Origin of the sequence: Haemophilus sp. C1, assembly GCF_001276515.1 — a bacterium.
Taxonomy (GTDB): Bacteria; Pseudomonadota; Gammaproteobacteria; order Enterobacterales; family Pasteurellaceae; genus Haemophilus.
In genome coordinates this window covers 1-57671 of sequence record NZ_LDVZ01000011.1, presented here as the reverse complement: position 1 = coordinate 57671, position 57671 = coordinate 1, and the positions used below count along the sequence as shown (strand labels likewise).

Sequence of the window (57671 nt, the reverse complement as noted above, 5' to 3'; positions counted from 1 at the left end):
AGAAGAAATCGCCAATGTCTATAAACATTATGCCTCTGCTGTATCTGTTCTGACAGATGAAAAATATTTCCAAGGTAATTTTGAGTTCTTGCCTTTAGTTCGCGGTATCGTGAGCCAACCTGTGCTTTGCAAAGATTTTATGATTAGCGAATATCAAGTTTACCTTGCTCGCTACTATCAAGCGGATGCGATTTTATTAATGCTTTCTGTGGTAAACGATGAGACTTATCGTGTACTGGCAGATCTTGCACATTCTCTTGGTATGGGCGTATTGACTGAAACCAGCAATGAAGAAGAATTTGAACGCGCCCTTGCACTTGGTGCAAAAATTATTGGTGTTAATAATCGTAACTTACATGATTTGACAGTGGATTTAAATCGTGTTGTTGAACTCACCGAAAAATATGCTGACCGTATCCCTGCTGATGTACGTATTATTAGCGAATCAGGCATTTACAATCACAAGCAAATTCGTCAATTACAAAAAGTGGCGCATGGTTTCTTAATTGGGAGCAGCTTAATGGGCAACCAAGATTTGAATAATGCGGTTCGCTCGGTGATTTTTGGAGAAAATAAAGTATGCGGTTTAACGCGCGTGCAAGATGTCAAAATCGTTTATGAAAACGGTGCACTTTACGGTGGATTAATCTTCGTAGAACATTCAAAACGTTGTGTGAGTTTACGCCAAGCACAAGAATTGGTAACTACTGTCCCACTTCGATTTGTTGGTGTATTTCAGAATCAAGAAATTGATTTCATCGCCAAAATAGCGAGCCAGTTACAGCTTTATGCGGTGCAATTACACGGTGCAGAAACTGAAGCATTTATTACCGCACTTCGCCAACAACTACCAGAAAACACGCAAATCTGGAAAGCGATTTCTGTCAATACTGAAACCCAAAGTGCGGTCGATTTTACTGATGATTTGAATGTGGATCGTTATATTTTTGATAGTCAAACAGAGAAACAACAAGGTGGCACGGGTAAAATCTTTGATTGGTCATTAATTCCTGAAAATCTTAAACACAAGATTATTTTAGCCGGAGGCATCTCGCCAAATAATGTAGAACAAGCCATTCAGCAAAACTGCTTAGGCTTGGATCTTAATTCAGGAGTAGAAAGTTCCGCGGGTGTAAAAGATCAAGAAAAAGTGCGGTTAGTTTTTGAAAAAATTTGTTCTTAATCCAATCTAAGGCTGTGTTCTACAGCCTTTATTTTTGTTCTTTTTCAATCAAATAAGAACTCCTCTCAAATACAATAACATTCCGTTCACAATTTGGACATACTTCTGTTATAAATTCTTCATTTTTTGATTCTAGTCAAATTATTTTTGATAAAAACATTTATCATTGCGCAATTTCCACAATAAATGTGTGTCTTTGGAGTGATACTATGAATAATCCGGATGGCGTTTTTTCTGCGTTGGCAGATGTTTCTCGCCGAGATTTTATGAAATTATGTACCGCACTTGCGGCTACAATGGGGCTAAATTCTAAAGCTGGCGCAGAAATGACGGCAGCAATGACCAGTCCAGCACGCCCACCAGTGCTTTGGATTGGCGCACAAGAATGTACTGGCTGTACCGAATCTTTACTGCGTGCAACCCACCCAACTGTTGAAAATCTCGTGCTCGATTTAATTTCTCTTGAATATCATGAGGTACTTTCTGCTGCATTTGGTGAACAAGCGGAAGAAAATAAACATAATGCTATCCATAACTATTACGGCAAATATGTGCTTGTAGTGGATGGTTCCATTCCAATTAAAGACGGCGGTGTGTACTGCATGGTGGCAGGCAAACCAATTGTGGAACATATTCGTGAAGCCGCAAAAGGTGCCGCAGCTATTATTGCGATTGGATCTTGCTCATCTTGGGGCGGTGTTCCATCTTGCGGTGGCAACCCAACAGGTGCGGTCAGTCTTTCTGAAGTTTTACCAAAAGGCACTCCAATTATTAACATTCCTGGTTGCCCTCCTAACCCACATAATTTCTTAGCAACCGTTGCCTATATCATCACTTATAAAAAATTACCAGCAATGGATAAATTAAATCGTCCATTGTTTGCTTATGACCGTCTAATTCATGAAAACTGTTATCGCCGACCGCACTTTGATGCAGGCCGTTTTGCAAAAGAATTTGGCGATTATGGTCATCGTCATGGCTGGTGTTTATATCATTTAGGTTGTAAAGGACCAGAAACTTACGGCAACTGCTCGACACTAGAATTCTGTGATGTTGGTGGTAATAACTGGCCTGTGGGTATCGGACATCCTTGCTATGGCTGTAACGATCAAGGTATCGGTTTTACCAAAGGCATTTTCCAATTAGCGAACGTCGAAAATCCAACACCACGGGTGGAAAAACCAGATGTGAACAATGTTGAAGGCGAAGGTGCCTCAATGACGGCGATTGGCTTATTAGGCGGAGCTGCAGCCATTTTAGCGGGTGTCAGCGTTGTAACATTGAAAGAATTGAGCAAACAACATAAAGCGAACAAAGCAGCAGAAAATCAAGCCAATCAAGATCAAGGACACTAAAGATGGATAGACGAAATTTCCTTAAAGCAGGTCTGCTGGGAACTGTCACATCAGGTCTGCCCGTTGCAAAAGCCGAAGCGGTGGAAAATCTTCCGCCAATTCCTGGCGCACTTGGAATGCTTTATGATTCCACACTTTGTGTTGGCTGTCAGGCTTGTGTCGCAGAATGTCAGCAAGTGAACAAAACACCTGTTAATCCAAAAGGTGAGCAAACTTGGGCAAACAACGACAAACTCACGCCGTTCACACGCAATGTGATTCAAGTATGGAGCGATGGCGACGGCAAAAATAAAGATAAAACCGAAAACGGTTATGCTTATGTTAAAAAACAATGCATGCACTGTGTTGATCCAAACTGTGTTTCTGTTTGTCCGGTACAGGCTTTAACCAAAGATCCTAAAACTGGTATTGTTAAATATGATCCTGATATTTGTACTGGTTGTCGTTATTGCATGGTGGGCTGTCCGTTTGACGTGCCAAAATATGATTACGACAATCCATTTGGTCAAATCAGCAAATGTGAACTTTGCAACCAAAAAGGTGTGGAACGCTTAGATAAAGGTGAATTACCAGGGTGTTGTCATGTTTGTCCAACTGGGGCAATTATTTTTGGTACCCGTGAAGAACTTTTAGCGGAAGCAAAACGTCGTTTAAGTTTATTACGTGGCACCGAATATGACTATCCTCGCCAACATGTAAACAGCAAAGACACTTATCGCGCAACGGTGCCAGCCTATCAATATCGTATTTACGGTGAAAAAGAAGGTGGCGGTACACAAGTATTAGTGTTAAGTGCAGTTCCACAAGAAAATTTAGGTTTCCCTGAGTTAGATGATATTGCTACAGGTGCACGCGCAGCGCATTTACAACACTTCTTGTATCGCGGTTTGGCATTGCCACTGGTGGCATTAGCTGGTTTAACAATGATGACTTATAAGAATATGCACGGCGATAAGATTCGTGAACGAATTGAAGCGCAAAAAGAAGCAATGCGCCAAGCGCGTAAAGAAATGGAAGAAGCGGAGAATGAACATCATGGGTAATCCACGTCCAGTGGGCGGTCGATTAGTTTCCGCCAGTATTCTCTTTTTTGCACCTTTGGCTGTAATTTGTATCTTATTAATTATCAAACGTTTGTTCTTAGGTATCGGTTCCGTCACCGCACTTAACGGCGGTTATCCTTGGGGATTATGGATTTCCTTTGACTTACTTGTAGGTACAGGTTTTGCCTGTGGTGGTTGGGCATTAGCTTGGACAGTATATATTTTCAACAAAGGGAAATATCACCCTCTTGTGCGTCCCGCATTGCTTGCCAGCTTATTCGGCTATTCATTAGGTGGTCTTTCCATCACTATTGATATGGGACGTTACTGGCACTTGCCTTACTTCTATATTCCAGGTCAATTCAATACAAACTCGGTGTTATTTGAAACTGCATTTTGTATGACGATTTACATCATTGTGGTCACCCTTGAATTTGCGCCAGTTTGGCTCGGGTTCTTAGGATTGAAAAAATGGTTTAATAAGCTCAACAAAATTATGTTCTTTGTCATCGCACTTGGCGCACTATTGCCGATGATGCACCAATCATCTATGGGATCATTAATGATCGCCGCAGGTCATAAAGTGCATCAAGTATGGCAAAGCTATGAGGCATTACCAATCTTATCCTTACTCACTGCATTTATTATGGGCTTTTCTATCGTCATTTTTGAAGGTTGTTTAGTGCGCGCAGGTTTAGCAGGAAAAACACCAGATGAGCGTTCACTCTTTACCCAACTTGCAAAAGTGACCGCTGGATTAATCGCACTTTTCCTTGTAGTACGCTTTGGCGAGTTGATTTACCATGACAAACTCCATTATGTATTCGGATTCGATAAACTTGGTAAATTTGAAGCTTGGATGTTTTGGATGGAAGTATGGTTAATGACATTGCCATTACTCACTTTATTCCTTGGTGAGAAAAAATCTGATTCACGTTGGCTATTTATTTCAGCCTTGAGCATGTTACTCGGCGCAGCCCTATGGCGTTTAAATTATTCAATGATTATGTACGATCCAGGTAATGGCTATCGTTACTTCCCATCAGCAGAAGAATTGCTAATTTCTATTGGTTTCGTTTCCATCGAAATTTGCGCCTATATTTTAATAATTCGTCTATTCCCTGTCTTACCTGTTTTGAAAGAAAAATATCATGAAGACTCGGAACAAATTATTGCCGAAAAAGCACAATTCAGTAAAAAAATGAGCGGAGCAGAATAATGACTGAAAAAAAACGTATCTCAATCGACCCTATCACTCGCATTGAAGGCCATTTGCGTATCGATTGCGAAATTGAAAATGGCGTAGTTACAAACGCTTGGTCATCAGGCACAATGTGGCGTGGTATGGAAAATATCGTGAAAGGTTCAGATCCGCGTGATGCTTGGATGATTATGCAACGTATTTGTGGCGTTTGTACAACTGTTCACGCCATTATAAGTGTGCGTGCAGTGGAAGATGCTCTCGGTGCCAAAGTGCCAGTAAATGCACAATATATCCGCAATATGATTCTTTCTGCTCATAGCATGCACGACCATATCGTTCATTTTTATCAACTTTCTGCGATGGACTGGGTGGATATCACTGCGGCACTGAACGCCGATCCCGATAAAGCTGCTGAAATGCTTAAAGGTGTTTCAACATGGGGATTAAATAGTGCAAATGAATTCCGCAACGTCCAAAATAAAATCAAATCTTTAGTTGAAAGCGGTCAGCTTGGTATTTTTGCAAATGGCTATTTCGGTCACCCTGCAATGAAATTACCGCCAGAAGTAAACCTAATCGCGGTGGCTCACTACTTACAAGCACTTGAATGTCAGCGTGATTGTAACCGTATTGTGGCATTACTCGGCGGAAAAACACCGCACATTCAAAACTTAGCAATTGGTGGCGTAGCAAATCCAATCAACTTAGACTCTCAATCAGTATTAAACTTAGAACGTTTAATGTTTGTAAAATCCTGTATTGATCGTTTAAATGACTTTGTTACCCAAGTTTATCGTGTTGATGCAGCTATCATTGCGGCTTATTACCCAGAATGGCTCAATCTTGGTAAAACATCAGGTAACTACCTTTCTGTGCCTGAATATCCAATTGACGGAGATAATTCTAAATTTGCTTTAACGGGTGGCTATATTGAAAACTTCGATATGTCGACCTTCCGTCCAATTACCCAACAAAAAGATGAATTTGTTGTAAAAGGCATTAAAGAAAGTGGTAAACACGCTTGGTATGAAGACGATGAACCGCTTGAACCTTGGGCTGGTTTAACACGTCCAAAATATACAGGCTGGCAAGATGAAGGAAAATATTCATGGGTTAAAGCGCCAAGTTTCTACGGAAAAGTTGTTGAAGTGGGCCCTCTTGCTTATTTAATGTGTAACTTAGCCAATGAAAATAAAGATACATTACATCACTTTAACCATATTAAAGGGTTGTATGAAGAACTAAGCGGTAATACCTTATCTGTTGATCATTTACATTCAACCTTAGGGCGTATTATTGCTCGTACCGTACATTGTTGCGTGCTAAATAATATTCTTGAACAACAATGGAAACTACTTGTTGATAATATTGGCACTGGCGATACTGTTGCTTATCTCAAAACAGACATTCCACAAACAGGTGAGTTTAAAGGTGTTGGTTTTGGTGAAGTACCTCGTGGTATGCTCTCTCACTGGGTTGTTGTTAAAAATGGCAAAATCGAAAATTATCAAGCTGTTGTCCCATCGACTTGGAATGCAGGCCCTCGTAACCAAAATGATGAAATGGGGCCTTATGAGCTTTCCATCATCGGTACACCTGTGGCAGATCCAACAAAACCATTAGAAGTTGTACGCACCATCCACTCTTTCGACCCTTGCATGTCATGCGCAGTGCATGTTGTGAACACAGAAAATGGTGAAGTCACACAAGTGAAGGTGCTCTAATGAAGCCATTAATCTTAGGCGTTGGTAATATTTTACTCGGCGATGAAGGCGTGGGCGTACGAATCGCCCAAGCCCTAGAAAATCGCTTTGAAATTTTACCGCACTTTGACGTGGTTGACGGTGGCGCTTGTGGCATGGAATTACTAGATGAAATGGCAAATCGTGAGCATATCATCATCATCGATGCCGTACTTGCCAATAAACAGCCAGGAGAAATCATTGTGCTTCATGATGAGCAAGTGCCAGTATTTTTCTCGCGTAAAATTTCACCACATCAACTTGGTATTTGTGATGTGCTTTCTGCGTTAAAATTAACGGATGAATTCCCTAAAAACCTATGTTTAATTGGGATTCAACCAGAAACTTTTGAGCCGCAGATTGCATTAAGTGAAACAATTCAAAAACAATTTCCAGAAATTTTTAAAACATTAGAAAACGTTTTAAAAGAGTATGGACTTCACGTTCAAATGTAGATGAGAAATAACACATTTCACGCACGCCATATTTGCTCTTATGGTATGCTTGAATTGTTGAAATTCAACTCGCTATAAATTTTAATAATTATGTATCGACACGAAAAAACACCAGAAAATACCACCGCACTTGAAGGAGTTATTCAAGGCTTCTCCGAAGAGCCATCTTCAATCTTCCAAAACGAAATGCGAAAAGTTGCAGAAGAAATGAAAGATCTTCCTTTCTATCGAAAAAGTATCGACTGTTATTGTCCTAAATTTGTACTTTTTGAAAACCAATGGATAGGTACAGTTGTGACACCTTGGATGTTAAGTATTGTCATTTTGCCAGGCAAAGATCAAGAATGGGAACCGCGTGAAATTGGAGATAAACTTTCAGTGCAACTGCCCTATAAAACCTTCACCTTCACAGTGAGTAGTTTAGAAAATATTCCACAATATCTTAGTTGCTCCCTTCATTCTCCGATTGCTCCTGCAATGACAAATACTCAAGCAGCTCAACTCGCGCAAGATTGCCTCAGAATGATTTTATCTATGCCAACAAAAGCAACAACTTTTGATCCAGATCGACGTAATTTATTCCGCGCGATAGTAAAATAGACACAAATTTCAATAGGAGTGAAAGTATTATGTGTTTAGGTGTTCCAGGCCAAATTGTTAAGATTGGCGAAAGCGCTCTTCAACTTGCCACCGTGGATGTATGTGGCGTACAACGTGATGTGAATATTTCTCTAGTCTGCAGTGGAGATCCTGTCGATTTACTTGGCAAATGGGTTCTCGTTCATGTTGGCTTTGCAATGAGTATTATTGATGAAGATGAAGCCAAGAAAACCCAAGAAGCCCTACTCGCCATGAGTCAACTAGAACACGAAGTTGGGGATTTTTTAGGATTAAATCAAAAATAAAAAGTAGGCATAATGCCTACTTTTTATATTTAGCTATAACCCCTCAATCGCTTTATACTGCTCTTGGATTTTTTCTAATCCAGATTGGTATTCCGCTTGTTTTTCGCGTTCTTTCGCAATCACTGCTTCAGGTGCTTTAGCCACGAAAGCTTCATTGCTGAGTTTGTTCTCGATACGTTTAACTTCGTTTTGATATTTTTCAATCTCTTTGGTTAAACGCACAAGCTCTGCTTCTTTATTGATAAAGCCAGCCATTGGCACGAGTAATTCAGCATTGCCAACGAGTTTCGCTACCGCAAGCGGTGCGGTTTCATTTGCAGCTAATACTTGAACGTTGTCTAATTTCGCCATGGCTTTTAAAAGAGCGGTCTGTTTTTCGAGAATTTTTGCGTTTTCTGCGCTTAAATTACGGAATAGCAGATCTAAGCCTTTGCTTGGTGCGATGTTGCTTTCTGCACGAATATTACGTACCGCAACGATCACTTCTTTTAACCACTCAATTTCAGCTTCTGCTTCTAGATCAAAGCCGTTCTCTTCCACTTGTGGGAAAGGTTGCAACATAATGCTGTCAGCCGTAATGCCGACAAATCCTTTCACTTTTTGCCAAATTTCTTCGGTAATAAATGGAATGAGCGGATGTGCTAAACGTAATAATTTTTCTAATATGTGAACCAAAGTTTGGCTTGCTGCACGAATTTGTGCTGCATTACCGTTTGCAAATACTGGTTTGGTAAGCTCTAAATACCAGTCACAGAATTGGTTCCAAGTAAATTCATAAATCGCATTGGCACAAAGGTCAAAACGATATTGGCTTAATGAATTACGGAAAGTTTCTACTGTGCGATTGAATTCCGATTGAATCCAACGATCGGCTAATGAAAACTCGATCTCGCCTTCACTTAAATCTAACTTGTCATTCGTTAATACGAAACGGCTTGCATTCCACAATTTATTACAGAAGTTACGGTAGCCTTCTAAACGTTTCATATCCCAGTTGATATCACGACCATTTGAAGCCAACGCCGCTAATGTAAAACGCAATGCGTCTGTACCGTGAGCAGCAATGCCGTCCGCAAATTCTTTACGGGTTGCTTTGGCAATTTTCTCTGCTAATTGCGGCTGCATCATGTTGCCAGTGCGTTTTTCAAGTAAATCTTCAAGGCTGATACCATCAATCATATCGATTGGGTCAAGCACGTTACCTTTTGATTTCGACATTTTTTGACCTTGCTCATCACGGATCAAGCCTGTTACATACACAGTTTTAAATGGCACTTGTGGTTTGCCGTTTTCATCTTTCACAAAGTGCATCGTAAACATAATCATACGTGCAACCCAGAAGAAGATGATATCAAAGCCAGTGATTAACACATCCGTTGGATGGAACATTTTGAGCTCTTTAGTTTGCTCTGGCCAACCTAAGGTAGAGAACGTCCATAAGCCTGATGAGAACCACGTGTCTAACACGTCTTCATCTTGTTTGAGTTCAACCGCAAAATCTAAGTTGTATTTTGACCGCACTTCTTCTTCATTGCGTGCAACATACACGTTACCTTCCGCGTCATACCACGCTGGAATGCGGTGTCCCCACCAAAGTTGGCGGGAAATACACCAATCTTGAATATCACGCATCCAAGAGAAGTAAAGATTTTCATATTGTTTTGGCACGAATTGGATTTCGCCGTCTTCCACCGCTTTAATCGCCACATCAGCAAGCGGTTTCACGCTTACATACCATTGGTCGGTTAACATCGGCTCAATCGGTACACCGCCACGGTCGCCATAAGGCACTTTAAGATCGTGTGGTTTGATTTCGTCTAATAAACCTAGCGCTTCAAAATCTGCCACGATTTTCTTACGGGCAGCGAAACGCTCTAAACCACGGAAATCAGCAGGAATAGTCGCTTCATAGCCGGCAAGCGGTTTGCCATCGGTACCGATAATTTCCGCTTCATCACGAATATCTGCATTTAAGGTTAAGACATTAACCATCGGCAAGCTGTGACGTTTACCCACTTCATAGTCGTTGAAGTCATGGGCAGGCGTGATTTTCACCACACCGGTACCGAATTCACGATCTACATATTCATCGGCAATAATCGGAATTTCACGGTTTGCCAATGGCAGAACCACCGTTTTTCCGATTAAAGATTGATAACGCTCATCTTCCGGATGCACCGCCACCGCCGTATCACCTAACATGGTTTCTGGACGCGTGGTTGCCACCACTAAATAATCTTTACCATCTGCCGTTTTTGCACCGTTTGCTAACGGATAGCGGAAATGCCAAAGAGAACCTTTGCTCTCTTTATTTTCCACTTCTAAATCAGAAATTGCGGTATGAAGTTTTGGATCCCAGTTTACTAAACGTTTACCACGGTAAATCAAACCTTCTTCGTGCAAACGAACAAACACTTCTTTTACCGCGTTAGATAAACCATCATCCATAGTGAAACGCTCACGTTCCCAGTCGATAGAGTTACCTAAACGACGCATTTGCTGGCTGATTGTGCCCCCTGAATAGGCTTTCCAATCCCAAATTTTGTTGATGAACGATTCGCGGCCATAATCATGACGAGTTTTGCCTTCTTCTGCAGCAATTTTACGCTCTACCACCATTTGGGTCGCAATACCCGCGTGGTCTGTTCCCGCTTGCCATAAGGTGTTATGCCCTTCCATACGGTTAAAACGGATTAAGGTATCCATTAAAGTTTGTTGGAAAGCGTGCCCCATGTGTAGGGAACCCGTTACGTTCGGTGGTGGAATTGCAATGCAATAGCTCGGCGCGTTTTCATTTTCAGACGGTTTAAAGTAACCGCTCTCTTCCCAATGTTGATAAAGGGCTTGTTCTACCGCAGACGGATTAAAACGGTCTGCCATTTCGAATTTTTGTGTCATTGTTGTTTCTTCTTTGTTATTTAAATCGTAAATTTGATAAATATCATTTATGTGATTATCGAGGTATGATCTCATATTTTTGCTAATCTCAGAAATTAATTTATATAGTTTCTGATATAAGTCAAAAACATCCGTAGCGGATAAAGATAATTTTTTTATGCTCTCCGTCGTAGCCATTTCTATGAGTATAAGCATTTCTATACTTTATAATTTTTTCACTGTCTACATAGGAATTTTTAAGATTAAAGCCAAACAACTTATTAAATAATAAAATAATTTTATCTGGATTATTTACAGTTTTTTTTAAATAATAATCAAAAACTTCTGAGGCACTAGAGAATTTGTTTCTAACTCTATTTTCAAAATGATTTACTCTATTAACAAAAGAGGCTTCATCTTTACTAGTTTCATATTTGTTTAATATAAGTAACAATTCATGAATAAACCCTTCAAATATTGATAGAATTGAGCAATATATTGCTGCACAACACTGATTTTTATCAGTGGCTTCATTCTTTATGAACTCAATCAATACGTTAATTTCATTAAGATTATTTTCTGTTTCATGGAGCTTAGGTTCTAATTCTTCAGCAAGATCTAATAAATTAAAAAATTTATCCAAACCTTTAAAAAGATGATCTAACTCAGATATTATACTATCTAGCTCTTTATCAAATTCATCAAAATCTATTTCTTCATTTTCCATAATTATTTATTTTAAATTTTATAATATAAAACCGTTCTTCACTCGGATAAATCCCTCGAATCACGTCTTTCAACTCATCTAACCCCATATTTTCCTGCTTCGCATGTTGTTCTGTCAATTCATCAAGAGTAATCGGTGAAACGCTTAACACTTCAATAGTGCAGAAATATTGATTATCTTCAAATCGACCAACACTTAAAATATCACCAGCTTTAAAATGGCTTTCGGATTTATCTCGAATGGTGATGGTTTTACGCCCCGCGAGAATATCGGCTTCAAAGCGTTGGTAGAAGGTGATGTCGTTGGATTGCATTTTGATCCTTAAAGTGCGGTTAGGATTTAGAAAGTTTTTACAAAAACTATCTCAATTCTTTCTTTAAACGATCAATTTCATTTAATAAGCGATATTCTTCTTGATGGCAGAAACTCGCAGGGCCGAGTTTTTCGCCTTCAGGGGTACAGAGAACTTGCTGATATTGTTGTTCTAGTATTTGTAATATTTTTCGTTTTTCTGTATTTGGATCATTCTTTTGTTTTATTTTAGCTGGAGCCAGCGATACTTTAGATGAAACTTGAGCTTCTTGCGTTTTTTGTTGAGTAGTCATCTCTACCGTTTTTTCAGCTTCAACCATTTTTTCTTGTTCAACCGCTTCAGATTTCTGATCTACAACAGAAGTTTTTTCTTTATTTTCCTCTAAAAGAACTGTTTCCTTTTTAACATCCTGTTCTGCTACTTGTTGAGTTGCTTCAACTTTAGGTGTTGCTTCAACTTTATTTTCCTGTTTCTCACAAGCTGAAATCATCAATACAGCTGTTCCTAATAATAAATTTAAGCAAAATTTGGTTTTCTTCATAATTACTCCATTCTGTTATGCTATATTTTCTGTAGAAAGTACCCATCCCAAGGTTCTTAACTGTTTATAACGTTCTCGAGCTTGTGTTTTTAAGGCATCATCTTTCGGTACAAAATCAATAATTTGGGTAAAACTATGGCTAAAATCGGGGATTTCTTGTTGCAAATTAATTAATACATCACGACGTTGTAAATTTCGTTTCCCAAGCCATGAAATCTCAATCGGTGTGGGATATTGCGTTGCCTCACCCGATAAATTATGCGGAACAAATTCATTGGGATCTCGTTGCCACAAACGCTCGTCAATCTCTAGCGCTTGAGCCTCACTTTCACAGCTAATTAATACTTTTTTCCCTGAGCGCCATATTGAGGCAGCAAGATTACAGGCTATTTCTTCGACAGTTAACGTACAATCTTCCGTAAGAATGTAAAATTGTGCAATTTTTGCCATTTTAGCCCCATTATTTTCTCAATCTTGCCCTATAAAAAGGGTAAAATTTTAACGAAAAAACCCTAAAAAATAAATAATTAAATATACATTATTACAAATGCGTAGAAATCCACCGCACTTTTATGATCTATGTCACAAAACTGATTTTTAACGTTTTTATTACGTTCCACTCATAACTCGGAAGTGTTAAAATCACTTGCATTTTAATTTTCATTCAATTCATAGGAGTACAGAATGGCATTTCGTATTGAAAAAGACACAATGGGTGAAGTTCAAGTTCCAGCAGATAAATATTGGGCTGCACAAACTGAGCGTTCACGCAATAACTTTAAAATTGGTCCTGCCGCATCAATGCCACATGAAATTATCGAGGCTTTTGGCTATTTGAAAAAAGCAGCCGCATTTGCTAATCATGATTTGGGTGTATTACCTCTTGAAAAACGTGATTTAATTGCTCAGGCTTGTGACGAAATTTTAGCAAATAAATTAGATGATCAATTCCCACTTGTTATTTGGCAAACCGGTTCTGGTACACAATCTAATATGAATGTGAATGAAGTAGTTGCCAATCGTGCGCATGTGCTAAACGGTGGAAAATTAGGTGAAAAATCCATTATTCACCCAAATGATGATGTGAACAAATCACAATCTTCAAATGATACTTTCCCAACGGCAATGCACATTGCAGCATATAAAAAAGTAGTTGAACATACCATTCCTTGTGTTGAACGTTTACAAAAAACTTTTGCGGTAAAATCTGAAGCCTTCAAAAACGTGGTAAAAATTGGCCGCACTCACTTAATGGATGCAACGCCACTCACATTAGGTCAAGAATTTTCGGCTTATGCTGCTCAATTGGATTTCGGCTTAAAAGCATTAAAAAACACCCTTCCACATTTAAGTCAATTAGCATTGGGTGGTACTGCGGTTGGTACAGGTTTGAACACGCCGAAAGGCTATGATGTGAAAGTGGCAGATTACATTGCGAAATTCACCGCACTTCCGTTTGTCACCGCAGATAATAAATTTGAAGCATTAGCCGCTCATGATGCAATTGTTGAAACTCACGGTGCATTACGTCAATTAGCAATGAGTTTATTTAAAATTGCGAACGATATTCGTCTATTAGCATCAGGCCCTCGTTCAGGAATTGGCGAAATTTTAATTCCTGAAAATGAACCAGGTTCTTCAATTATGCCAGGTAAAGTAAACCCAACTCAATGCGAAGCGATGACAATGGTCTGCGCACAAATATTTGGTAACGACACCACTATCGCATTTGTGGGCTCACAAGGTCACTTCCAATTAAATGTGTTCAACCCTGTAATGATTGCAAACTTCTTACAATCTGCTCAATTATTAGGTGATGCTTGCGTATCTTTCGATGAACACTGTGCAGTGGGTATTGAGCCAAACTATCCAAGAATTAAACAACAACTTAAAAATTCATTGATGTTGGTGACCGCACTTAATACGCATATTGGCTATGAAAACGCAGCTAAAATTGCAAAAACGGCTCACAAAAATGGCACCACATTGCGTGAAGAAGCGATTAATTTAGGTTTAGTTTCTGCCGAAGATTTTGATAAATGGGTTCGCCCAGAAGATATGGTCGGTAGCCTAAAATAATTCACCGAACAAATTAACATCAGTAATATTAAAGGCGAGTAAAATTACTCGCCTTTTTACTCGTTTCTCATTTGTTTTTTAATGCGGTTTGTTATAATCAACACAATTTTATTCACGGCAATTTATTATGAAAATGAAATCCCTTTTTGTGGCAATAATCACGTTTTTTTCTGCCGCACCTTTTGCTCATTGGCAACCCATCGGAAATGCCGAATACACATGGGGACCGTTCCATGTTTATACCATTGGTTTATTTTCCGAAACTGGCACTTATCAAGAAAATGAACGCCCATTAATGCTCTCTTTCAAATATGAAAAACCCATTGAAGGAAAAAATTTCGCGATTACCCTTATTAAAGAAATCGAAACCTTAAAACTTAATGATGGCGATACTCAAAGTTGGCTTAAAGAAATGCAAGCGACCTTTCCTGATTTTTCCCCTAACGATATCTTGAACTATATTGCCTTACCAGATAGAGGCTACTTTGTATTAAATGATACTGTTTTGGAACATGATTTTGATGCTAAATTTAATCAAGCATTTATCGGCATCTGGCTTGCACCGAATAGTACTTTTGTAAAACTTCAGCCACAATTATTAGGCAAAACGAAAAGCAATCATGAAGCGGCTGAATTTTATCTCAAACCTGAAAGTGAATCCGTTGATGAACAAGATTCAATGCCTGAATTGCCGCCACATTATTTATTAGATAATCAGAAAAAATCTGAAGGATAAATTCAGTTTTTATATTTTGAACCATAAAAAATACCTGTTTCCAAATAAATTTTATAATCAAGGAAACAGGTATTTATGCATTATGGCTTGTTAAAATTTTTCCCAAACAGGGATAACTCCCTCAACTAAATCTAAATTTTTTCCTAACTCAATCCAGCCACAAGGGAAATGAAAATCAGAACCAACGGATCCCTGCAGATCAAATTCTTTTGCCCAATGAGCAAGCATTTGACGTTGATCTTTTGTCTGACCACAATCCGCCATTTCCATGCCATCACCGCTCCAAGCCTTAAAATCGGTTATCAGCTTACGCACCCATTTCCCCGTCATGTTATAACGTAATGGATGTGCAATAACGGCTATACCGCCTGCGGCATGGATTGTCTCAATCGCGGTGGGAATATCAGTCCATTCTACTTTGACAAATGCCGATTTTCCTTGCCCTAAATAGCGTTTAAAGGCTTGACCATCATTAGATACCTTACCAATCTGCACCAAATAACGTGCGTAATGAGCACGCGTAACTTCACCATCAGCTAAAGCTTTAGCCCCTTCATAAGCATGAGGAATCCCTGCTTTTTCTAATTTATCGCCAATTTCCACCGCTCTTTTTTCGCGTAATGCTTTTTGGCTTTGCAAAAGTGCGGTCATTTTGGGATGAGTTTTATCGAAGTTTAATCCTACAATATGGATCCCTCGCCCTTCCCAATTTGTGGAGATTTCTACTCCAGTAATCAATTCAATGCCTACTTCTTTCGCTGCAGTCTCAGCTTCATCAATACCCGCAATCGTATCATGATCGCATAATGCCAACACGTTCACGCCTTGCGCATAAGCACGATGCATTAATTCAGTTGGGCTCAACACCCCATCTGATGCGGTGCTATGGCAATGTAAGTCGTATTTTTTTGTCATTATTTAATATTTTTTACTAATTCTTTTACTAATTTTGGACCATGATAAATCAATCCTGAATAAACTTGTAACAACTCGGCGCCAGCCTCAATTTTCTCTTGCGCATTTTGCAAGCCATCAATGCCGCCGCTACCAATAATCGGAATCTGACCTTTCAGTTCTTGATGTAATCGCTTAATAATCTCTGTGCTTTTATGCTGTAACGGCTTTCCACTTAATCCGCCTTGCTGTTCCGCATTTTTCATCCCCATAACAGTATCACGAGAAATCGTGGTATTCGTTGCAATAACGCCATCCATTTTATGGCGAACCAATGTATCCGCAATTTGCACTAATTCACTTTCCGTTAAATCTGGTGCAATTTTTACTGCAATCGGCACATATTTATTGTATTGGTTTGTCAAAATAGCTTGACGATCCTTGATGCTTCGCAATAAATCATCGAAATAATCACCATATTGTAACTGACGCAAATCTGGTGTATTGGGGGATGAAATATTCACCGTAATGTAACCAGCGTAGTTATAGGCTTTGTTCAAACAGAAAATATAATCATCTTTGCCTTGTTCCAAAGGTGTGAATTTATTCTTACCAATATTGATACCAATCACGCCTTGATAACGGGCGTTTTTCACATTTTCTATAAGATAGTCAATACCATTATTATTAAAGCCATTACGGTTAATAATGCCTTCAGCTTCAATCAAACGAAACTGACGTGGCTTTGCATTCCCATCTTGTGCAACGGGCGTGACAGTTCCTACTTCCAGAAAACCGAAACCCAATGCACCAAAGCCATCAATCGCATCACCATTTTTATCTGCCCCTGCAGCCAATCCAATAGGATTAGGAAAATTCACCCCCATTACCGTTTTAGGAAAGCCTTTGGGTGCATGAATAAGAGATTTTAAGATCGGTTGAAATAAAGGATTACCGGCTAATTTCAAGCATTGAATCGTGAAATTATGAGCCTTTTCAGCATCCATTTGGAAAATGCCGTGACGAAACAATTGATACATACTCGTTTATCTCTCGGGATAGTTGACTGTAAGAAAGTGCGGTTAATTTTTACCGCACTATAAAGGTAAGGTTGCTCGTATTCTACGAGGAACAAAGATGATGTGCAAATAATAAAAAATCTAATTAATAAAAAATCATCCTATTTCTCATTAGAGTTATCATAACACATAAAATTTTATATATTTTTTATAAAAAATTAATATTGATTTTTCTATTGGTAATGATTATAGTTGAAAAGTAAAAGAGCTCAACCAATTGGAGAAATAATGAAGTCTAGTTTCAAATCATTTATCATCTTAGCTTATCCCCTAATACTATTGATTAGCGAAATAATTTATCGAAATATATTTAATATTCCTCCACTTGGTCGTTATATTGAAACTTACAGCATTAACTTATTACTTATCATTTTTCTTCTTTTCTCAAAATATAAAATCACTAAATTCTTTGTTTGTTTATTTTTTGCATCCTCTGTTATTATTAACTCTGGACATTACGCAGTATATGATAATTGGATCAATGGCACAAATTACTTCCTGATGTTCAAAGAAATTGGGGAAGTCTCTCATGTTGGTATTACAATGTTGGATCGCGTTGGACCACCTGTAATTTACTCCTTATTGGAAACTATTATTTTTATTTCTGCATTATTTTTATATCCTACAAGAAAAGTAAGCAAGTATTGTATATCTGATATTTTATTTATTTGCTTATTCCTCTACTTATTTAGTAGATCATTTTATTCTACGCAAGAATTAGGCGTTACTTCAAATCCTGCTTACTCTAGAGTAAAAAGTAATTTCTTTTCTGTAGGTAATTTCATCGGAAAAGTTATTCCTTATGAAACATTCAACTTAAGTCAAGTAAAAGACTATTTACACCCAACGCCCTCAATTATATCTTCACCTGATGTAAAAAATATTATTTTTATTATGGGAGAAAGTTTAACTTCAAAACACGTCGATTATTTCGGTTATGAACGAGAAACTATGCCTTTTATTCGACAATTAGCCAACGAAAATCCTAATGTTTTATTAAAAGAAGCGTATAGTGCAGGCTTAATGACCGCCATCTCTGTACCTGCACTTTTCAATGCAATTCCCCGTCCAAATGGACTAAAACAAATAATGAAAGGCGATACGAATTTCTTCAAACTAGCAAAACTTCAAGGATTTGATACTCATTTTTATACTGCACAACCAGAACGTGCAATGATGATTATGAGTATTATGGGAAAAAGTTGGATGAATCACCAAATCACCCCAACACAGCTAGGTTTATCACCAGAGCAAGGAATGAATGATCATAAACTTTTTCCTCTATTACAGAAGATTGATCTTAACAAAGAAAAGAATTTTATTGTATTACATCAGAGAGGTTCACATGGTCCTTATGCTGAATACCTAACCGAAGAAGAAAAAATATTTAAAGATGGTTCACCATTAGATAATTATGACAGCACAGTTTATAATACTGATCAATTTATTCAAAAAGTATTTAATTATCTCAAACAACGAGGAAAAAATGATTATGTTTTAATTTATACCTCAGATCACGGGCAATTTGTTACCAAAAATCATTACAATCAAGGGACAACGGCAGAAGATCAATATCTTGTACCAGTATTTATTTATACAAAAAATGAAAAGATCCAACAAAAATTAAAAGAATTCGATCAGTGTAAGCGATTATTCCATCAACAACTTTCAACTTTAGTTATCAATATTATGGGATTTGATATGCCTATATCTAGTTGTGAAAATGGTGTCATTAATTCACACATGATTACTGGTGATTATGGCTATCTTTCTGTTAAACCAGCAAATCCACCAGCTTTTATTAATCCTAATAGAAAATAATACTTTATCTTGATAAAAAGTTTAAATTGAAAAAACATTAAAGAAAGCTCAGTAGATATTTCTGCTGAGTTTTTTATTCAGGAAAAACGCTCTAAAAGTGCGGTTGATAATTCAAAGAAAATTGGCTATATAAAAAACCGAACCCAATCGGGTTCGGCTTTAATTATGTTGTGTTTGAAAATTATGCTTTCAGTATTATTACTTACGCTAATTCCGCACGTAATTTTTTGGTTACATCCACCATCACTTTTAATTGATCGATAGTTTCTGTCCAACCACGTGTTTTTAAGCCACAGTCTGGGTTTACCCATAAGCGTTCTTTTGGAATTACTTTTAACGCTTTGCGTAATAAGTGTTCAATTTCACCTGCGGTTGGTACACGTGGGCTGTGGATATCATACACACCTGGACCGATGTCATTCGGATAGTTGAATTTCACGAAGGCATCTAATAATTCCATATCTGAACGTGAAGTTTCGATGGTAATCACGTCTGCATCTAATGCAGCAATCGCTGGTAAGATGTCGTTAAACTCGGAATAACACATATGCGTGTGAATTTGTGTATCATCTTGCACGCCCATTGAGCTTAAACGGAATGCTTCGCCTGCCCATTGCAAGTATGCATCCCAATCTGCACGTTTAAGTGGTAAACCTTCACGAATTGCTGGCTCATCAATTTGGATAACTTTAATGCCCGCGGCTTCTAAATCTAACACTTCATCAGATAATGCTACGCCGATTTGTTTACATACGGTTGAACGTGGAATATCGTTACGCACAAATGACCATTGTAAAATAGTTACAGGACCAGTAAGCATTCCTTTCATTACACGGTTTGTGAGGCTTTGTGCATATTGAGACCAACGCACCGTCATTGGCTCTGGGCGGGTAACATCACCGTAAATCACAGGCGGTTTCACACAGCGTGAACCGTAGCTTTGTACCCAACCAAATTTAGTGAACGCGAAACCATCTAATAATTCGCCGAAGTATTCCACCATGTCGTTACGTTCTGCTTCACCGTGAACTAACACATCTAAATCTAATTCTTCTTGGCGACGCACTACATATTCGATCTCTTTTTTCATTGCCGCTTCGTAATCTACAAGAGATAACTCGCCTTTTTTGAAACTTGCACGGGCGTGACGGATTTCAGTCGTTTGCGGGAATGAGCCAATGTTTGTAGTTGGCAGAAGCGGTAAATTTAACCACGCATTTTGCTTAACAATACGCTCTGCAAATGGCGATTTACGTTGATCCGCACCTTTTGGCAAGTTTGCTAAACGCTCAGCCACTTCAGGACGATGAATTTCTTTTGACGTTGCACGAGCATCTGCTGCCGCTTGGCTTGCATCTAATGCCGCTTGTACAGAAGCTCTGCCATGATTTAAGGCTTGTTTTAATACATTTAATTCTTCCACTTTTTGTAGTGTGAAAGATAACCAGCTGTAAAGTGCGGCATTTTTTTCTTTTAATTGTACTTCCACTTCTAAATCAAATGGGGTGTGCAATAATGAACAGCTTGGTGCAATCCATAAACGCTCGCCTAATTTTGCTTTTAATGGCTCTAATACATCTAACACTTTGTTTAAGTTTGCACGCCAGATATTACGACCTTCAATCACACCAGCTGATAACACTTTGCTGTAATCTTCAAATGCCGCAAGCTGTTCTGGTGCACGCACTAAATCTAAATGTAAGCCCGCAACAGGTAAAGCTTTTAATAACTCAGCGTGCTGTGCAACTGAACCAAAATAAGTGGCTAATAATAATTTTGCATTCACTTTGCTTAATTCAGCGTAAACAGATTTATAAGCTTCAATCCATTCTGCAGGTAAATCCAATGCTAATGCAGGTTCATCAATTTGAATCCACTCTGCCCCTTCAGCCACTAATGCATTTAAGATTTCAACATAAACAGGCACTAATTGATTTAATAAATCGAAACGGTTAAATGCTTCGCCTTTTTCTTTACCCAACCATAAGAATGTTAATGGACCAACAATTACTGGTTTGAAGTTTAAGCCTAAGGCTTTTGCTTCACGGATTTGGTTTACATAATGTGCTGGGTTAGCTTTGAATTGTGTATTTTTATGAAATTCTGGCACGAGATAGTGATAGTTCGTATCGAACCATTTGGTCATTTCAATCGCAAATTGATCTTTGTTACCACGTGCAAGTTGGAAATATTGATCAAGGGTTAAATTTTGGCTATCAAAACCAAAACGAGCAGGAATTGCCCCTGTTGCCACTTGTAAATCTAAAATATGATCGTAAAACGTGAAATCGCCCACGGCAACAAAATCCGCATTCGCCGCTGCTTGATGTTTCCAGTTCTTTTCACGCAATGCTTTCGCTAAATCTAATAAATCTTGCTCTGCTAATTCTTTACGCCAATAACGTTCTTGTGCAAATTTTAATTCACGTTTCGCACCCACACGAGGAAAGCCTAAAATATGTGATGTTGTCATAATAACTCCCGTTTTAAAGTAATTTTCTTAATCATTTAGACGGCTAAACGTCTGTACGAGTATAGAATGCGCTATATCAATATATTATGCAAACTTATTATTTTCAGTATTTGTATGAAATAAATTAATATTAAAGCCAGATATAAAACAAAGGGGCATATCAATGCCCCAAAACTATTTGAAAATTTACCGCCCTTTTAACCATATTTTAAAGATCTGGCTTTAGGTGATTTGATTTTCAGTTGGCTACAAATTGTAGCCAACTCATTTCTCTTTTACGCACATTTACTCCACCTACTGCAACGCTTTCTCAATCTTTTCAAATAAATCTTTTGAAAGATTTTCTACGACGCTTAGGCGTTCTAAAGCACGTTTCATCAGCGTTTGGCGTTGGGCATCAAAGCGAGAAAAACGAATTAATGGCTCGATTAAACGCGCCGCCACTTGCGGATTGCTTTCATTTAAACGGATTAACACATCCGTTAAGAAACGATAGCCTGATCCGCTTACGTTATGGAATGCTTTTAAATTGTGATTTGCAAAGCTACCTACTAATGAACGTAAACGGTTTGGATTATTAAAGTTAAAACTTGGGTGATCCATTAATAACTGAATAATTTCCAATACATTTTCATCTGGGCGAGTGGCTTGTAATGCAAACCATTTATCCATCACCAATCCATCATGTTGCCATTTTTGTTCAAAATCAGCTAATAACGCATCTCTGCAAGGTAATGCCGCTTTAGTTGCAACACTTAATGCAGCCAATGTATCTGTCATATTATTCGCATTATTGTAGTGTTTTTGCACTAGGTTGTTACCCAAATTGGTGTAAGCCAAATAAGTTAAGCAAAGATTACGCATTGCACGCAAGGCGATGTCTTGTTGCGTAACTTGATAATCATCAAGACGAATATGGGTATAAACACGCAAGAAATCATCTTTTAAAGTCTCGGCAATTTGCGCTTGCATAAATGTTCTTGCGGCTGAAATGCCATCAGGATCGATGGTTTTGAAACCTTCAGCAAATTCCATTTCTTTCGGCAGTGTGAGAATTAGCGTTGCCAATTCAATATCTTTCTCATAATGGTTCAGAACATAAGAAAGTGCGGTCAAAATTTCAGGCGAAATTTCTAGTGCCTCGCCTTGTTGGAAACGCACAACATTACGACGTAATTCTTGCGCAAATAACATCTGAGCCGCATCCCAACGGATAAATTGATTATCTGCAAATTTAAGCAAGCCTAATAACTGCTCGGTTTTGTAATCATAATCCAGTTTTACTGGCGCGGAGAAATCACATAGCAATGCGGGAACGGGGCGACCGTAAATGCCATGAAACTCAAAGACTTGGTCTTTTTCAGTAACATTTAATACATCACTCAACAATTCGCCATTATGTTGTAGCATTTGTTTCGTGCCATTCGCATCATAAAGCGCCACTTTTAATGGAATATGTAAATTCACTTTTTCCATTTGATCGGCGGTTGGCGGTGTGGATTGTGAAACCGTTAAACGATAAGTATGCGTTTTTTCGTCATAAGCATCACTAATCAATAATTCTGGTGTACCCGATTGACTATACCAACGGCGGAATTGGTTTAAATCGAGGTTATTTGCACGTTCCATAGCAGAAACAAAGTCTTCACAGGTTGCCGCTTTGCCATCATTTTCAGCAATATAAAGTTGCATGCCTTTTTGGAAACCTTGCTCACATAATAAAGTATGCAACATACGAATCACTTCCGCCCCTTTTTCATACACTGTGACTGTATAAAAATTATTCATTTCAATCACTTTTTCAGGGCGGATTGGGTGTGACATTGGGCTTGCATCTTCGGCAAATTGCACGGTGCGTAAGAATTTCACGTTATTAATACGATTGACTGCTCGAGAACCTGTATCTGAAGAAAATTCTTGATCTCTGAAAACCGTTAAACCTTCTTTCAAACTTAATTGGAACCAATCTCGACAAGTAACACGGTTGCCTGTCCAGTTATGGAAATATTCGTGCGCAATCACGCTTTCAATGGCAAGATAATCTTCATCTGTTGCTGTTTGCGGATTGGCTAATACAAATTTAGAATTAAAGATATTTAACCCTTTGTTTTCCATTGCACCCATATTGAAGAAGTCCACGGCAACGATCATGTAAATATCTAAGTCATATTCTAAATTAAAGCGATCTTCATCCCATTTCATCGCTTTTTTCAGACTTTCCATTGCCCAAGTTGCGCGGTTAAGATTACCGCGATCTACATAAAGCTCTAAAGCCACTTCACGACCACTTTTAGTAATAAATTTATCTTGTAATAAATCAAAATCCCCTGCCACTAAAGCAAATAAATAGCTTGGTTTTGGGAAAGGATCGTTCCATTCCACCCAATGACGACCATCCTCTAATTCGCCACTTGCAATACGATTACCATTCGAAAGTAAGAATGGATATTTAGTCTTATCTGCGGTAATTTTGGTTGTGTAACGCGCCAGCACATCAGGGCGATCAAGCATATAAGTGATTTGACGGAAACCTTCCGCCTCACATTGCGTACAAATGCCCTCACCAGACTGATATAGCCCCTGTAATGAAGTGTTTTCTGCAGGCACAAGGAAGGTCACAATTTCAAGTTTAAATTCTTCCGCACTTTTGCCTTTTAAATCGAGCGTTAAACTCTCGCCATCTTGTTGATAAGCAGAAAATGGCTCACCATTAAATTTAATAGAAGAAAACTGGAAACTATGCCCATCTAAACGTAAAGAAGTCGCTTCATCATTTAAGCGTTGGAATTTTGTGGTTGCAGTCACCACAGTATGTTTAGGATCAAGTTGAAAATCTAAATAAATGTCTGTGACAGTAAAATCTGGTTGTTTGTAATCTTTTCTATATTTTGCTTTGGCTAACATAATTTGCCCTACTTTGAAGAAAGAAAATGTGAATATGATATCGTTACGTTTTGTTATCTTAAACTTGGTTTCTCACGAAAAATTTTTTCTTGAATCGCTTCCGTAACAAAAGCATTAAGAGAACGATCGCCTGCTATGATCGTAGCTTCTCTATGCAATTCCTCACCAATTCGTACATTAAACACACCTTTAAAAGGCTTATTCGGTTCTTTACCTAATTCCAAACAATCTTGTAAATATAAATCAACAGATTGACGAAATTCTTTTTCTAGCTCAGATAATGACTCTGCTTCGTAAGTTACTAAATCACGAATGTAAGCAAGTTTGCCAAATAATATATTGTTTTCTAAATCCGCCTCAATCGTGCCAACATAACCTTTATAATTTAATAACTTCATAGAATACCTACCTGTTTTAATGATTCTTTCACTGACTTTAATATAATTTTCAGGATTCCAATTAAATGTAGATTTTGATTGTGCGAGCTTATCTAATAATTTTTCAGTTCGTCCCATATAAACTATCGCCCATTAATTTGGTATCAAGTATAGTTACTAAAATTTAAAAATCAAATAATTATAAGATAAGACTAGGTAGTACCCAGTTAGATGGCAAACGTTTGCTTGATGTATATAAGATATGCTATTCTACACCACGTTTTTAATTAAAAAATTGAGAAAAATAGCATGTCAAACACTGCACAAATTGCCGTTGTAATGGGCTCAAAAAGCGATTGGGCTACCATGCAAGAGGCAACTCAGATTTTAGATGAATTAAAAGTACCTTATCATGTGGAAGTCGTCTCGGCCCATCGTACACCTGATAAACTTTTTGAATTTGCCGAAAATGCACAAAAAAATGGCTATAAAGTAATTATTGCTGGTGCGGGCGGTGCGGCACATTTACCCGGTATGATCGCAGCCAAAACACTTGTACCTGTGCTGGGTGTGCCAGTAAAAAGTTCTATGTTAAGTGGCGTAGATAGCCTTTATTCAATTGTGCAAATGCCAAAAGGAATCCCAGTCGGAACATTAGCAATTGGCCCTGCGGGCGCGGCAAATGCTGGATTATTAGCAGCCCAAATTCTAGCGGGTTGGGATGCAGAATTGCTTTCACGCTTGCAATCTTTCCGTGAAAGCCAAACTCGTGCTGTACTGGATAATCCCGATCCACGCACATAAAAACATCTTTAGATCTGACCGCACTTTAAAAGTGCGGTTGTTTTTTTCGTAAATTTAACGAGAAATATTATGCAAAACTCCACCTTATACCCAACGGTTTATGTACTCGGCAACGGACAACTCGGCAGAATGTTAGGTTACGCGGGCGCACCTTTAGATATTTATGTTGAACCCTTAGCCTTCAATGCGCCAGTTTTTGACTTACCTGAAAATGCAATCATCACGGCGGAAATTGAACGCTGGGAAAAAACGCCTTTGACTGAATTACTCGGCAATCATAAAAACTTCGTTAATCAACATGTATTTGGATTATTAGCTGATCGTTTTACTCAAAAATCCTTGCTTGATGAACTAAATCTTTCTACCTCGCCTTGGTATTTATTAAAAGATAAAACACAATGGAATGATGTTTTCCAAACCGTTGGCGAGAAAGTCGTCGTTAAACGCAGAACCGGCGGATATGATGGACGAGGTCAATGGATTATCAGCGATGAAAATAAAGCGGACATCACTGATGACTTATTCGGTGAAGTGATCGCAGAAAAATTTATTCCTTTCGATTATGAGGTTTCTATTGTAGGCGCAAGATTTAAAAATGGCGAAAAGCGTTTTTATCCCGTTACGCATAACCTGCAACAAAATGGTATTTTGCGTTACAGTGTGGTTGATATTGCGTTTCCTCAACAATCTGCACAACAAAAGCAAGCGGAAGCAATGCTCGGCAAAATTATGGATAAGCTAAGCTATGTGGGTGTCATGGCAATGGAGTGTTTTGTTGTAGGCGATAAATTGCTGATTAACGAACTTGCGCCTCGCGTACATAACAGTGGACATTGGACACAACTAGGATGCTCGATTAGCCAATTTGAATTACATTTACGTGCGCTACTCGATTTGCCAACGCCTGAATTACAAACATTCTCCCCTAGTGTGATGGTGAATTTAATCGGCACAAACCATAACCCCAAATGGCTTAATACACCTTTTGCACAACTTCATTGGTACGGTAAAGAGGTGAGAACTGGGCGTAAAGTTGGGCATATCAATCTTTCTCATCCTAACAAAGCAGTCATTATTCAACAATTAGAAAAACTCCGCGCTGAGTTACCAGAAGATTATCAATCTGGATTAAATTGGGCGATTGAAAAACTAAAATAATATAAAAAATAACCGCACTTTTTGATGAATATTTAAAAATATCAAAGTGCGGTTAATTTTTATAAAAATCTTTCTTGATAAAATAAAACGGCTGAAGTATAAAATTATCCACCACACAACACATACATAAGGAAAAGCTATGTTTGAACATATCAAAGCGGCACCAGCCGATCCAATCTTAGGCTTAGGCGAAGCATTCAAATCTGAAACTCGCGAAAATAAAATCAACTTGGGTATTGGCGTTTATAAAGATGCGCAAGGCACAACCCCAATTATGCGTGCGGTAAAAGAAGCAGAAAAACGCTTATTTGATAAGGAAAAAACGAAGAATTATCTGACTATCGATGGTATTGCTGATTATAACGAACGAACAAAAGAACTCCTTTTCGGTAAAGATTCTGAAGTAATTAAATCTAATCGTGCGAGAACAGTACAAAGTTTAGGTGGAACAGGCGCATTACGCATTGCGGCTGAATTTATTAAACGTCAAACCAAAGCACAAAATGTTTGGATCAGTACACCAACATGGCCAAATCACAATGCTATTTTTAATGCTGTGGGCATGACGATTCGTGAATATCGTTATTATGATGCTGAACGCAAAGCCCTTGACTGGGAACATTTACTCGAAGATTTAAGCCAAGCAAGCGAAGGTGATGTGGTGCTTTTACACGGTTGCTGCCACAACCCAACGGGTATTGACCCAACCCCTGAACAATGGCAAGAATTAGCCGCACTTTCAGATAAAAATGGTTGGTTGCCACTCTTTGACTTTGCTTATCAAGGTTTAGCCAATGGCTTAGATGAAGATGCTTACGGTTTACGTGCATTTGCGGCAAATCATAAAGAATTATTAGTCGCGAGTTCATTCTCTAAAAACTTTGGTTTATACAATGAGCGTGTAGGCGCCTTTACCCTTGTGGCTGAAAATGCAGAAATTGCTTCAACCGCATTAACACAGGTGAAATCAATTATTCGTACACTCTACTCTAACCCAGCATCTCACGGTGGGGCGACCGTAGCAACAGTATTAAATGATGCTCAACTTCGCCAAGAATGGGAAAATGAATTAACTGAAATGCGTGAACGTATCAAAAAAATGCGTCATTTATTCGTTCAGTTATTAAAAGAATATGGTGCAAAACAAGATTTCAGCTTTATTATGGAACAAAATGGTATGTTCTCTTTTAGCGGCTTATCACCAGAACAAGTGGATCGCTTAAAAGATGAGTTTGCGATTTACGCTGTTCGCTCTGGCCGTATCAATGTGGCTGGTATCACTGAAGACAATATTCGTTATTTGTGTGAAAGTATTGTGAAAGTGCTGTAATTCATAAAAAGCAAAAGTGCGGTTAAGTTTAACCGCACTTTGTCATTACCACTTCTCTAACGCTTCTTTGTCGCTTTCTCTTGCTTCAATCCAACGTTCACCTTGATGGGTTTGTTCTTTTTTCCAGAACGGGGCTTTGGATTTTAAGAAATCCATAATAAATTCATTGGCATGATAAGCATCGCCACGATGAGCAGAACTAATCCCCACTAATACGATCTCATCGCCAGTATGTAGTAATCCCACTCGATGAATTACAGACACACGCTGAATATCCCAACGGGCTTTTGCTTGTTCTACAATTTCACGTAAGGCTTTTTCTGTCATTGCGGGATAATGTTCTAAATATAAGCTGGATACCTCATCGCCTAAATTAAGATCGCGTACTTTACCCACAAAAATAACCGTTGCGCCAACTGAATGTTGCTCAGAAAGCCATTGATAAACAGCATTTTGATCAAAAGGTTGTTCTTGTACTGAAATTTGAATATCCGTCATTTAGCCCCCCGTTACCGGTGGGAAAAATGCAATTTCATCCCCATTTTTGACCGCACTTTCTAATGACATCAAGGTTTGATTGATAGCGACTAAAAGCTTCCCTTTTTCTAATGCTAACGCCCATCTATCACCTTTTTGAGCAAGATGTTCACGCACCGCGTCTGCTGTCGCAAAATCATCTTCTAATTGAATGGCATCAACGCCAATTAATTCACGAGTTTGAGCAAAAAATAAAACATTTAACATCTTATTTTTCCTCCGCAATAAAATGACCAGATTTTCCACCGCTCTTTTCTAACAGGCGAACGTGCTCAATTACCATGTCTTTTTGTACGGCTTTACACATATCATAAATGGTTAAGGCTGCTACGCTTGCTGCCGTTAATGCTTCCATTTCTACGCCGGTTTTTCCGGTTAATTTGCAAAGAGATTGAATACGAACTTGATTGCTTTCAAGTAACGGTTCTAAATTCACTTCCACTTTAGAAAGTAACAATGGATGGCAAAGTGGGATAAGTTCCCAAGTACGTTTTGCCGCTTGAATACCTGCAATACGTGCTGTAGCAAATACATCGCCTTTGTGATGTTTGCCTTCCACGATCATGGAAAGAGTTTCTTTTGACATGGTCACAATGGCTTCAGCACGAGCTTCACGAACAGTCTTTGCTTTTGCAGAAACATCCACCATATTGGCTTCGCCTTGAGAATTGATATGCGTAAATGTAGTCATAATAAAATAAAGTGCGGTTAAAATATTAAATGTTTTAAATAAGCGACAAAAGAAAGCAGATGAATATTACCATTCATCTCACTTTGCTTTTAGCCACCGATAGAAGCTAAATGATTTCTTACGCCACTATCACCGATATGCAAATAATGATGTTCACGTTTGCCTTGCAGTGCGGCAAAAATACGCGCTTGTAAAATAGCTTGCTGTTCGTGGGATTGCAATAAATCACGTAATTCAATGCCTTCTTCGCCAAATAAACAGAGATGAAGTTTTCCCTTCGCTGACACTCTTAAACGATTGCAACTTGCGCAGAAATTCTTCTCATAAGGCATAATTAAGCCAATTTCGCCTGCATAATCAGGATGCGTGAATACTTTAGCAGGACCATCAGTATGGGATTTATGTTGTAATTGCCAACCGTTTTGCAGCAATTTATCCGCTAATACTTGTCCTGAAAGATGGAATTTATCAAAGAAACTATCCATTTCGCCTGTTTGCATCAGTTCGATAAAGCGCATTTGAATTGGACGATCTTTTACCCAAACAAGGAATTGCTCAAACTCTTTGTCATTCAAATTTTTCATCAAAACTGAATTGACTTTGACTTTGTTGTAGCCCACTTCAAATGCACGATCGATACCACGCATCACGTCATCAAATTTATTGATACCCGTGATTTGGTGGAACATTTTAGGATCTAAGCTATCAACACTAACGTTAATAGATGTAATTCCTGCTTTCTTCCAATCAGCCACATCTTTTGCCATGCGATAGCCATTTGTTGTGACGGCTAATTGACGAATTCCATCAATGTTAGCGATGCTTTCAGCAATAGAAATAAAATCTTTGCGTAAAGTCGGTTCACCGCCAGTTAAACGGATCTTTTCAGTGCCCATTTCAGCAAAAGCTTGTGCAAGATAGGTAATTTCTTTTAAGGTTAAGAAACTTGGTTTGTTGGCTTCGGGTTGATAACCATCAGGCAAACAATAGGTACAACGAAAATTACACTGATCGGTAATCGACAGTCGTAGATAGTAATATTGACGTTGGAAAGGATCGACTAAGCGAGACTCTCCTACGTTTTTAATAGGAATGGATTGCATTTTACACCTTTCTAAATACGGAGAGGATAAACCGTTTCCAGCGTATCCCTGAATAACACACGGCGTTATTGGCTTGTCGCCGTATTTCGATGAAACTTAGGCTAAACAAGCTCGGAGTTATGCGTTAAATTTAACTTTTCGCCATTCTAAAAGATTTCACTTTGTAAACACAATCAATAATATTGATGAAAATCAGTATTTTCCTAAATTCTTAAAAATCAATTATATAAAAAAATACATAATGAATTTAAAGCTGGCTCATTAGTGATAATTAATCCTATTTATATGAATAACCATAAATTTTTAGCTGATTATTATGAGGTATTTTTATTGATTTAAATCATAATTTAATCAATAAATAAATCTCTCTACTTTTCATAACCAGAAAAATATCCTACGATTTTTATCGGATTTATTTTTACTTAATCAATATAGGAGTGATTTATGTCTTTTGCCCAACAAAAACTTAGCGAACTCGCTGTTTCAATTCCAGGTGCAACTAAAATTTTTCGTGAATATGATTTAGATTTTTGCTGCGGAGGTTCTGTATTATTAGAAATCGCAGCACAACAAAAGAATCTTAACCTTACTGAAATTGAAAAACGTTTAACTGATTTACAACAAAGTAAAGCAGAAAATAATGATAAAGATTGGACTTCGGCATCTTATGCAGAAATGATCGATCACATTATTACTCGTTTTCATAATCGCCACCGTGAACAACTCCCTGAATTAATTACATTGGCGGAGAAAGTAGAAAATGTACATGGTGATCATGATGACTGCCCTGTCGGCATAGCCGCACAGTTAGAAAAAATTTATGCTGAACTTAGTCAGCATTTAATGAAAGAAGAACAAATTTTGTTCCCAATGATCAAAATGGGAAATTATGCTATGGCCTCAATGCCAATTCGTGTAATGGAAATGGAACACGATGAAGCAGGGCAAGATGTGGAAGTGATCAAATCACTTACTAATAACTGCACGCCACCAGCAGATGCTTGTTTCAGTTGGAAAGCCTTATATAGCGGTATTAATGAATTTATTGATGATTTAATGCACCATATTCATTTGGAAAATAATATTTTATTTCCACGTGTATTAAACGAAAAATAATTTAATATTCGTCAAAAAATAACCGCACTTTAATCTATTCCGAAAAACAAACTAAAGTGCGGTCATTTCCACAAAAATTTTGAGTTGGTCGATAAGCCGAGTTCTGTCGTGGACAATCATTCCTCTAGGCGACAAATTACTCTGTCGCTCAAGCAACCTACCCGAATCCTGAGCGGGCCACTCATTGGATTCCTATTTGGTCTTGCTACGAGTGGAGTTTACCTTGCTGCCAACCGTTACCGGAGGCACGGTGCGCTCTTACCGCACCCTTTCACCCTTACCGTTTACACGGCGGTCTGCTCTCTGTTGCACTGGTCGTCGGCTCACGCCGCCCGGACGTTATCCGGCACTCTGCCCTGTGTAGCTCGGACTTTCCTCTCGTTTACTTGTCCCACTAGGTCGTATAAATACGGTTAAGGGCTTCAATAAACCAGCGATTGTCTAACCAACTCGGCGCGTAGTATAGGGGCAATAATTAGTGCGGTCAATAAAATCCCCAATTTTTAGATATTGCTCGTCAATCTTATAAACAATAATGCCTAATTTTTCATTCGTATTTTTTTATGATTTCGCTAAAATAACGCCAATTTCAACCGCACTTTTAGGAAGAAAAATGAACTATCTAAAAATTGCACAGGATTCCCTTTCTGTTGAAAGCAACGCGCTTTTGCAACTCAGCCAGCGTTTAGGCGAGGATTTTAATCAAGTCGTGGATTTAATCCTTGCCTGCAAAGGTCGATTAGTCATCGGCGGAATAGGGAAATCCGGTTTAATTGGGAAAAAAATGGTGGCTACCTTTGCCTCTACTGGCACACCAAGTTTCTTTTTACATCCGACAGAAGCCTTTCACGGCGATTTAGGTATGTTAAAACCAATTGATATTGTAATGTTAATTTCCTATAGCGGAGAAACTGATGATGTCAATAAACTCATTCCAAGTTTAAAAAATTTCGGTAATAAAATTATTGCCGTGACGAGCAATAAAAATTCTACGCTCGCACGTCACGCAGATTATGTTTTAGATATTACTGTTGAGCGTGAAGTCTGTCCAAATAATCTCGCGCCAACAACGTCGGCACTTGTAACACTTGCGCTTGGCGATGCACTCGCCGTGTCGCTCATTACGGCACGCAATTTCCAACCTGCGGATTTTGCCAAATTCCATCCAGGTGGCAGTCTGGGTCGTCGTTTATTATGTAAAGTGAAAGATCAAATGCAAACTCGCCTACCAACAATTTTACCCACAACCAATTTTACTGACTGCCTCACTATCATGAATGAAGGGCGAATGGGCGTTGCCTTAGTGATGGAAAATGAGCAACTTAAAGGCATTATCACGGATGGCGATATTCGCCGCGCACTTACAGCCAATGGTGCAGAAACGCTGAATAAAACAGCCAAAGATTTTATGACAAGTTCACCAAAAACTATTCATCAAGACGAATTTTTATCAAAAGCAGAAGACTTTATGAAAGCGAAAAAAATTCACTCGCTAGTCGTTGTTAATGATGAAAATCACGTAGTGGGTTTAGTGGAATTTTCAAGCTAAGGAATCCCAATGCAACAAAAATTAGAAAATATTAAATTTGTCATTACTGATGTAGACGGCGTACTCACCGATGGACAACTTCATTATGATGCCAATGGTGAAGCCATCAAAAGTTTTCACGTTCGCGATGGTTTAGGCATAAAAATGCTGATGGATGCAGGTATTCAAGTGGCAGTACTTTCTGGTCGCGACTCCCCTATTTTACGTCGTCGCATTGCCGATCTTGGCATTAAATTATACTTTCTTGGCAAACTTGAAAAAGAAACCGCTTGTTTTGATCTGATGAAACAAGCTGGCGTCACTGCCGAGCAAACCGCTTATATTGGCGATGATAGTGTAGATCTCCCCGCCTTTGCAGCATGTGGAACTTCTTTTTCAGTGGCGGATGCCCCTATTTATGTGAAGAATGCTGTTGATTATGTACTTTCCACCAATGGCGGAAAAGGTGCCTTTCGAGAAATGTCCGATATGATTTTACTAGCACAGGGAAAATCTTCTGTGTTTGATAGCGCTCAAGGTTTCCTAAAATCAGTGAAAAACATGGGGCAGTAATAACTCATTTGTTAATGTTATTGCTCAATAAAAAATAAAGTGCGGTTAATTTTCAACGAGTTTTAAAATCTCTCAAAAATCAACCGCACTTTTATATTTATAACTATCCCACGCTCTGATAGTTTAGCTATTTAACAAGACTCTTTCCTAAAATACTCATAGAACTGCGGTAAGAGTTGGGTAATCAAATTCAATTGTTGATACGGTAAACTAAAGACGGCTCGTTCTTCCGCAGTCATGTCTTGTTTTTCTAATTCCTTTAAATGTGTTTCAATACTTTCTTGCTGTTGGTTAAAAATATCTGCGGGTATTTCTTCAATGTGTTCTAAGGTATAGATAATTTTCTTTGCCACGGGATAAAAACCAGATAAAAACTGTGTGGTCTGTTGCAAATTTTTCATTCTGTCGCGATAAGCGCCCAATGCTGAAATATAGCTTAATAAAGAATAATTAAGCTTGAGTAAATCAAAGCCTTTTTGTAAATATGCCTTATATTTCACTGGTTCATTATTCATATTGGAAAGCGTAGTACTCAGTGCAGCCGCATATTGATGTGCATTACGACGTGCTATGCGGTATTTAAGATCGTCGCTTTTACCAAATTGCAATTGGCTAATAATGTGCAATAAATACACCGCATCACTACGCAATGCTTGATGACTCACTTTATCAAGTTGCAAATATTTCCAATCTGGCCATAAGTAAGATACGGCAAACCATGAAATCGCGGCACCAAGCAAAGTATCGAGTAAACGAGGCATTAAGGCAGCTGCCGTATCAAATCCCATGACATCAAAACTCAGCAAAACTTGTAGTGTGATGAAAAAGGTCGAGAAACTATAATTATTACTACGGAAGAAAAAGAACAACGTACTTGTAAGCACCACAAGACCTAGTTTTAATTCTAAGGTTGGATTTAAATAAGGTAATAATGACCCCACCACTACACCTAATATCGTGCCAATAATGCGCTGACGTAAACGTACTTTAGTTGCTGAATAGTTTGGCTGACATACAAATACAGTGGTCAATAAAATCCAATAACCAAGATTAAATTGGAAAAACTCAACAATTGCACAACATAAAAATACTACAATAGATAAACGTACCGCATGACGGAACAAGGGCGACTCAAAAGTAAAATGACTAAAAATCACCGCACTTATATTTTTTAACCCAGTGATTTGTTCCGTATGAATTTGAGCTAATTGTTCTGTATCTGTCGTTTCTTGTGCCAACTGACGAAGTTGCCAATTAATACTTTGTAAATTATCTAACAAGGTTTGAATATCAATCAGTTCATCTTGATCATTGAGATGTTGTACTCGATATAGATCAAAGGAATGCAAGGTGCCTAAAAGTGCACGTTCGACACGTTCATTAAAATGATAAGGTTTATTTTCACGTAAACTCACCGTGATTTCTTTACAGGATTGTGCTTGTAGCTCTAACAAACGTTGAATACGGAAAATCAAATCTGTATTTTTTAGTTTTTCCGTTATTTGTTGATAATCAAAATGCGTAGAATTAGCGCGCTCATGAATATCTTGCGCTGCAAAATAGTAACGTAACATTCTCTGGGTGCGAGGATGGCGATGTTGCCCTCTAATACGATAAAAAAGTGCGGTACGAACAATATTAAATGCTGTAACAACATTCGCATTTTTCATTGCAAAATTGAGGTGTTTTTTTTCAATCTCGGCCACTTCGTCAGGATCAAAAAAACAGGATTTGGTATCTAAATATTCTCCCAACGCACAAAACGCTTTAGCGACACTTTCTTGTACTGGGCGATTTGGGAAAAACAGGTAAACAATGATAGCGACCACACTATAAAGCAAAGTACCGCATAAAATCATTACAGGGTTAATAAACCATACATTTCCCTCTGGGATATAAGTCAATGTGGTGTAAAGCGCAACCACTAATGAACCAAAAGCAATGGTACTATAACGCTGCCCCACAGCACCGATCATAGTGAAAATAAACGTTAGCATCGTCATTAACACAATATATTGAATAGGTTTACCAATATGTAACTGCACAATAAAGGATGAAATAGAAAAGGCAATGAGCGTGAAAAATAGGTTTTTCAATCGTCCAGTTAAACGGTTATCCAAATCCACCAAACCACCTGCAATGATCCCTAGAATCAAAGGCATTGATTGCGAAGAAATATCAAAAGCCCATATTCCCACTGCCGCAATATTTACGGCAATAAAAACAGGAATCGCAGCGATTACTTTGGCATTTAACCGAATATTCATTTCAAATCCTTATCAAAATAGAAAAGTGAGCAACAAGGCTCACTTTTTATTGTATGAAGTGCGGTAATTATTTATGGGATTTTGCCCAATTTAAGAAACGTGTTTGAGTTTCTTTATCCGCTTGTTGGAACCAATATTGAAGCTGTTGCTCTGCAACGTTTTCACCTTGAACAACCACTTTGCCTTTATTCGCTTTTGCATTACCTGCTGGAGTAGCGACCATTGGGCTAGCAGTTGTGGTTGCAGCAAATGCAGAAACAGATGCAGTTGCACCAGATGCATTATATTCAGCAAGATCATTCACCACATTAGCACTTGGGAATAAACCTTCTTGTTTTAACACATCCACTTTTGCTGAAAGCGTATTGCCTGATTTTGTTTTTACGCTAATGCTTGGCATCTCATTGAATTTATCACCTTCTGAACGACCACGAATAGCTGGCGCTGAAATAACAAGATCCTCTGCATTGCCTTGGAATGTAACGATTACTGGGTTAGATTCAAAAAGAGTTTGGTTAGATCCAGAACCAATAATTTCACTTAAACGAACAACAACCTGATGGCTTTGGGTATCATTTACAGTAAATGTTTTAGCATCTTTTGCGAGAGATTTAGAGGCTTTTTGGCCATCAATTGCTAAAAGCTCAAGATTAGATGAAGTAGAAACCATGCCTGCAAAAGTTGCAGTGCTAGCACATAATGTTGCAAGACCTAATACAACAGCACGTAATTTCATAATTGCTCCTTTGGTATAAATGAAATTCTTGCCTATGCTATGCTAAATCAGGAAAAATGAAAATAAAAAAGTGAGAATTGGTTTAAAAACCTTTGTTGTAATAGCACAAATACTCACAATATTTTATCATATTGATGTCTAGCCTAGTCACAACTAGTAAAAAGCACAATGTAATCTATTAAATATCAATAGGAGTAACAATGTTAAACGATATTTTAACTGGCTATGGAATTTTTATTCTGGAAATTTTAACAATTTTATTACTCATTCTTGCTATTATTGGTTTGGTGATTTCTTATCGTCAACATAACAAATCTAAAATAGGGGAATTAGAAATTAAAGACTTATCTGAAGAATTTGATCATCAAGTTCGTGTATTGCGTGATTTTAATCTTTCTGAAGAAGAGCTAAAACAACGAGCTAAAGCTGAGAAAAAAACTGAAAAACAAAAAGCCAAAAAACGTAAAGAGAAATTAAAAAAAGGTGAATCCTTAGATGACGAAAAGAAAAGCTGTGTATACGTCTTGGATTTTCACGGTGATATTTCAGCCTCAGAAACGACCGCACTTCGAGAAGAAATTTCAGCAATTTTAAATGTAGCAAAACCAGAAGATGAAGTATTACTGCGATTAGAAAGCCCAGGCGGTATTGTTCATGATTATGGGTTTGCAGCCTCTCAGTTGTCTCGTTTGAAACAAAAAGGAATAAAACTAACAATTGCAGTAGATAAAGTTGCGGCAAGTGGCGGTTATATGATGGCTTGTGTAGCAGATAAAATTGTATCTGCGCCTTTTGCTGTTATTGGTTCTATTGGCGTCGTAGCACAAATTCCAAACGTTCATCGTTTATTGAAAAAATATGATGTTGATGTAGATGTGATGACAGCTGGTGAGTTTAAACGCACAGTAACTGTATTAGGTGAGAATACCGAAAAAGGCAAGCAAAAATTTCAACAAGAGTTGGAAGAAACACATCAATTATTCAAACAATTTGTCTCACAAAATCGCCCTTGTGTAGATATTGATAAAATTGCTACAGGTGAACATTGGTTTGGTCAACAAGCAATTGACTTGAAATTAGTCGATGAAATTTCAACCAGTGATGATTTAATTTTGGAAAAAATAAAAGAAAAACATGTAGTAAGTGTAAAGTACCGCTTGAAAAAATCCTTGATAAAAAAATTAGGTCATCAAGCTGAAGAAAGTGCGGTAAATATTATTCATCGTTATACCACAAAGCCGTCAAATGATTTTATACACTAAAATAGATACCTTTACATTACTTTACAAAAAAGAAAGCTAGTTCACTAATTTTAGTATTTACAAGGCAATTTTTTGCCTTTAGTATGTGCGACCTAAGCTTCTATAGTTTTATAATACTTAATCCATAAAGTTTAATTATGTCCTTTGTAAGGGTTTTAACAAATAAAAGGTAAAAAAATGAAATTATCTCGTATTTTATTATCAACCGTTGCTATTGCAACTCTTGCTGCTTGTGGCAACTTAAGTAAAGTGACTGACGCAGGTACCCCAGAATATAAAGACGTAAATGGCGAACAAGTTCCTCAATTAGTATGGCCTAAAATTGATTCTGCGAAGTTAAATCATGATGGTAGCCAATTTGGTACTTGGCCAAATTGGGACAATGTTCGTACAATTGAAGCTGGAATGAATAAAGATCAAATTCGTCAATTAATTGGTGATCCACACTTTACTGAAGGCTTGTATGGTGTATCTGAATGGGATTATGCATTCAATTATCGTGAAAATGGCACCCACAAAATTTGTCAATATAAAGTATTATTTGACAAAAATCATAATGCGCAAAGCTTTTTCTGGTATCCAAACGGTTGTAATGGTAATTCTGCATTCAATTTGAGTGGTGATTTCTTATTTGATTTTGATAAGGATACTTTAACAGCTAAAGGCAAAAAAGTTGTTGATAATGTTGCATCTCAATTAAAATCTACTAGAGCTAAAGAAGTTAAGGTTGCTGGTTATACAGACCGTTTAGGTTCTGATGCTTACAACTTAGATCTTTCTCAACGTCGCGCAAATCGTGTGAAAAATCGTTTAGTTGAAGATGGTATTGCAGTTCAAATCACTGCAATCGGTTACGGTAAAAATCCACAAATAAAATCTTGTGATGGCATTCCTCATGGAAAGGCATTAAAAGATTGTTTACGTCCCAATCGTCGTGTTGAGATTATTGCCTCTGGTTCTGAATTAAAACCACAAGAAGGTAGCAAATCCAACGGTGGTACTCAAGGGCCAGCAAAATTATATCAAAAATAATTGATATATAACTTCAAGCAGTACTCTACTCACTTAAGTCAAGTTGAGTATTGTTAATCCAAATATTATGCAGCTAATCATTTAAATGATTAGCTGCGTTTTTTATTCATATTCAACAAAACGAGAAAATCTCAATTTTCTCTTTCTCCTACCCCAAATTTTCTATTGTTATCGCACCTATAAATGAGGATAATAGCCCACTTATACAAAAGGCAGAAAGCAATGACACACTATATTTTATTAATTATCGGAACCGCATTAATTAACAACTTTGTATTAGTAAAATTCTTAGGACTTTGTCCTTTTATGGGCGTATCCAAAAAAATTGAAACCGCAGTGGGAATGGGATTAGCAACCATGTTTGTCTTAACAGTCGCCTCCCTTTGTGCATATTTAGTCGATCATTATATTCTTGTTCCCTTAAATGCTATTTTTTTACGCACATTAGTATTTATTTTGGTTATTGCCGTAGTTGTACAATTTACCGAAATGGTGATAAATAAAACTAGCCCAACACTATATCGTTTGCTTGGAATTTTTTTACCTTTGATAACCACAAACTGTGCAGTTCTCGGTGTCGCATTATTAAATGTAAATCTTGCTCATAATTTAACGGAATCTGTCGTTTATGGTTTTGGTGCATCTCTTGGATTTGCACTCGTATTAGTGCTTTTTGCTGCGCTTCGTGAACGTCTTGTAGCGGCCGATGTACCTTTAACTTTCAAAGGTTCATCTATCGCACTTATCACAGCTGGTTTAATGTCTCTCGCATTTATGGGATTTACAGGACTAGTGAAGTAATAAAATGATCTATCTTTTAATGACTATTACCATTTTGATTTTATTTATTGGGTTCTCTCAGTATTTTTCAGGAACAAGAAAGAAATAATGACCCTTCTATTCATCGTAATCACTTTACTCGCTTTAATTTTCGGTGCGATTTTAGGCTTTGCTTCACTTAAACTCAAAGTCGAAGCCGATCCCATTGTGGAAAAAATCGACTCTATTTTGCCACAAAGCCAATGTGGACAATGTGGTTATCCAGGCTGCAAACCTTATGCTGAAGCTATTTGTAATGGAGATGAAATCACAAAATGTATTCCTGGTGGTCAACCTACCATCGTAAAAATTGCAGAGATTTTAGGGGTTGATGTGCCAGCTATGGACAGCGTAGAAGAACCTATCGAGAAAGTCGCTTTTATTGATGAAAATATGTGTATTGGCTGCACGAAATGTATCCAAGCCTGTCCTGTTGATGCCATTATTGGTACAAATAAATTCATGCATACGATTATTCCAGATCTCTGTACAGGTTGTGAACTTTGCGTAGCTCCCTGCCCGACAGATTGTATATCAATGATTCCCGTGAAAAAAAATATCGATAATTGGGATTGGAAGTTTGATGCCAAATTAGTCATTCCAGTAATGAATGTAAATAGTACTGAGAAAAAATTGGTTGTGGGGGAATAAATGGCGGACGTATTATCTCGTTTCAATTCCGGTAAATTATGGGATTTCAAAGGTGGCATTCATCCGCCTGAAATGAAATCACAATCTAATTCACAACCACTACGTCATCACCCTTTAGTCACGGATTTTTACATTCCTCTTAAACAGCACGCAGGAACAACAGGAAATCTCTTGGTAAAAGAGGGCGATTACGTACTAAAAGGTCAAGCCTTAACAAAAGGTGATGGCTTGCGTATGTTGCCAGTTCACGCGCCCACTTCTGGCATAATTAAATCGATTAAACCTTATGTCGCTGCACATCCGTCTGGTCTTGATGAACCAGCAATTCATTTGCAAGCAGATAGCTTAGATCAATGGCTAGAACGTAATCCTATTGATGATTTTTTGACACTCTCGCCGGAACAACTCATTAACAAAATCTATCAAGCTGGTATAGCTGGCTTGGGCGGTGCAGTGTTTCCGACTGCCGCTAAAATTCAATCAGCAGAGAAAAAAGTTAAACTCCTAATTATCAATGGTGCAGAATGTGAGCCTTATATTACTTGTGATGATCGTCTTATGCGTGAACGCGCCGATGAAATCTTAGAAGGCATTCGTATTTTACGTTATATCCTACGACCTGAAAACGTAGTCATCGCCATTGAAGATAACAAACCTGAAGCAATAGAGGCAATTAGCAAAGCGCTACAGGGAGCAAATGACATTAGCGTTCGAGTAATTCCAACAAAATATCCTTCGGGTGCCGCAAAACAGCTTATTTATTTGCTTACAGGAATGGAAGTGCCAAGTGGTGCGCGTTCTTCTAGTATTGGCGTACTGATGCATAATGTTGGTACAGCCTTTGCAATTAAAAGAGCGGTTATAAATGACGAACCTTTAATTGAACGTGTCGTCACCCTTACAGGTGATAAAATTCCTGAAAAAGGTAATTATTGGGTCCGACTTGGTACACCAATTTCTCAAGTATTGACGCACGCTGGTTATCAATTTGATGAACGTTATCCAGTGTTTGCAGGTGGCCCGATGATGGGATTGGAACTTTCCAATCTCAATGCACCAGTGACAAAAATTGTCAACTGCTTGCTTGCACCAGACTATTTTGAATATGCAGAACCAGAGTCTGAACAAGCTTGTATTCGCTGTTCTAGCTGTTCTGATGCCTGCCCAGTCAACTTGATGCCACAGCAACTCTACTGGTTTGCGCGTAGTGAAGATCACAAAAAATCGGAAGAATACTCCCTCAAAGATTGTATCGAGTGCGGGATTTGTGCCTACGTATGCCCAAGCCATATTCCGCTGATTCAATATTTCCGCCAAGAAAAAGCAAAAATTTGGCAAATAAAAGAAAAACAGAAAAAATCAGATGAAGCCAAAATTCGCTTTGAAGCGAAACAAGCGCGAATGGAACGTGAAGAACAAGAGCGTAAAGCACGTTCACAACGTGCAGCAGAAGCACGTCGAGAAGAATTAGCGCAAACCAAGGGTGAAGATCCTGTTAAAGCGGCGCTAGAACGCTTGAAAGCGAAAAAATCCACTGAAACAGAATCAGTACAAGTTAAAACGATTACCTCAGAAAAAGGGGAAGTTTTACCTGATAACGCTGATTTAATGGCACAACGTAAAGCTCGTCGTCTGGCTCGTCAGCAAGCGGAATCTCAAGTCGAAAACCAAGAACAACAAACTCAACCAACCGATGCGAAAAAAGCAGCAGTTGCAGCCGCGCTTGCTCGAGCAAAAGCGAAAAAACTTGTACAAGCAAATGAAACCTCTGAATCAGTCTCAAATACTCAAACCGTAGAAAGTTCGGTAGAAAAAACAGACGAAAATTCAGCCGTACTTGATCCGAAAAAAGCGGCCGTAGCTGCAGCGATTGCTCGTGCAAAAGCAAAAAAACTTGCACAAGCAAATGAAACCGCTGAATCAGTCTCAAATACTCAAACCGTAGAAAGTGCGGTAGAAAAAACAGACGAAAATTCAACCGCACTTGATCCAAAAAAAGCAGCCGTAGCTGCAGCGATTGCCCGTGCAAAAGCAAAAAAACTTGCACAAGCAAATGAAACCTCTGAATCAGTCTCAAATACTCAAACCGTAGAAAGTGCGGTAGAAAAAACACAAGAAAATTCAACCGCACTTGATCCGAAAAAAGCGGCGGTAGCCGCTGCGATTGCTCGTGCAAAAGCAAAAAAGCTGGCTCAAGCGAATGGAACAAAAGAATCTGTGCCAAGCACTCAAGCCGTAGAAAGTGCGGTAGAAAAAACAGAAGAAAATTCAACCGCACTCGATCCGAAAAAAGCGGCTGTAGCTGCGGCTATTGCTCGAGCAAAAGCGAAAAAACTGGCAAAAACACAAGCAACATTAGAAAACAATCAGGAATAAAATAATGTTTAAAATGGTTAGCTCTCCTCATACTCATTCGGGGAAACTCACAGCGCGTATTATGCTTTGGGTAATGTTGGCAATGATGCCAGCTTTTTTCACACAAATTTATTATTTTGGATTTGGTGTGGTGCTCCAATCCGCATTAGCTATTGGTACAGCAATCATTGCGGAATTTATTGCAATAAAATTACGCGGCAAAAAGCCGTTAAATTATCTTTCAGATTTCAGCGTATCCCTGACTGCTTTAATTCTGGCGATGGCTATTCCACCTTATGCACCTTATTGGGTCATCATCATTGGAACACTCTGTGCAGTTTTATTAGGTAAACAAGTTTATGGGGGTTTAGGGCAAAACCCATTCAATCCCGCGATGATTGGCTATGTAATTCTTCTAATTTCATTCCCGTTACAAATGACAACTTGGATGCCACCAATTAATTTATTACAGGAAACACCAACTTTTTCAGATGCTTTTTCATTAATATTTTCAGGCTTAACCACTGATGGATTTACGCTTTCGCAACTTACACATAACATTGATGGCATCACCCAAGCAACGCCTTTGGATAGCGCAAAAATTTTCTATAAAAGCCACACTCAATTAAATGATTTTTATGAATTGATTAAACTGCCGATTTTTATGGGTAATGGAACCGACTTTGCTCAAGGATGGTGGCAAGTAAACGTGGCTTTCTTAGTGGGCGGAATTTTCCTTATTTTAAAACGTGTCATTCACTGGCAAATTCCAGTGGCGATGATTGTCACCTTTTTCTGTTTAGCCACCGCGACCGCTTTTACTGGTTTCACGCATTTAAGTGCGATTAGCCAACTGGTTAGTGGCGCAATGATGTTTGGCGCATTTTTTATTGCGACAGATCCTGTCACAGCCTCCATTACACCACGAGGAAAAATTATCTTTGGTGCATTAGTGGGATTATTTGTCTATCTCATTCGTTATCACGGAAATTATCCAGACGGCGTGGCATTTGCTATTTTATTAAGTAATATTTGCGTTCCACTTATCGATCATTACACACGTCCGCGCGTATCTGGTTATCCAATAAAAGGAAGAAAATAATGGGTACAGTAAAAATCACATCGCGTTACGGCATATTGTTAGGCTTTGTCGCCCTACTTTGCACAGCAATTTCTGCAGGGATTTTCTTCCTAACAAAAGATAAAATTGATGCAGTAATCGCGGCTCAACAACGAGAATTACTTCTACAAGTTATTCCACAAGATTATTTCAATAATAATTTGCTAGAAAGTGCGGTTATTCCTCAAGATAAAAATTTGGTGGGCATTCAGAAAATTTATTTTGCGAAAAAAGATGGGAATGTTTCTGCCTATGCCTATGAAACCACCGCGCCCGATGGTTATTCTGGCGATATTCTCTTGCTTGTAGGATTAGATCCGAAAGGCGAAGTGTTAGGCGTACGAGTAATTGAACATCACGAAACACCAGGCTTAGGCGATAAAATTGAACGCCGAATTTCTAACTGGATTTTAGGTTTCACAAATCAACCGATTAATGAACACAATTTAAGCGAATGGGCAGTCAAAAAAGATGGCGGAAAATTTGATCAATTTTCTGGTGCAACCATTACACCTCGCGCAGTGGTTAATCAAACTAAACGCTCAGCATTAATCATGCTAAATAACCAATCCTTGTTACAACAGCTTTCAACACAAGTAAAATAATATGACAGATTTAACTGAAAAAAATACCGCACTTGAAGAAGAAAAAATAGAAAGTGCGGTTGAAAATCAACAAAAGTCCATGTGGAAAGAAATCTTTACTCAAGGAATTTGGAAAAATAATCCAGCGGTTGTTCAACTTCTCGGGCTTTGTCCGCTTTTAGCGGTGTCTAGCACGGCCACCAATGCACTGGGTTTAGGTTTAGCGACAATGCTTGTGCTCACTTGCACAAATACGGTTATTTCACTTTTCCGTAAATATATTCCGAATGAAATCCGAATTCCAATCTACGTGATGATTATTGCGACGACAGTAACTGTCGTTCAACTTTTAATGAATGCTTACACCTATACGCTTTATCAATCACTCGGGATTTTTATTCCACTTATCGTTACCAACTGTATTGTGATTGGTCGAGCAGAAGCGTTCGCCTCAAAAAACAGCTTACTCCATTCCGTTTGGGATGGGTTTTCAATGGGATTAGGAATGGCGCTTAGCTTGACAGTACTTGGCGCATTGCGTGAAATCATTGGACAAGGTACGGTTTTTGATGGCATCGAAAATCTATTCGGCGAACAAGCTAAATTTTTAACGCTCCATATTTACCATACAGAAAGTAGCTTTTTACTTTTCATTCTGCCACCAGGCGCCTTTATAGGATTAGGCTTACTCCTCGCCATAAAAAATCGAATTGATAATGTAAAAAAATAAGGCAACCAAATCTTGCCTTCCCCTACTTGCGGGGGAAGGTGTCACGAAGTGACGGAAGGAGGGCTTGCAGTCTTCTAAACAGATAATTCCGATAAATTAAATAGGCTAATTTCTACAAAATATGAATAAAACAAAAAGAATCGAAATACTCACAAGATTACGAGATCAAAATCCCCACCCGACCACAGAATTACAGTATAATTCGCCCTTCGAATTATTAATTGCGGTCATTCTATCGGCGCAAGCAACCGATAAAGGCGTGAATAAAGCAACAGAGAAACTATTCCCCGTGGCAAACACGCCTCAAGCGATTTTAGATTTAGGATTAGACGGTTTAAAAAGCTATATTAAAACTATCGGGCTTTTTAATAGCAAAGCAGAAAATATTATCAAAACCTGCCGTGATTTAATCGAAAAACACAACGGCGAAATCCCCGAAAATCGTGAAGCCTTAGAAGCATTAGCAGGTGTTGGGCGAAAAACAGCCAATGTTGTACTAAATACAGCATTTGGTCACCCAACCATTGCCGTGGATACCCATATTTTCCGTGTTTGCAATCGCACTAATTTTGCAGCAGGTAAAGATGTGGTAAAAGTGGAAGAAAAACTGCTTAAAGTCGTGCCTAATGAATTTAAAATAGATGTTCATCATTGGCTGATTTTACACGGACGCTACACTTGCATTGCACGCAAACCTCGCTGCGGATCTTGCATTATTGAAGATCTTTGTGAATATAAAGAAAAAGTTGAATTTTAATTTTGCGGTAAAACAGCCTAATTATTTACCGCACTTTTTATTAAAAATAGGATAAAAAATGACAACAAATAATAAACAGCGACAAACTTGGTCGAGCCGCCTCACTTATGTTATGACGGTCGCAGGCGCAACGGTCGGTTTCGGTGCAACTTGGCGTTTCCCTTATCTCGTGGGGGAAAATGGTGGCGGTGCCTACGTTCTACTTTTCTGCATCGCAATGATTGTAATCGGTATCCCAATGATTTTAGTTGAAAACGTGATAGGTCGCCGCTTACGTGTAAATTCCATTGATGCATTCGGCGATAAAATTCTCGACAAAGGAAAAGGCATTTCTAAATATTGGAAAATATTAGGTTATATGGGCTTACTCGGCGCATTTGGCATTATGGCGTATTATATGGTGCTTGGTGGTTGGGTTATATCTTATATCATCAGCCTAATTAGCGGTACATTAGACATTTCAACCCCAATTACAAAAGATATTGCCAAAAATTTCTACGATCTTCATATCGGTAATAGCCCTTATGAAATTATGTTGTACACCTTCTTATTTGTTGTCGTGAATTACATTATCTTGGCAAAGGGTATCATTGGTGGGATTGAACGTTCAGTAAAATATTTAATGCCATTACTATTTATCTTCCTCATTGGAATGGTAATTCGTAACGTAACATTACCGGGCGCAATGGAAGGAATTACATTCTATTTAAAACCTGATTTCAGCAAAATTACGCCACAATTATTTATCTTCGTTTTAGGTCAAGTATTCTTCGCATTAAGTCTTGGTTTTGGCGTGTTAATTACGCTTTCCAGTTACTTAAATAAAGAAGAAAACTTAATCCATACTGCAGTTATTACAGGTTTCACCAACACAATTATCGCCGTACTTGCTGGCTTTATGATCTTCCCATCACTTTTCACTTTTGGAATTGAACCAAACGCAGGGCCAACATTAGTATTCCAAAGTTTACCTATCGTATTTTCTCACTTATGGGCAGGTAAATTCTTTGCGATTATCTTCTTTGGCTTATTATTAATTGCCGCACTAACGACTTCCATCACAATTTATGAAGTAATCATCACGGCATTGCAAGAAAAGCTCAGAATGCGTCGTGGTAAAGCCATTATTTTTACGCTTGGAGGGATCTTTCTATTAGGCAATATTCCAGCAATTTTAGGGGATAATGTATGGAAAAATGTCACCATTTTCGGCAAAAGCATTTTTGATTTCTATGATTATGTTAGTGGAAATATTCTCTTTATGCTGACCGCACTTGGTTGTGCTATTTTCGTTGGTTTCGTGTTAAAAGATGAGGCAAAAAAAGAACTGTCTCCAACACCTGATTCAACATTCACTAAAATCTGGTTTAACTATGTGAAATTCGTTGTGCCAGTGATTATTTTAGTCATTTTTATCAGCAACCTATTCTAAAAAATAAAAACCGAGTTTTTGCTCGGTTTTCTTTTTTAAAGGAAATATCTATAAAAATATTTGTGCCTTTAAGCCAATTCGCTGCCCTTCTTTTATAACGTTTTCTAACCGCACTTTGAATCCATGTAATTCTGCAATTCGCATAACAATAGAAAGCCCTAAACCACTTCCCTTTTCATTTTGCCCAGCTGGACGATAAAAACGCTGTCCAAGCTTTTTCAAATCTTCAGGTTCAACGCCACCACCATTATCTTCAACAATAATCTGAGAAGATGCGATTTTCACTGAAACGGTTGTATCTTCAGAACAATATTTAATGGCATTATCGAGTAAATTTCTAAGCATCAATGAAACTAAAATTGGTTGCCCTTGTTTTTGCTTTAGTTCAGATTCTTTCTCAAAAGCCAACGTAATTTTACGCTTTTCTGCCATAAAATAACGCTCTGCGATCAGCGATTGAATGATACCTTCCCAATCAATAGGCTGTAATTCTTCCAATTCTTGTAAATTATCCAGTTTTGAAAGGGTCAAAAGTTGCTCAATTAACTGCGATGCACGATCAATCCCTTGTGTTAAATGCAAAAGTGCTTGTTCTCGTAATTCCCCATCATCACCAGCCAGTTGAGCGACTTCGGTTTGAATACGCAATGCCGCCAATGGGCTACGTAATTCATGGGCTGCATCAGAGGTAAAACGACGTTCGCGTTGTAACATAGCCGAAGTGCGGTCAAAAAATTGATTTAAATTTTTTACTAAGGGTAAAATTTCAACGGGTAGCCCCTCAGTATTTAACAATGACACATCACCAGATTTTCTCGTTTGTACTTCTTGGCTTAAACGTTTAATCGGTCGAAGTTCTTTATGAATCAACCATCCTAAAACGATGATCAAAATAGGCAAACTTGCAAACCAAATCCACATTTGCCCAAAGATCATTTCTTCAATTAAATCTTCACGATAATCTAGTTCTTGCCCTACTGCGATAATCAATTCCCCATTCACTGCCGTATGCCAGAAAATTCTCCACTTATCGTCATCATCATAAGTATGCGAATTATGAAAACCCGTTTTATTATTAAAAATAAAATCTTTTCCATTTCGTCCATCACTGAATAAAAGTTTCCCAGTTTTAGAAAAAATAGCAAAGGCTAAGGCATCATCGTCATAACTTTTTTTTAATGCCGACTGTGAATTTTTATTTAGCGTTGTGCTAGATTCCAACAAAATAGTACTTAAATCTGAATTTGCGAGCCGTTCAGCAAAGAGAACTTGTTGCGCATCAAAAACTTTATTCACATCGTGGCGCACTTGCCACCAAGCGACAAGCGTAGAACCAAGCCAAACAAAAAGTGCGGTTAAACAAAGCACAGAGATAAGACGCAACGTAAGACTTCTATTTTTCATTTTTCAATTTGTCCTAAAGCATACCCAACACCATGCACCGTGCGAATAAATTGTTTCCCCAATTTTTGGCGTAAATTATAAATATGCACATCCAATGCGCCGCTGCTAATTTCCTCATTCCAGCTTGATAATTTTTCTTCAATAGATGAGCGAGACAGTACGCGATCTTTATTTAGCATAAATAACTCAAGTAATTTGTATTCACGGCTTGTTAAAGAAATAGGTTGATTATTTAGCCAAACAAAACGCTGATTTGGATCGAGTTTAACGCCTGCGTGCTCAATCACCGAATGATGATGACCATAACGACGACGAATAAGTGCTTGCAAACGCGCCGCAACTTCAGCCAAAGCAAAAGGCTTACAAAGATAATCATCTGCTCCACTTTGCAATCCTTTGACACGTTCATCTAAGGTATCACGGGCAGTCAAAATCAATACTGGAACATCTTGATGTTTGGAGCGCCATTGTTGCAATACCTCTAATCCATTAAGTTTAGGCAATGTCAAATCCAATACCACCGTATCATAAGGCGCAGACGCTAAGGCATCCATTCCTGTTTTACCATCTGTAAACCAATCCACCATAAAACCAAGTTTAGTTAAACCGATTTGTAGCCCATTACCGATTAAATTATCGTCTTCTATCAATAAAATTCTCATAAAAATTGACCGCACTTTATAAACAAAAACAGCGAGCTAATGCTCGCCATTTTTAAAAATGATTATTCTGCTTTTTCGATACGTAATACATCAAGCTCCGCTTTCTCAAATACCTCATTATCCAATTTTCCATAAATTTTCACTTTATCCTTTGAATCTACGTTTAAACCATTCCAAACGCGTTTTTTGATTTCAATCTTGATTTGCCCAGTCTCATCAGTAAACCAAAACTCATCGTCATCAATTTGTTGTGTGATATTACCCACTAAAGTGATCATTGAATTATCTGCAGCAGATAAAGCTTGTTTTACACTAATTGCTGAAGGGGTTGCTTGTTGAAAACCGCCTTGCGTATTGCTGCCATTAAAACCAGCAAATGCTGACGTTGTTGCCAATGCGAAGATTGTTGCTAATGCAAATTTTTTCATAATGTTTCCTTTTTAAGTCAGTTAATTTCAAGCACCATTGCTTGGATGTGTGTATTAAAACAAATAAATCTTAAGAAAAAGTTAAGAAACATAAAAAAACCTAAATTTTTTTAATTTAGGTTTTTCATAAATTAAAGTTTATTCAACTGCTCAATAGATGGTGCGTAATAATAAGCGCCCGTTACAGCCTTCGTAAAACCTAAAATGCGGTCAGTTTTTCCGTCTTTTTCACCAAACATATTAAGTAACTGTTGTTCAATGTTATAAAGCGTTGCACAGTAAGCAATAAAGAATAATCCGTGCGTACCGCTCGCAGTGCCATAAGGTAAGCTTTGACGTAAGATTTTTAATCCCTGCCATTTTCTTTTAAATCTGTACGACCAACATGAGAAGTATCCGCCTTATCTTCCATTTCTACGCTATCCGTTTTGGTGCGTCCGAACACATTTTCTTGTTTTGCTGTATTTAATTTTTCCCATTTAGCGAGATTATGTTCATAACGTTGAGTAAACACATAACTCCCATCTTTATCATTGCCATTTGAAATTAAGGCAACTTCTGCTCGTTGTGCATCCTTTGGATTTTCAGTTCCGTCAATAAACCCCGTGAGATCTCGTTCCTCCACCCAACGGAAACCATGAATTTCTTGCTGAACGTCAATAGCTTGAGCAAAAGAATTCACTGCAGCTTGTGCAACAGAAAAATTAACATCAGGGCGTAACGATTGAATATGCACTAAAAGATCAGTTTGTGTACTTGGCGCAGTTAAATCACCTTTTCCTAAAGTAACAAAAGGTTTAAGTTCTGGTGCGTCCTGCCCACCAAGGGTTTTCCAAGCTTTATCACCAAAAGCAACTACTACCCCCAAACGTGCATCGGGATAAGTTTGTTGAAGCTGTTCTAAGCGAGTAAGGAATTGGCGAGCCGCCGCTGGGATCTGAGAATAATCTAAAATATTTGCTTCTAAAAACACGCCTGCTTTGCAACCATCAAGCAAAATACCCGTTTGTGCTGTCATAAAAATCTCCTAAAAGGGCAATTGGAAAACGCTTGCATTATACAACAGCCATTAAAAAATCTTAAATATTCAAATAAAACTTGATCTAAGTAGCAAAAACTCAAATTTATTGTTGAGATTTTTTCTCATTAGATATATCTTTCAAATACGAATGGATTTCATTTATAAGGTTATTAGTTCTATGCCGTGCCTTTTACGTTATATCAGCATATCTTTACTATTTTTATTTTCTCAAGCCGTCTTTGCCGATAACTATCAAAAATGGGTAGATGACATCACTCAACGCTTGAATCACACTGAACAACTTCTTAAAGAAAACAAAATTGATGATGCCAAAACCGAAGTTCAAATGGCCTATTTTGAAGTGTTTGAAAATTTAGAAGGCCCCATTCGCATTAATTTTTCTGCGCAAAAAAGCTATCAAATGGAAGCCACATTTGGTGAAATTCGCAAAATGATTGGCGAAGGTAAACCAATGAATGAGGTTCAAGCCAAAATCAACGGTTTAAAAAATGAATTACAGCAAGTTTTACCTTCTCTTGTTGAAGGGCATCAACTCAATGCTGATAGTCAACACGGCGTTTATGATAATCAAGCCATCAAGCCTTATTGGCAACAAAGTTTCAAAACCATTGATGATCTCGTTGCACAAGCCATTACCGCCTATGAAAACGGTGATTTTGCCAATGCTAAAAAAGCATTCCAACAAGCTCAATACGACGGCTACAAAAATTCTGAAATGGAAATGTCGGTTAGAACTAACCGCTCTTCTGAAATTTCAGCAGCGATCAATCAACAATTCTATAATTTGATTCGTTTGAGTGAGCAGCCTGATCAAATGACAGAAATTGCTTACCAAAGCACACAACTCTTGCAAGATATTGAAGAACAGCTTCCTAATTTGCCTACCACTCGCGATGAACAAAACGCTCAAGCGACACAATCACAAGCGCAAACTTCAGATAACGTTGCAGAGCAAGATTGGGCAAAAATTACGACTGAAATCAACCAACGTATTCAACAAGCTATTGCCCTTTATGAACAAGGCGATGCGAAAAAAGCCATGCTTGCGGTACAAGACACTTACTTTGATGTATTTGAAAGTTCTGGCATGGAAAACAAAGTAGGCTCGCGCGATAGCAATTTTAAAGCAGAATTAGAAGGTTATTTCACTCGTTTAGTCAGTCTGATGAAAGCGGGAAATGGCGACAAATTACAGGAACAAGCTACAGGTTTAAGCCAAAACTTAGCAAAAGCTGTTCAAATATTGCAAGGTGGCGAACAAAGTGATTGGTCAATGTTCTTATATAGCTTGCTTATTATTTTACGTGAAGGCTTAGAAGCCTTGTTAATCGTTGCCGCTATTGTGGCTTATATGGTGAAAAATAATCATCACGATAAATTGCCAGTTATTCGCCAATCCGTTTATGTGGCGTTAGGGGCAAGCGTCGTTACCGCATTCATCTTCCAACTTATTTTTGAAAACTCAGGGCAAAACCGAGAATTGCTTGAAGGTTTCACAATGATTATTGCGGTCTTCATGCTGTTTAGCATGAGTTACTGGTTGCTTTCTAAAGTCGAAGCACAAAACTGGAAACGCTATCTCGAAGGTAAACTTTCAACGGCATTAACAGCAGGCTCTCTATTCGGCTTATGGCTGACCAGTTTCCTCGCAGTATATCGTGAGGGTGCAGAAACCGTATTATTCTATTATGCCCTAGTTGGCGATGCGAAAAGTGCGGTCAGTTTAGCCTATCTTTTTGCCGGCTTTATTTGTGGGGTGATTTTACTCGCAATTTGCTACTTTATAATGCGTTACACCGTGGTTAAATTACCATTAAAACCATTCTTTATGTTTACTGGTTCATTTATGTATTTAATGGCATTTGTGTTCGCTGGCAAATCTGTACTTGAACTTATTGAAGGTAAACTGTTTGAACCGACATTAATTAACGGTGTACCAGAAATCTCGTGGTTAGGTGTTTATCCTTATGTGGAAACCCTTGTGCCACAAGCAATCTTAATTCTTGCTGCTATTTTTGCTTTGTTTGTTATGAAATATCAAAGCAAAAGAGCGGTTTAAAATTAACTCAAAACTCATCTCAGGAGAGAAACTATGAAAAAAGCACTTCTTAGCGCAAGTTTATTAGCAGGAATGTTTGCAGCAACTTCTGCTTACGCATTCCAAGAATATCCAATCGGTGAAGCGGTTACCATGAATGACATGGAAATTGCAGCGGTTTACTTAAAACCAGTGGATATGGAACCTCGCGGCATGGGCTTGCCTGCAGCAAAATCTGATATTCACTTAGAAGCAGATATTCACGCGGTGAAAGGTAACAAAAACGGTTTTGGTGAAGGTGAATGGATGCCTTATTTAACCATCAACTATACCTTAGTCAATACCGATACAGGTGCTAAACAAGAAGGTACCTTCATGCCAATGGTTGCTGGCGATGGCCCACACTATGGCGCAAACATCAAAATGATGGGCGTGGGTAACTATAAATTAACTTATCATATCGATCCGCCACCAAAAGCTGGTATGCACCGCCACACTGATGAAGAAACTGGTGTAGGTCGTTGGTGGAAACCATTTGATGTAAATTATGAATTTAAATTTACTGGTTTAAAATAATAGTGCTGTAGGGTGGGCTTTTGCCCACCAATTAACAATCAGACATGAAAAAACGGTGGGCTAAAGCCCACCCTACCATTTAAAAATTCGCTTTCTATGACTTATTTTTTCATTTTTGTTTTGCAAGCTCTTTTTCCAATTTCGCTTTTACTCGGTGCATCTTGGGCAATTAAAAAAGGCAATATTTCGCCTAAGATACTTATTTGGTTAAGCCTTATTGGCTTGGCTTTGGGTGTTGTCCTACGACTAAATATTCCTAATGGACAAACCAGCAATCTTATTCTAACCATCGGCTTTTTAATTATCTTTTTACTTTTTGCAATGAGCCAATGGAGCAAATCATCAAACCTTGCCGCATTCTGGCAATTTGCATTAATGCTTATCGCGGGAGCAACTTGGGCGAAAGATCCAAATATCACCGCACTCACCAACACAGATGTCATCAACACTGATTTTATTTTAAATATAAGTGCGGTTATTTTTGGCGTAATATTTAGTTTAGCCTCAAGTGCATGGCTCTATTTCTTACTTAAACAGCAACAAAAAACACAAGGGAAATCCACCGCACTTTTTGCACTCAGCTTTTTACTTTTTATCGCGTTAATTCTTCCACTTGTAGCAGAACTACTGCTTACCTTAATGAAATTACAACTCATTGAACTCACCAAAGTGCGGTTAAGTTTTGTGGCAAAATCAGGGGAAATCACCGCTTGGCTCAATATCATTTGTGTTGTGTTAATGCTCGTTGTGTTGTGTATTTTTACCATTCAAACACATTCAAAACGTTTAAAAGAAGCAAAAGCCGAAAAAGATCTGATTGAAAAACGCAAAAAATTAGCTTTCGTACAAACATCAAAACGCACCATTTACTGGGGTATATTAGGTATTTTATTTGTTGCTGCAAGCCAACTTTATTGGGAAAAAGTTGCCTCTCAACCGCCACAACTTTCTGAAGCAGTTCCAGTACAACTTAATGACAAAAATGAAGTACATTTAGCACTCGAGCCACTTAAAGATGGCAAACTTCACCGCTTTGTTTGGATTGCTGATGATGGCAAAGCCGTACGCTTTTTCATTATCAATCGCCAACCAAATAAAGTCAGTATGGCGGCAGTATTCGATGCTTGCCTACTCTGCGGCGATCAAGGCTATGTCATGCAAGGCAATCAAGTGGTCTGTGTTGGTTGTGGCGTGCATCTCTTTATTCCATCTATCGGTAAACCGGGCGGTTGCAACCCTGTACCGATTGAAAATTGGCAACAAACTGAAAATGAAATTGTGATTTCTCGTAAAAGCCTTGAAGATGGCTTGAATCTATTCAGTACGATTGTGGAAATTGAAGTACAAGATCCGATTAGTGGCGCCAAACTCAAAAACACCAAAACTGAATATAAATATAGCCACGAAGGGCATACTTATTTCTTTGAGAACGAAAAAAATCTCGATTTATTCCGCGATAATCCCGATAACTATCTCGGCATTAACAAAAATGAAAATCCAAAAGGGGAATAACAATGCTTGCTAGAATGTTATTTCAATCTTGGCGATTTGGTATTAAACGTAAACTGCTCGCTATTATCACTATTTTCTTAGCTGCTGGCTTAGTCTCTGCGCTGCTTGCAGTTTCCATTGATATTGGTGACAAAATGGCGAAAGAGCTGAAATCTTACGGTGCCAATATTTTAGTGGAGCCAGCCAGCAATGCGGCATTGCCTGATGAACTCAGCCATAGTGCATCCTTATCTAGCCAAGATTTTTTAGATGAAAAAGAACTTCCCAATATCAAAGATATTTTCTGGCGAAATAATATCGTGGGTTTTGCCCCGTTGCTTTCAGCAAACGTACAGGTGACAAAATCTTCACCAAATTCCACCGCACTTTCAGCGCCGAAAACGATTAATGTGCTTGGTACCTTCTTTGATCATAATATTGCCGTGCCCGATGAAGAAGATTACCACACTGGGCAACGAATCATTAGTCCTTATTGGAAAGTGGAAGGGGAATGGGTTGATGATTTAAACAATGACTTTGGCGACATCGTCCCTGCACTTGCTGGCGAACAACTAGCCAAAAGTAATGGTTTGAAAATTGGCGATAAACTTAGCTTAAACTACACAAACGATAACGGCGAAAGCCAACAAAGTGCGGTAGAAATTAAAGGCATTTTAAGCACCGGTGGAACAGAAGATAATCAGCTTGTGATGCCCCTAAGTGCGATACAAAATTTGCTGAGTTTAGAAGGCAAAGTGCAATCCGTCCGCGTATCAGCCCTCACCGTGCCAGAAAACGATCTTTCCCGTAAAGCGCGTGCCAATACGGATGCCTTAGATGCGGAAGCCTACGACCGTTGGTATTGCACCGCTTATGTTTCATCAATTTCCCATCAATTAGAAGAAGCAATCTCTGGTGCAATGGTTCGCCCAATTTGGCAAGTCGCCGCGTCTGAAGGTGTAGTCATTGGAAAAATCCAACTCTTATTGGCGGTAGTTACTTTCGCGGCATTAATCGCTGCGGCAATGGGTATCGCTTCCTTAATGAGCGCAGGAATTATCGAACGCTCAAAAGAAATTGGCTTAATGAAAGCACTGGGCGCTTATCAATGGCAAATCACCTTATTGTTCTACTGCGAAGCGGTGTTAAGTGCATTAGTAGGCGGAATATTTGGCTGTTTAGCTGGATGGGGATTAGCCAAATTTATTGGTGCCGCATTATTCGGTGCGCCTCTTGATTTCGCTTGGATTGTCGTGCCTTGTGTTCTCGTGCTCTCCATTCTTATTGCTGTGATTGGCACTTGGTTCCCTGCACATAAAATCGCTAAACTTTACCCTGTCGAGGTGCTTTATGGCAGAGCATAAAAGCGCAAATACTCAAAGCATGTTCTGGCGATTAATTTTCCGCGCATTGCGATTACGCCTTCAACGAGTATTCATTATTTTCACCGCACTTACAGTGGGCGCAAGCATTGTCACTGCAATGGCTGCGGTTTACTTCGACATCAACACCAAAATGAGCCAAGAACTGCGTACTTTCGGAGCAAATTTCTACATTGGTTCAGCCGATGGCGGGATGATGAATCAAGCAGAATTAAACGCAATTTTACAAAAATCACCTGATGGTTTTATCACTGCTGCCAGTCCTTATCTTTATGGCGTCGCACGCAGTGATTTAGAAAAAATTGTTCTGATGGGCGTAAATTTTGATGCGATGCGAATCCTCGCCCCTTACTGGCAAATTACAGGATCTGCAATCAACGTAAACTTTGACGATCGCAATGCAATGATTGGGAAAACCCTTGCTGAACGATTACATGTGAAAGTGGGAGACAGCCTAAAACTGTCTAAAAATGCCGTAGAAAAACACAGTTTCAACATTAAAGGAATTGTAGAAGCTGGTGATGCAACTGACAATATGCTTATTGTAAATGTTGAATTTGCACAAAATTGGTTGGATAAAGAAGGCGTAGTAAACAACGCATTACTCAATGTGCAAAATGAGCAAGGCGCAAATATAGTGGATCAATTTGCCGAAAAAATCATGCAACAATATCCCGATTTAACCGCTCGACCGATCCGTAAAGTTTCCGCCTCAGAAGGGCAAATTTTAGAAAAAATTAAAGGCTTAATGGGCTTAATTTCCCTTGTGATTTTAGTGCTTGCAACCTTATGTGTGAATACCACCTTAATTGCCATTGTCGGCGAACGATCTAGAGAATTTGCCTTACAAAAAGCACTAGGCGCAAGAAAATTAGACATCATTCGCCAAATCAGCACTGAAATTTTAATTATCGCGTTTTGTGCCATTATTATCGGACTTGGCTTGGGTTATTTATTAGCTCAAGTATTGGGAATAACCGTATTCAAATCTTATATTGATATGCGACTTCCTGTATTGCCAATTACGATTGTACTTTCGTTATTAGTGGCATTTGTGGCTGTTATTATTCCAACACGTCGAGCATTGAGTATTAATGTTGCGAATGTGTTGAAAGGTGAGTAAAACTGAAACGCTTATAAATTATGTTCTTCGTTTTTACTTCTGCCAAATCTCCCCTACCCCTCTTTGCTAAAGAGGGAGGAATTGAGGGAATTTTGAGTACTGAGCTTTATTTGCTATTTGAGAATAATAAAAGTAAATGAGTCTGTTACAATTTATTTAAACCACAAAACCACTCCCCTCTTTAGCAAAGAGGGGTAGGGGAGATTTGGCAGTCTTAATTCACGAAGAAATT

General features: G+C 38.3%; 51 protein-coding genes, 1 other RNA gene, 1 pseudogene and 1 riboswitch (1 of these 54 running past the window's edge). Of the genes and pseudogenes, 32 read left to right on the top strand and 21 right to left on the bottom strand.

Going from position 1 to position 57671, the window contains the following annotated elements; all coding sequences use genetic code 11:
- The 8 genes from trpCF to hybG form a co-directional block, all read left to right on the top strand.
- A protein-coding gene (trpCF, locus tag ABW51_RS05770; RefSeq protein ID WP_053465950.1) for a bifunctional indole-3-glycerol-phosphate synthase TrpC/phosphoribosylanthranilate isomerase TrpF crosses the window boundary here: on the top strand, positions 1 to 1183 show its 3' portion. It extends 251 nt beyond the left edge of the window; only the last 1183 of its 1434 coding nucleotides appear in the window; the start codon falls outside the window, past its left edge; it ends in the stop codon at positions 1181 to 1183.
- 209 nt (positions 1184 to 1392) lie between these two features.
- The gene (hybO, locus tag ABW51_RS05765) at positions 1393 to 2538 is read left to right on the top strand and encodes a hydrogenase 2 small subunit (RefSeq protein ID WP_053465944.1); all 1146 of its coding nucleotides are present in this window, start codon (positions 1393 to 1395) and stop codon (positions 2536 to 2538) included.
- A 2-nt stretch (positions 2539 to 2540) separates the two neighbouring features.
- On the top strand, positions 2541 to 3581 hold the full coding sequence (gene hybA, locus ABW51_RS05760; RefSeq protein ID WP_053465943.1) for a hydrogenase 2 operon protein HybA: 1041 nt from the start codon (positions 2541 to 2543) through the stop codon (positions 3579 to 3581).
- Complete coding sequence (gene hybB / locus ABW51_RS05755; protein WP_053465942.1) at positions 3574 to 4800, top strand: Ni/Fe-hydrogenase cytochrome b subunit; 1227 nt, start codon at positions 3574 to 3576, stop codon at positions 4798 to 4800. Before hybA ends, hybB begins: the two co-directional genes overlap by 8 nt.
- The gene (gene hybC / locus ABW51_RS05750; RefSeq protein WP_053465941.1) at positions 4800 to 6509 is read left to right on the top strand and encodes a hydrogenase 2 large subunit; all 1710 of its coding nucleotides are present in this window, start codon (positions 4800 to 4802) and stop codon (positions 6507 to 6509) included. The genes hybB and hybC overlap by 1 nt, the downstream gene beginning before the upstream one ends.
- On the top strand, positions 6509 to 6982 hold the full coding sequence (locus ABW51_RS05745; RefSeq protein WP_053465940.1) for a HyaD/HybD family hydrogenase maturation endopeptidase: 474 nt from the start codon (positions 6509 to 6511) through the stop codon (positions 6980 to 6982). The genes hybC and ABW51_RS05745 overlap by 1 nt, the downstream gene beginning before the upstream one ends.
- A gap of 90 nt (positions 6983 to 7072) precedes the next feature.
- Complete coding sequence (gene hybE, locus ABW51_RS05740) at positions 7073 to 7582, top strand: hydrogenase-2 assembly chaperone (protein ID WP_053465939.1); 510 nt, start codon at positions 7073 to 7075, stop codon at positions 7580 to 7582.
- Positions 7583 to 7611: 29 nt separating this feature from the next.
- Positions 7612 to 7887 (top strand): hydrogenase maturation factor HybG, encoded by a 276-nt coding sequence (gene hybG, locus ABW51_RS05735; protein WP_053465938.1) that lies wholly within the window; start codon positions 7612 to 7614, stop codon positions 7885 to 7887.
- A gap of 33 nt (positions 7888 to 7920) precedes the next feature.
- On the opposite strand, the gene valS is transcribed toward hybG, so the two are convergent.
- The 5 genes from valS to ABW51_RS05710 form a co-directional block, all read right to left on the bottom strand.
- Positions 7921 to 10785 (bottom strand): valine--tRNA ligase, encoded by a 2865-nt coding sequence (valS, locus tag ABW51_RS05730; RefSeq protein ID WP_053465937.1) that lies wholly within the window; start codon positions 10783 to 10785, stop codon positions 7921 to 7923.
- 121 nt (positions 10786 to 10906) lie between these two features.
- A complete protein-coding gene (locus ABW51_RS05725; protein ID WP_053465936.1) occupies positions 10907 to 11491 on the bottom strand; it encodes a hypothetical protein in 585 nt (194 codons plus the stop codon).
- A complete protein-coding gene (gene yqfB / locus ABW51_RS05720) occupies positions 11481 to 11804 on the bottom strand; it encodes a N(4)-acetylcytidine aminohydrolase (protein ID WP_053465935.1) in 324 nt (107 codons plus the stop codon). The genes ABW51_RS05725 and yqfB overlap by 11 nt, the downstream gene beginning before the upstream one ends.
- Positions 11805 to 11850: 46 nt before the next feature.
- Positions 11851 to 12345: a hypothetical protein gene (locus tag ABW51_RS05715; RefSeq protein WP_053465934.1), complete on the bottom strand. Its 495-nt coding sequence runs from the start codon at positions 12343 to 12345 to the stop codon at positions 11851 to 11853.
- Positions 12346 to 12360: 15 nt separating this feature from the next.
- Entirely contained in the window at positions 12361 to 12795 is a 435-nt protein-coding gene (locus ABW51_RS05710; protein ID WP_053465933.1) for a DNA polymerase III subunit chi, read from the bottom strand.
- A 234-nt stretch (positions 12796 to 13029) separates the two neighbouring features.
- Between ABW51_RS05710 and fumC the strand changes: the two genes are divergently transcribed.
- Positions 13030 to 14424: a class II fumarate hydratase gene (gene fumC / locus ABW51_RS05705; RefSeq protein WP_053465932.1), complete on the top strand. Its 1395-nt coding sequence runs from the start codon at positions 13030 to 13032 to the stop codon at positions 14422 to 14424.
- A 127-nt stretch (positions 14425 to 14551) separates the two neighbouring features.
- On the top strand, positions 14552 to 15160 hold the full coding sequence (locus ABW51_RS05700; RefSeq protein ID WP_053465931.1) for a chalcone isomerase family protein: 609 nt from the start codon (positions 14552 to 14554) through the stop codon (positions 15158 to 15160).
- Between the two features lie 90 nt (positions 15161 to 15250).
- Here ABW51_RS05700 and rnm read toward each other — a convergent pair whose 3' ends face one another.
- Complete coding sequence (rnm, locus tag ABW51_RS05695; RefSeq protein ID WP_053465930.1) at positions 15251 to 16075, bottom strand: RNase RNM; 825 nt, start codon at positions 16073 to 16075, stop codon at positions 15251 to 15253.
- Positions 16075 to 17094 (bottom strand): quinone-dependent dihydroorotate dehydrogenase, encoded by a 1020-nt coding sequence (pyrD, locus tag ABW51_RS05690; protein WP_053465929.1) that lies wholly within the window; start codon positions 17092 to 17094, stop codon positions 16075 to 16077. The genes rnm and pyrD overlap by 1 nt, the downstream gene beginning before the upstream one ends.
- Before the next feature lie 267 nt (positions 17095 to 17361).
- Between pyrD and ABW51_RS05685 the strand changes: the two genes are divergently transcribed.
- On the top strand, positions 17362 to 18954 hold the full coding sequence (locus ABW51_RS05685; RefSeq protein WP_053465928.1) for a phosphoethanolamine transferase: 1593 nt from the start codon (positions 17362 to 17364) through the stop codon (positions 18952 to 18954).
- A 202-nt stretch (positions 18955 to 19156) separates the two neighbouring features.
- Here ABW51_RS05685 and metE read toward each other — a convergent pair whose 3' ends face one another.
- The 3 genes from metE to ABW51_RS05670 form a co-directional block, all read right to left on the bottom strand.
- On the bottom strand, positions 19157 to 21427 hold the full coding sequence (gene metE / locus ABW51_RS05680) for a 5-methyltetrahydropteroyltriglutamate--homocysteine S-methyltransferase (RefSeq protein WP_053465927.1): 2271 nt from the start codon (positions 21425 to 21427) through the stop codon (positions 19157 to 19159).
- A 294-nt stretch (positions 21428 to 21721) separates the two neighbouring features.
- On the bottom strand, positions 21722 to 24331 hold the full coding sequence (pepN, locus tag ABW51_RS05675; protein ID WP_053465926.1) for an aminopeptidase N: 2610 nt from the start codon (positions 24329 to 24331) through the stop codon (positions 21722 to 21724).
- A gap of 53 nt (positions 24332 to 24384) precedes the next feature.
- Positions 24385 to 24729: a type II toxin-antitoxin system HicB family antitoxin gene (locus tag ABW51_RS05670; protein WP_005653201.1), complete on the bottom strand. Its 345-nt coding sequence runs from the start codon at positions 24727 to 24729 to the stop codon at positions 24385 to 24387.
- Positions 24730 to 25017: 288 nt separating this feature from the next.
- Between ABW51_RS05670 and purE the strand changes: the two genes are divergently transcribed.
- From purE to ABW51_RS05655, 3 genes are all read left to right on the top strand, one after another.
- Entirely contained in the window at positions 25018 to 25512 is a 495-nt protein-coding gene (purE, locus tag ABW51_RS05665) for a 5-(carboxyamino)imidazole ribonucleotide mutase (protein ID WP_053465925.1), read from the top strand.
- A 69-nt stretch (positions 25513 to 25581) separates the two neighbouring features.
- Complete coding sequence (gene purK / locus ABW51_RS05660) at positions 25582 to 26670, top strand: 5-(carboxyamino)imidazole ribonucleotide synthase (RefSeq protein WP_053465924.1); 1089 nt, start codon at positions 25582 to 25584, stop codon at positions 26668 to 26670.
- 139 nt (positions 26671 to 26809) lie between these two features.
- Positions 26810 to 28000 carry an amino acid aminotransferase gene (locus tag ABW51_RS05655; RefSeq protein WP_053465923.1) on the top strand — a complete coding sequence of 397 codons (1191 nt, stop codon included), beginning with the start codon at positions 26810 to 26812 and terminating at the stop codon, positions 27998 to 28000.
- Between the two features lie 45 nt (positions 28001 to 28045).
- Here ABW51_RS05655 and moaE read toward each other — a convergent pair whose 3' ends face one another.
- From moaE to moaA, 4 genes are all read right to left on the bottom strand, one after another.
- Positions 28046 to 28498 (bottom strand): molybdopterin synthase catalytic subunit MoaE, encoded by a 453-nt coding sequence (moaE, locus tag ABW51_RS05650; RefSeq protein WP_049363519.1) that lies wholly within the window; start codon positions 28496 to 28498, stop codon positions 28046 to 28048.
- Complete coding sequence (gene moaD, locus ABW51_RS05645) at positions 28499 to 28744, bottom strand: molybdopterin synthase sulfur carrier subunit (protein WP_053465922.1); 246 nt, start codon at positions 28742 to 28744, stop codon at positions 28499 to 28501. It abuts the gene before it with no gap.
- Between the two features lies 1 nt (position 28745).
- The gene (gene moaC / locus ABW51_RS05640; protein WP_053465921.1) at positions 28746 to 29228 is read right to left on the bottom strand and encodes a cyclic pyranopterin monophosphate synthase MoaC; all 483 of its coding nucleotides are present in this window, start codon (positions 29226 to 29228) and stop codon (positions 28746 to 28748) included.
- 89 nt (positions 29229 to 29317) lie between these two features.
- Positions 29318 to 30331 (bottom strand): GTP 3',8-cyclase MoaA, encoded by a 1014-nt coding sequence (gene moaA / locus ABW51_RS05635; RefSeq protein WP_053465920.1) that lies wholly within the window; start codon positions 30329 to 30331, stop codon positions 29318 to 29320.
- Positions 30320 to 30460: riboswitch (molybdenum cofactor riboswitch) on the bottom strand. Its footprint overlaps the gene before it by 12 nt.
- Before the next feature lie 315 nt (positions 30461 to 30775).
- Between moaA and ytfE the strand changes: the two genes are divergently transcribed.
- On the top strand, positions 30776 to 31447 hold the full coding sequence (ytfE, locus tag ABW51_RS05630; RefSeq protein WP_053465919.1) for an iron-sulfur cluster repair protein YtfE: 672 nt from the start codon (positions 30776 to 30778) through the stop codon (positions 31445 to 31447).
- Positions 31448 to 31523: 76 nt separating this feature from the next.
- Here ytfE and rnpB read toward each other — a convergent pair.
- An RNA gene (gene rnpB / locus ABW51_RS05800) (RNase P RNA component class A) lies at positions 31524 to 31900 on the bottom strand.
- Positions 31901 to 32060: 160 nt separating this feature from the next.
- Here rnpB and ABW51_RS05625 point away from each other — a divergent pair.
- Together ABW51_RS05625 and ABW51_RS05620 are read left to right on the top strand one after the other, a co-directional pair.
- Entirely contained in the window at positions 32061 to 32996 is a 936-nt protein-coding gene (locus tag ABW51_RS05625) for a KpsF/GutQ family sugar isomerase (RefSeq protein ID WP_053465918.1), read from the top strand.
- 9 nt (positions 32997 to 33005) lie between these two features.
- Entirely contained in the window at positions 33006 to 33548 is a 543-nt protein-coding gene (locus tag ABW51_RS05620) for a KdsC family phosphatase (RefSeq protein ID WP_053465917.1), read from the top strand.
- A gap of 131 nt (positions 33549 to 33679) precedes the next feature.
- Here ABW51_RS05620 and yccS read toward each other — a convergent pair whose 3' ends face one another.
- Together yccS and ABW51_RS05610 are read right to left on the bottom strand one after the other, a co-directional pair.
- Positions 33680 to 35815, bottom strand: a complete 2136-nt coding sequence (gene yccS, locus ABW51_RS05615) for a YccS family putative transporter (RefSeq protein WP_053465916.1) — start codon at positions 35813 to 35815, stop codon at positions 33680 to 33682.
- 67 nt (positions 35816 to 35882) lie between these two features.
- A complete protein-coding gene (locus tag ABW51_RS05610; RefSeq protein WP_053465915.1) occupies positions 35883 to 36551 on the bottom strand; it encodes a curli polymerization inhibitor CsgI-related protein in 669 nt (222 codons plus the stop codon).
- A gap of 200 nt (positions 36552 to 36751) precedes the next feature.
- Here ABW51_RS05610 and sohB point away from each other — a divergent pair, with 200 nt between their 5' ends.
- The 10 genes from sohB (at position 36752) to ABW51_RS05560 (ending at position 47293) form a co-directional block, all read left to right on the top strand.
- Positions 36752 to 37813: a protease SohB gene (gene sohB / locus ABW51_RS05605; protein WP_053465914.1), complete on the top strand. Its 1062-nt coding sequence runs from the start codon at positions 36752 to 36754 to the stop codon at positions 37811 to 37813.
- Positions 37814 to 37990: 177 nt separating this feature from the next.
- Complete coding sequence (locus ABW51_RS05600; protein WP_053465913.1) at positions 37991 to 38845, top strand: OmpA family protein; 855 nt, start codon at positions 37991 to 37993, stop codon at positions 38843 to 38845.
- A gap of 222 nt (positions 38846 to 39067) precedes the next feature.
- Positions 39068 to 39646, top strand: a complete 579-nt coding sequence (gene rsxA, locus ABW51_RS05595; RefSeq protein ID WP_053465912.1) for an electron transport complex subunit RsxA — start codon at positions 39068 to 39070, stop codon at positions 39644 to 39646.
- Between the two features lie 87 nt (positions 39647 to 39733).
- A complete protein-coding gene (gene rsxB / locus ABW51_RS05590) occupies positions 39734 to 40315 on the top strand; it encodes an electron transport complex subunit RsxB (protein WP_053465911.1) in 582 nt (193 codons plus the stop codon).
- Positions 40316 to 42691: an electron transport complex subunit RsxC gene (rsxC, locus tag ABW51_RS05585; RefSeq protein ID WP_053465910.1), complete on the top strand. Its 2376-nt coding sequence runs from the start codon at positions 40316 to 40318 to the stop codon at positions 42689 to 42691. It abuts the gene before it with no gap.
- 4 nt (positions 42692 to 42695) lie between these two features.
- Positions 42696 to 43772, top strand: coding sequence for an electron transport complex subunit RsxD (gene rsxD, locus ABW51_RS05580; protein WP_053465909.1), 1077 nt, complete (start codon positions 42696 to 42698; stop codon positions 43770 to 43772).
- The gene (gene rsxG, locus ABW51_RS05575; protein ID WP_053465908.1) at positions 43772 to 44395 is read left to right on the top strand and encodes an electron transport complex subunit RsxG; all 624 of its coding nucleotides are present in this window, start codon (positions 43772 to 43774) and stop codon (positions 44393 to 44395) included. Before rsxD ends, rsxG begins: the two co-directional genes overlap by 1 nt.
- A gap of 1 nt (position 44396) precedes the next feature.
- Positions 44397 to 45104 carry an electron transport complex subunit E gene (locus ABW51_RS05570; RefSeq protein ID WP_053465907.1) on the top strand — a complete coding sequence of 236 codons (708 nt, stop codon included), beginning with the start codon at positions 44397 to 44399 and terminating at the stop codon, positions 45102 to 45104.
- A gap of 121 nt (positions 45105 to 45225) precedes the next feature.
- Positions 45226 to 45861 carry an endonuclease III gene (nth, locus tag ABW51_RS05565; RefSeq protein ID WP_053465906.1) on the top strand — a complete coding sequence of 212 codons (636 nt, stop codon included), beginning with the start codon at positions 45226 to 45228 and terminating at the stop codon, positions 45859 to 45861.
- A gap of 58 nt (positions 45862 to 45919) precedes the next feature.
- Positions 45920 to 47293 carry a sodium-dependent transporter gene (locus tag ABW51_RS05560; RefSeq protein WP_053465905.1) on the top strand — a complete coding sequence of 458 codons (1374 nt, stop codon included), beginning with the start codon at positions 45920 to 45922 and terminating at the stop codon, positions 47291 to 47293.
- A gap of 48 nt (positions 47294 to 47341) precedes the next feature.
- On the opposite strand, the gene qseC is transcribed toward ABW51_RS05560, so the two are convergent.
- The 4 genes and pseudogenes from qseC to ABW51_RS05540 form a co-directional block, all read right to left on the bottom strand.
- Positions 47342 to 48697, bottom strand: a complete 1356-nt coding sequence (qseC, locus tag ABW51_RS05555; RefSeq protein ID WP_053465904.1) for a quorum sensing histidine kinase QseC — start codon at positions 48695 to 48697, stop codon at positions 47342 to 47344.
- Complete coding sequence (locus tag ABW51_RS05550; RefSeq protein ID WP_053465903.1) at positions 48694 to 49359, bottom strand: response regulator; 666 nt, start codon at positions 49357 to 49359, stop codon at positions 48694 to 48696. The genes qseC and ABW51_RS05550 overlap by 4 nt, the downstream gene beginning before the upstream one ends.
- A gap of 62 nt (positions 49360 to 49421) precedes the next feature.
- A complete protein-coding gene (locus ABW51_RS05545; RefSeq protein ID WP_053465902.1) occupies positions 49422 to 49787 on the bottom strand; it encodes a YgiW/YdeI family stress tolerance OB fold protein in 366 nt (121 codons plus the stop codon).
- A gap of 131 nt (positions 49788 to 49918) precedes the next feature.
- A pseudogene (locus ABW51_RS05540) lies at positions 49919 to 50805 on the bottom strand (Dyp-type peroxidase).
- A gap of 181 nt (positions 50806 to 50986) precedes the next feature.
- On the opposite strand from ABW51_RS05540, the gene ABW51_RS05535 reads away from it, so the two are divergent.
- The 5 genes from ABW51_RS05535 to ABW51_RS05515 all read left to right on the top strand — a co-directional run bounded on the left by ABW51_RS05535 (position 50987) and on the right by ABW51_RS05515 (position 57439).
- Positions 50987 to 52888 (top strand): FTR1 family iron permease, encoded by a 1902-nt coding sequence (locus tag ABW51_RS05535; protein ID WP_231625711.1) that lies wholly within the window; start codon positions 50987 to 50989, stop codon positions 52886 to 52888.
- 33 nt (positions 52889 to 52921) lie between these two features.
- A complete protein-coding gene (locus ABW51_RS05530; RefSeq protein WP_005626197.1) occupies positions 52922 to 53443 on the top strand; it encodes an iron transporter in 522 nt (173 codons plus the stop codon).
- A gap of 96 nt (positions 53444 to 53539) precedes the next feature.
- Positions 53540 to 54955: a Fe-S-containing protein gene (locus ABW51_RS05525; protein WP_053465900.1), complete on the top strand. Its 1416-nt coding sequence runs from the start codon at positions 53540 to 53542 to the stop codon at positions 54953 to 54955.
- Positions 54956 to 54957: 2 nt separating this feature from the next.
- Positions 54958 to 56298 carry an ABC transporter permease gene (locus ABW51_RS05520; protein ID WP_053465899.1) on the top strand — a complete coding sequence of 447 codons (1341 nt, stop codon included), beginning with the start codon at positions 54958 to 54960 and terminating at the stop codon, positions 56296 to 56298.
- Positions 56285 to 57439 carry an ABC transporter permease gene (locus ABW51_RS05515; protein WP_053465898.1) on the top strand — a complete coding sequence of 385 codons (1155 nt, stop codon included), beginning with the start codon at positions 56285 to 56287 and terminating at the stop codon, positions 57437 to 57439. Before ABW51_RS05520 ends, ABW51_RS05515 begins: the two co-directional genes overlap by 14 nt.
- Positions 57440 to 57671: the final 232 nt, after the last annotated feature.

Excerpts from the sequence above, each read along its gene's own strand:
- hybO (WP_053465944.1), top strand. The coding sequence starts at position 1,393 with ATGAATAATCCGGATGGCGTTTTTTCTGCGTTGGCAGATGTTTCTCGC.
- hybA (WP_053465943.1), top strand. The coding sequence starts at position 2,541 with ATGGATAGACGAAATTTCCTTAAAGCAGGTCTGCTGGGAACTGTCACA.
- hybB (WP_053465942.1), top strand. The coding sequence starts at position 3,574 with ATGGGTAATCCACGTCCAGTGGGCGGTCGATTAGTTTCCGCCAGTATT.
- hybC (WP_053465941.1), top strand. The coding sequence starts at position 4,800 with ATGACTGAAAAAAAACGTATCTCAATCGACCCTATCACTCGCATTGAA.
- ABW51_RS05745 (WP_053465940.1), top strand. The coding sequence starts at position 6,509 with ATGAAGCCATTAATCTTAGGCGTTGGTAATATTTTACTCGGCGATGAA.
- hybE (WP_053465939.1), top strand. The coding sequence starts at position 7,073 with ATGTATCGACACGAAAAAACACCAGAAAATACCACCGCACTTGAAGGA.
- hybG (WP_053465938.1), top strand. The coding sequence starts at position 7,612 with ATGTGTTTAGGTGTTCCAGGCCAAATTGTTAAGATTGGCGAAAGCGCT.
- valS (WP_053465937.1), bottom strand. The coding sequence starts at position 10,785 with ATGACACAAAAATTCGAAATGGCAGACCGTTTTAATCCGTCTGCGGTA.
- ABW51_RS05725 (WP_053465936.1), bottom strand. The coding sequence starts at position 11,491 with ATGGAAAATGAAGAAATAGATTTTGATGAATTTGATAAAGAGCTAGAT.
- yqfB (WP_053465935.1), bottom strand. The coding sequence starts at position 11,804 with ATGCAATCCAACGACATCACCTTCTACCAACGCTTTGAAGCCGATATT.
- ABW51_RS05715 (WP_053465934.1), bottom strand. The coding sequence starts at position 12,345 with ATGAAGAAAACCAAATTTTGCTTAAATTTATTATTAGGAACAGCTGTA.
- ABW51_RS05710 (WP_053465933.1), bottom strand. The coding sequence starts at position 12,795 with ATGGCAAAAATTGCACAATTTTACATTCTTACGGAAGATTGTACGTTA.
- fumC (WP_053465932.1), top strand. The coding sequence starts at position 13,030 with ATGGCATTTCGTATTGAAAAAGACACAATGGGTGAAGTTCAAGTTCCA.
- ABW51_RS05700 (WP_053465931.1), top strand. The coding sequence starts at position 14,552 with ATGAAAATGAAATCCCTTTTTGTGGCAATAATCACGTTTTTTTCTGCC.
- rnm (WP_053465930.1), bottom strand. The coding sequence starts at position 16,075 with ATGACAAAAAAATACGACTTACATTGCCATAGCACCGCATCAGATGGG.
- pyrD (WP_053465929.1), bottom strand. The coding sequence starts at position 17,094 with ATGTATCAATTGTTTCGTCACGGCATTTTCCAAATGGATGCTGAAAAG.
- ABW51_RS05685 (WP_053465928.1), top strand. The coding sequence starts at position 17,362 with ATGAAGTCTAGTTTCAAATCATTTATCATCTTAGCTTATCCCCTAATA.
- metE (WP_053465927.1), bottom strand. The coding sequence starts at position 21,427 with ATGACAACATCACATATTTTAGGCTTTCCTCGTGTGGGTGCGAAACGT.
- pepN (WP_053465926.1), bottom strand. The coding sequence starts at position 24,331 with ATGTTAGCCAAAGCAAAATATAGAAAAGATTACAAACAACCAGATTTT.
- ABW51_RS05670 (WP_005653201.1), bottom strand. The coding sequence starts at position 24,729 with ATGAAGTTATTAAATTATAAAGGTTATGTTGGCACGATTGAGGCGGAT.
- purE (WP_053465925.1), top strand. The coding sequence starts at position 25,018 with ATGTCAAACACTGCACAAATTGCCGTTGTAATGGGCTCAAAAAGCGAT.
- purK (WP_053465924.1), top strand. The coding sequence starts at position 25,582 with ATGCAAAACTCCACCTTATACCCAACGGTTTATGTACTCGGCAACGGA.
- ABW51_RS05655 (WP_053465923.1), top strand. The coding sequence starts at position 26,810 with ATGTTTGAACATATCAAAGCGGCACCAGCCGATCCAATCTTAGGCTTA.
- moaE (WP_049363519.1), bottom strand. The coding sequence starts at position 28,498 with ATGACGGATATTCAAATTTCAGTACAAGAACAACCTTTTGATCAAAAT.
- moaD (WP_053465922.1), bottom strand. The coding sequence starts at position 28,744 with ATGTTAAATGTTTTATTTTTTGCTCAAACTCGTGAATTAATTGGCGTT.
- moaC (WP_053465921.1), bottom strand. The coding sequence starts at position 29,228 with ATGACTACATTTACGCATATCAATTCTCAAGGCGAAGCCAATATGGTG.
- moaA (WP_053465920.1), bottom strand. The coding sequence starts at position 30,331 with ATGCAATCCATTCCTATTAAAAACGTAGGAGAGTCTCGCTTAGTCGAT.
- ytfE (WP_053465919.1), top strand. The coding sequence starts at position 30,776 with ATGTCTTTTGCCCAACAAAAACTTAGCGAACTCGCTGTTTCAATTCCA.
- ABW51_RS05625 (WP_053465918.1), top strand. The coding sequence starts at position 32,061 with ATGAACTATCTAAAAATTGCACAGGATTCCCTTTCTGTTGAAAGCAAC.
- ABW51_RS05620 (WP_053465917.1), top strand. The coding sequence starts at position 33,006 with ATGCAACAAAAATTAGAAAATATTAAATTTGTCATTACTGATGTAGAC.
- yccS (WP_053465916.1), bottom strand. The coding sequence starts at position 35,815 with ATGAATATTCGGTTAAATGCCAAAGTAATCGCTGCGATTCCTGTTTTT.
- ABW51_RS05610 (WP_053465915.1), bottom strand. The coding sequence starts at position 36,551 with ATGAAATTACGTGCTGTTGTATTAGGTCTTGCAACATTATGTGCTAGC.
- sohB (WP_053465914.1), top strand. The coding sequence starts at position 36,752 with ATGTTAAACGATATTTTAACTGGCTATGGAATTTTTATTCTGGAAATT.
- ABW51_RS05600 (WP_053465913.1), top strand. The coding sequence starts at position 37,991 with ATGAAATTATCTCGTATTTTATTATCAACCGTTGCTATTGCAACTCTT.
- rsxA (WP_053465912.1), top strand. The coding sequence starts at position 39,068 with ATGACACACTATATTTTATTAATTATCGGAACCGCATTAATTAACAAC.
- rsxB (WP_053465911.1), top strand. The coding sequence starts at position 39,734 with ATGACCCTTCTATTCATCGTAATCACTTTACTCGCTTTAATTTTCGGT.
- rsxC (WP_053465910.1), top strand. The coding sequence starts at position 40,316 with ATGGCGGACGTATTATCTCGTTTCAATTCCGGTAAATTATGGGATTTC.
- rsxD (WP_053465909.1), top strand. The coding sequence starts at position 42,696 with ATGTTTAAAATGGTTAGCTCTCCTCATACTCATTCGGGGAAACTCACA.
- rsxG (WP_053465908.1), top strand. The coding sequence starts at position 43,772 with ATGGGTACAGTAAAAATCACATCGCGTTACGGCATATTGTTAGGCTTT.
- ABW51_RS05570 (WP_053465907.1), top strand. The coding sequence starts at position 44,397 with ATGACAGATTTAACTGAAAAAAATACCGCACTTGAAGAAGAAAAAATA.
- nth (WP_053465906.1), top strand. The coding sequence starts at position 45,226 with ATGAATAAAACAAAAAGAATCGAAATACTCACAAGATTACGAGATCAA.
- ABW51_RS05560 (WP_053465905.1), top strand. The coding sequence starts at position 45,920 with ATGACAACAAATAATAAACAGCGACAAACTTGGTCGAGCCGCCTCACT.
- qseC (WP_053465904.1), bottom strand. The coding sequence starts at position 48,697 with ATGAAAAATAGAAGTCTTACGTTGCGTCTTATCTCTGTGCTTTGTTTA.
- ABW51_RS05550 (WP_053465903.1), bottom strand. The coding sequence starts at position 49,359 with ATGAGAATTTTATTGATAGAAGACGATAATTTAATCGGTAATGGGCTA.
- ABW51_RS05545 (WP_053465902.1), bottom strand. The coding sequence starts at position 49,787 with ATGAAAAAATTTGCATTAGCAACAATCTTCGCATTGGCAACAACGTCA.
- ABW51_RS05535 (WP_231625711.1), top strand. The coding sequence starts at position 50,987 with ATGCCGTGCCTTTTACGTTATATCAGCATATCTTTACTATTTTTATTT.
- ABW51_RS05530 (WP_005626197.1), top strand. The coding sequence starts at position 52,922 with ATGAAAAAAGCACTTCTTAGCGCAAGTTTATTAGCAGGAATGTTTGCA.
- ABW51_RS05525 (WP_053465900.1), top strand. The coding sequence starts at position 53,540 with ATGACTTATTTTTTCATTTTTGTTTTGCAAGCTCTTTTTCCAATTTCG.
- ABW51_RS05520 (WP_053465899.1), top strand. The coding sequence starts at position 54,958 with ATGCTTGCTAGAATGTTATTTCAATCTTGGCGATTTGGTATTAAACGT.
- ABW51_RS05515 (WP_053465898.1), top strand. The coding sequence starts at position 56,285 with ATGGCAGAGCATAAAAGCGCAAATACTCAAAGCATGTTCTGGCGATTA.